This is a genomic window from Pseudanabaena sp. PCC 9330 (genome assembly GCF_055795045.1).
Genome location: NZ_JAYFES010000076.1, coordinates 1 through 48,127, shown reverse-complemented (window position 1 = coordinate 48,127; position 48,127 = coordinate 1). Strand labels below are relative to the sequence as shown.

Below are 48,127 nucleotides of genomic sequence, written 5' to 3'. Positions count from 1 at the left end.
ATACTCCCTGGGTGAACAAGTGATACCAAATCCTCCTTGTATGCCCCCGATTCGGCAGGGCGAACGGTTGTTTGCCCTGCCGAATCGGGGTTTTGTGAGCGTCTTAAGCTACCAGGGCAGCACTTCGCCGTTGGCATGCCAGAAGGTGCCAGAATTTTCTAGGGTGAGGCCATCGATGCGGGCCAGCAGCCCCGCCACCGACTCAGATGGAGGAATGCCGCTGCTGGTAAACCCTGTCATGCGGGTCTGCACCAGGCCGGGGTGCAAAATCGCCACGGCGATGCCCCTGGGCTTGAGGTCGTGGGCCAAAGACTTGCCCGCCATCGACAGCGCTACTTTTGACATGCGGTAGCCGTAGGAACTGCCGGAGGTATTGTCGCCAATGGAGCCCATGCGGCTGGTCATCAGCACCACTTTTGAGCCAGCGGCCAAGTTGGGCAGCAGGGCAGCCGTGAGCCGGAGGGGGGCGATCGCATTCACCTCAAACTGCCGCCGAATGCTGTCAATATCTAGATCGTCTAGGGTGACGCGCTCTAGAAGGCCAGCGTTGTTGATCAAGACATCAAGGGCGGTGCCATGCAATCGCTGCACCAAATCACCTACCGAAGTTTCGTCGGTGAGATCGATCGCAGCTTCGACTTGAATGCCCAACGCCAAGAGATCGTCAGAGGGCTGGCGACAGACGGCAATAACGCGATCGCCCCGCTGGTGAAGCTGCCGACAGTATTCGTAGCCAATGCCACGATTTGCCCCAGTAATCAGGTAGGTGGCCATAGATTCCCCATTTCATTCCAGGATAGGATCAGTTTAGTAGCGTACTTTGTACCTTTGCCTCCGACGCCGTTCGGGTGACGTCGACGATTTTTTTGATAAAGCTGGCGGTGGGCACAGCCAGCAGCAGACCCAAAAAGCCGCCAAATTTTGCCCCGATCAGCAGCACAAGAATGATCACCGCTGGGTTTAGCCCCGTGATGCCTCCCATCAATCGCGGGGCCACCAGGTTGTCGTTAATCTGGCCCAGCACAGCGGCCACCCCCAGCACCTTTAGCCCCAGCCATAGATCTTGAAACGCCAGCAGGGTGCTCACCCCCAGCACTGCCACCGTGCCGCCAAAGGGAATCACGCTCACCAGGCCAATGACTAGGCCAAACAACAGCCCAAAGGGTACTTGGAGCACAATGAAGGCCGTCGACTGGGCCGCCGCCAAGATCAGCGCCAGGGTGGCCTGCCCGGTAAAATAACCCCGAAAGCTGGGCTGGAGCGAATCGCGAATGCGGCCCTGCCACAGCTCGGGCAGCCAGCTCAGCAGCCCCCGCCACAGCGGCTCGCCATTGATGACTAGCAGAATGGTGAGCACCAGGGTCACTAGCAGGTTGAGGGTGCTGTCGATGGTGCTGAGGGCCAGGGTAATGGTCTGGCTGGTGGCCGATTGCAGCGCCCCGGAGATCTGGTTGGCCGAGTCCACGGTGAGCTGCTTGAGATCCACGGGCAGATTTTGCAAAAAGGGACGCTGCTCAATTAGCAGTAGCTCGGTTTTGCCTTTCTCAATCCAGCGGGGCAGGCGATCGGCAAAGTCGTTGAGCTGCTGCCACAGCAGCGGCCCTAGAAAGACCGCCAGCAGGGCGATCGCCCCCACCGCCACCAGCACCACCAGACCCACCGCCAGCCCTCGGTTGACCCCGCGTTCTTCGAGCCAGTCGATGGGGTAGTCAAGCAAAAAGGCGATCAGGCTGGCGGTGATCACAATGCTGGGGATGGGGTGCAGCAGCCCGCCAATGCGGTACAGCAGCCAGCCATTGAGACAGATGACGGGAAAGGCCAGGGCGGCGATCGCCCATTTAGGCAAGTTTGAAAAAGTGACCATGGGTTAGCAGCCTTGACTGTTGTGGGGGTGGCTTACGGTTCCACTAGAAATTCGAGCGACTGACAGGTTGAGCACGGTCAAGGTCACGGCAAATCTTCGCTGTCTTCAAACAGTGATTCTAAGTCCTGATAACCATCCATACCGATGGGGTGTTGGGCAGAGCCCTATCCGATCGCTGGATCTGTTTCAGAGCCTACAATCAGCGCGATCGCTTGGTTAATCACGGCCTTTTGATTAACCCTCTGCTTCAACTCCGCTGCATCACAGCGACCTTCAAACGCTTCTAAGGCCGCCTGCCGTAGAGCAGAATCGTAGGCATCTTCTAGGGTGTCCTGAAGTTCCTGTACGGTCAAGTACATACCCCCGGCTTTGCGTCGTTGGTTGGTACGCTGGATTTGTTTGACGGCGTTGAGAATAGAGGTTTCCCAAGCGCGGGTAGTGCACCCCTCGGCGACTTGCTTGATGAGATGTAGAAGTAGGACGACGCCAAAGCTAAAAATCTTGTTGAGTTTGTCGTCCTTACTCATTTCCGTCATTTCCTCGACCAGAAGCAAGGCGTCACTCACCCGGTCAGCCAGCAATAACTCTCGCAATTCCAACAGCTCTTCCATACCGGTCTCTTGGCAATCATTGCGACCTTACCGTTTTAGCCTAGCCTGCACCAGCCATGATTTGACTCACCCCTTGGTTAAAAGAACCGGCCAAATTTTTGGCTGCGATCAACCGCCAGGCCCAAAGCTGGATTTTGGCTAGCCGATTTGCCTGGCATCACTTTCCTAGAGCTGAAATATCGAGATCGGCTAGGGTTGTTAGAAATGCCCTCAGGCGATCGCCAATCTTAGCTACGCCCCCCGCTACATTTGACTCAATATTTAGCGGCAGCACCGGGTCGTGAAGCGACAGCCGCAGCAAAAACCAGCCATTTTCTTCTGGGGCGCTGCAAGCTACTCGCACCCCTTCGTAATTGTTGGGTACGATCGCCCAGTCGGGCTGGGTCGCCACAAACCCTTGCAGCTGCTCAAGCACCGCCGCACCATAGGTTTTAAAGTCTGGCGGTTGAATTTTGAGACGAAACTCTTGGCTTTCCTCAGGTTCTTGCAGATTGGCGATCAGGTCAGTAAGGCGCTGGCCCGCTAGCCGCGACTTGGCCAGTTCCCCCAGCAGCTTGCTCACCAGGTAAGCGCCATCATCGAGGAAATAGTTCTCTTTCATCGCCCCGTGTCCAGAGGTTTCGATCGCCAGCCAGCTTGGCTGCCCCGCCTCGTTCAGCCTCACGGCTTCGTTGATTACGTTCTTGTAGCCCCGCTTAAACCGATGGTGAATGCCGCCCAGATCGCCCTCGATGAATCGGGTGAGCCCGTCGGAGGTAATCGAGTCGGTAACGATGGTAGAGCCAGGGTGCTCTTGCAGCACAATGGCCGCGATCAGCGCAATCAATCGGTTGCGGTTGAGTTCGCGCCCACGCTCATCCACCGCTGCGCCGCGATCGACATCGGTGTCGAAGATGATGCCAAAGTCGGCCCCGTGAGCCACCACCGCCTGGCAGATCGAGGCCATGGCCGCCGCGTCTTCGGGGTTGGGCACATGGTTAGGGAAGGTGCCATCGGGGTCGAGAAACTGGCTGCCCGTGGTGTCTGCCCCCAGGGGCTCTAGCACCTGGCTGGCGTAGAAGCCCCCCGCCCCGTTGCCCGCATCGACAATGATTTTCAGCCCTTGCAGCGGCTGGTCGAAGTGGTCGGGATGGTTCACCGCCTGGCGGATTTGTTGCACGAGGCTCGCTGAGTAGGCGGCAATCAAGTCGCGGCTCTCCACCGACCCAGGTATAGCCGCTGTGGGGAAAATTCCCTGTTCCGCCACTGCCAAAATGCGAGTAATGTCGCCCTTGCCCAAGCCGCCCTGGCGGGTAAAAAATTTGAGCCCGTTGCGGTTGAAGGGCAGATGGCTGGCGGTCATCATGATCGCCCCGTGGCAGGCGAACTCGGGCAAAACGGTGCTCATAAACATGGCCGGGGTCGAGGCCATGGCTACATCTAGCACCCGACAGCCGAGGGAAGTCATGCCTGCGATCGCCGCCCCCATCAGCCCAGGGCCAGACAACCGGCTGTCGCGCCCAATAGCGACGGTTAGCCCATCCACCGGAGTCGCTAATTCTTCTGAGAGCCAGACGGCAAAGGCCTGGCCCAGGGTGGTGACGACCTCCGGGGTGAGGTTTACTGCTTCATGAGGGACGCCCTCTAGGGCGACTCCGCGAATGTCGGAGCCGTTTTGGAGGGCGGCCCAGTCAGTAATCAGGATGGATGGGGGCATGGGGGCGATCGCTCCGGCTGTCGTCTTCCCCACCATAGAATCTGATCTAGGGGTTCTGTCTATTCCTTCAGCTTTTCTCCCCCTGCCCGCTCCGCCCTGCAATCTAAGCGGCTTCGCCCAGAAAGGGGTAGTCGGTATACCCTTCGGCCCCACCGCCATAAAACGTGCTGGGGTTAGGCTCATTCAGCGGCGCATTTTGGGCAAAGCGCTCGGGCAGGTCGGGGTTGGCGATAAACAGCTTGCCGTAGGAGACCAGGTCGGCGTCACCACTGGCGATCGCCCGATTGCCTGCCTCTTGGTCGTAGTCCCAGTTCACCATCAGCAGACCGTTGTACAGCGGGCGAAACTCTTTGGTAGGAATGGGGGTGCCGCCGTAGCGGAGGTCGGCTTCGCTGGGCTCTAGCAGGTGCAGATAGGCCAAGTCAAACTGGTTCAATGCCTGCACGGCATAGCCAAAGGTGGCCCTGGGGTCAGAGTCGCCCATGTCGTTGAAGGTGCTGCTGGGAGACAGGCGCACGCCGACGCGGTCTCCACCCCATACGCCCACCACCGCCTCCGTCACCTCCAGCAGCAGACGGGCACGGTTTTCGATCGAGCCACCGTAGGCATCGGTGCGGTGATTGGTGCGATCGCGCAAAAATTGATCTAGCAGGTAGCCGTTGGCCCCGTGGATCTCCACACCGTCAAAGCCTGCCTCTAGGGCATTTTTAGCCGCCTGACGATACTGGTCAACAACGCCAGGAATTTCATCCAGCTCTAGCGCCCTGGGGGTGACAAAGGGCTGCATACCCTCGGAGGTCATGGCCTCGCCCTTGGGCTGAATGGCGCTGGGAGCCACCGGCAGAGCCCCATCGGGCTGAAACGACGGGTGCGAAATACGACCCACATGCCATAGCTGCAAGAAAATGCGCCCGCCCTTGGCATGGACAGCCTGAGTCACCTTTTGCCATCCGGCAATCTGTTCGGCGCTGTGAATACCGGGGGTAGCGGGGTAGCCCTGGGCCTGGGGCGCAATCTGGCTGGCCTCGGTGATGATCAGCCCGGCAGAGGCCCGCTGCTCGTAATGGGTCACATTCAAAGGCTGGGGCACATTACCCGCCCCCGCTCGGTTGCGGGTCAGAGGGGCCATCACAACGCGATTGGGTAGCTCGTAGGGGCCAAGCTTAATGGGGGTAAGCAGATTTTTTTCAGTAGACATGGGCATTTCCTTAAAAAATAGCTGGGGCTGGGGTTAGTCTCGGTGCAAAAAAGCTAGCGCAGAAACGGCTCGACGGCTTTGGCCAGGGTCGTCTTCGACACCGCCCCGACCATCTGCTCCATTTTTTCGCCGCCCTTAAACACCATCAGGGTGGGAATGCTGCGAATGCCGTAGTGGGAGGCAATGCCAGGCTGCTCGTCGGTATTGACTTTGACCACCTTGAGCTGTCGGTCGTACTGCTGGGCAACCTCGTCGACCACACTGGCCACCATGCGGCAAGGGCCACACCACGGTGCCCAAAAATCGACCAGCACGGGCACCTCACTTTGCAGCACCTCGGCCTGAAACGTATCTTGAGTAATACTGACAACTGCGGACATCGTAGGCACCTCCGCCGTGTCGGCGAATAGGTTAATTTCGATAGTTCGATAAAATCGAATAAATAAACTATAACGTTCGCCATGGCATAATTGCAACTATGCGACCTATTCATCACCCCAGTGCCCAAGACATCTCTTTAGAAGGGGTTTTGTATGCCCTAGGCGACCCGGTGCGCCTCGAAATAGTTCAGCATTTGGCCAGCAATGCCGAGTTGTCATGCTCTGACCTCGATTTGGGAGTGGCCAAGTCTACCCTGTCTCACCATTTCAAAATTTTGCGTGAGACTGGGGTGCTGCACTGCCGCAAGCAGGGCACTCAGCATATGAATTCTTTACGTCGCAACGAGCTAGAGGCCGCGTTTCCTGGTCTGCTCGATACGATTTTGCAGGCTGCCCAGAGAGCCCGGTAGCAACCGATTGCGGTGCCAGGTTGCAAGTGTCAACAGGCCCTGTGAGCTAGCAGCTTGATGAGGACAGTTTGCTCTCATCAAGCTCTCTCCGCTGCCGAGCACAATCTTCACCCCCACGAACATTGAGCAGCATCAATCACCAGGGCGAGTTGATTGATATAAAATGCAGGCATATTGGGATCAAAAAACTGCCCCTCTTTAAACAGCCACAGATTAAACAGTCACAGGCCACCTACTTTCAGGGTTTTAACCCAACTGCACTAGGGCTAGTTGCGCCCCTAGCTAGCTCAAGCCCGGTTTTACACCTCGTTGAATGGCTAGCGATCGCTCAGTAGGGTTGGCTTAACACCTACAGGCTCAGGATTAGCTATTGCCTCTGCCTCGGCCCGTCTGCCAACCTTAGCTACGCCGTACCCACAATGACCACACCCAACGCATTGTTCTTCCTGGCCAAAGGGGGAAAAGCTGGGGAGCTGATTGAGGCATTTGACTGGGCCAATACACCGCTGGGGCCGATCGCCACCTGGCCCCAGAGTTTGACCATAGCGCTGCAGATTTCCCTGTCGTCGCGGCTACCAACGCAGATTTTGTGGGGGCCAGAGTACATTCAGTTTTACAACGACGCCTACATTCCCATTGCTGGGGACAAGCACCCAGCCGGCATTGGCCAGCGGGGGGCAGAGTGTTGGGCGGAGGTGTGGGAATTTTCGGGGGCGCTGCTAGATCGGGTGATGGCCACCGGAGAGGCCACCTGGTCGGAGGATCAGCTCCTGGTGCTCAACCGCAACGGCAAGCCTGATGAGGGCTATTTCACCTTTTCGTATACCCCCATTTGGGAGTCACCAGAGCGGGTGGGTGGGGTGTTTATTGCGGTGAATGAGACGACTCAAAAGGTGGTGGGAGATCGTCGCGAGCGGGCGCTGCGGGCAGAGGCTCAGGCGGTGAGCGCCAACCTGGGCCATGTGCTGACCAGCATCAGCGATGAGTTTATGATGTTTGACGCTGACTGGCGCTTTACCTACGTCAACGATCGCGCGGTAGCCGCCCTGCAAAAGCCGCGCGAAGAGCTGCTAGGGCAATCGTTCTGGGCGGTGTTTCCCGAGGCGATCGCCAGTCCCTTACACACCGAGCTGCACCGGGCGGTGGCGAACCGGGCTGCGGCCACCTTTGAGCTGTTTTGCCCCAGCGAGGGGCGCTGGCTCGAAAATCGGGTTTACCCCTTTGACAATGGGGTGTCGCTGCTGCGGGTTGACATCACCGCCAAAAAAAATCTGGAGCGGGCTCTCAAAATCTCCCAAGACCAGCTCGACAGCATTCTCAATACGGCACCGGCTTCCATTGCCCGCTGCCGTTTTTTTAGCGATCGCACCTACATTCTCGACTATCGCTCGGTGGGCTGCGAGGCGCTGACCGGCTATACCCTGGCGGAGCTGACCCCAGCGCTGTGGCTAGAGCGCACCTTTGAAGAAGACCGGGCGGCGATCGCAGGCCCGATGTTTGACGCCGCCTTTGAGCAGCGCCCCATCACCGTAGAATATCGCTTTCGCCACAAAGACGGCGGCGTGCGGTGGGTCGCTGACAGTCTCACCTCTCGCCGCGACGAGGCCCACGACTGCTGGGTGGTGACCATGGTAGGCATTGACATCACCGCTCGCAAGCAGGCTGAAGACGCCCTGCGCCGGAGCGAGACCCACCTGGCCATGGCCCAGCGAGTGGCGCAGTTTGGCAGCTGGGAGTTTGACCCCGAGAGCCAGCGGAGCGTGTGGTCAGAGGCGATGTTTGAGCAGTTTGGCTATGACCCGGCCCAAACCGAGCCCAGCTACGCTGAACTCATAGAGCGCATTCACCCCGACGATCGCACCATGGTTGAAGAGTTTGTCAGGCGGGCGATCGCTGACCACCACGCCTATGCGTTTGATCTGCGGGTGGTGCTGCCCGATGGCAAGGTGCGCTACCTCAACTCTCGCTGCCAGGCGGTGCTCGATGGCCAGGGCCAAGTGGTAAAGCTGATGGGCACTTGCCTCGACATCACCGATCGCAAACACATCGAGATCGTGCTGCAAGAGAGCCGCATGCGATTGCAGCTAGCCCTGGAGGGGGCCGACTGTGGCACCTGGGACTATGACCTGATCACCCAGGAGCTGGTCTGGTCAGACCGCTGTAAAGCGATGTTTGGCCTGCCCCTCGACACCGAGATGAGCTTTGAACGGTTTGCCGCAGCCATTCACCCCGACGACCGCGATCGCGTACAGCGGGCAGTAGAGGACGCGATCGCCCACCGCCAAGACTACGATGTCGCCATGCGCACCCTGTGGCTCGACGGCACCGTGTGCTGGGTGCGCTCCATTGGCCGCGTCTATAACGACGGGCGGGGGCGACCCTACCGCATGGCCGGGGTAGCCCTCGATATCTCTGCCCTCAAGCAGACCGACATGGCCCTGCGGGAGAGCGAAGACCGCTATCGGGTGTTGGCCGAGGCCATGCCTCAAATGGTCTGGATGGCCGATCGCAGCGGCGTGCAGTATTGGAACCAGCGCTGGTATGACTACACTGGCCTGCCCCAGAATGGATCAATGGGGATAGAGGGCACCAATCTGGTGCACCCCGACGAGCAGACCCGCACCATAGAGCTGTGGCAGCAGGCCATCGACCAGGGCGTGGGTTTTGATGTTGAGCAGCGCATTCGTCGCCACGATGGGGTCTATCATTGGTTTATTAACCGGGGGCTGCCGGTGCAAGACGCCAGCGGCAAGGTCACCCGCTGGGTGGGCACCATCACCGACATCGACGGCCAAAAGCAGCTCGAAACCCAGCGCGCCCGCCTGCTAGAGCAGGAGCGCATTGCCCGCGAAGCCGCCGAAAACGCCAACCGCATCAAAGACGAGTTTTTGGCGGTGCTGTCTCACGAGCTCAGGTCGCCCCTCAACCCGATCTTGGGCTGGGCCAAGCTGCTGCGCACCACCCAGCTCAGCGAAACCAAGATCGAATACGCCCTCGAAACCATCGAGCGCAACGCCCGGCTCCAGTCGCAGCTGATCGACGACCTGCTCGATGTATCGCGCATTTTGCGCGGCAAGCTGGTGCTCAACACCATGCCCACGGCCCCCATCGCCGTCATTCGCGATGCGATCGAAACGGTGCAGTCGGTGGCCGATGCCAAAGACGTTGCGATCGCAACGGAGCTGGATGTGTCTCGCCATCACGTGTTGGGCGATCCCAATCGGCTCAAGCAGGTGGTGTGGAACCTGCTCTCTAACGCGGTGAAGTTTACCCCCAAAGGGGGCCGCGTGACCGTGCGGCTCAGCTACAGAGAGCACTGGGCCGAGATCCAGGTCAGCGACACCGGCAAGGGCATCGACCCCGACTTTTTGCCCCACGTGTTTGACCGCTTTCGCCAGGCTGACAGCACCACAACCAGAGACTTTGGCGGCCTGGGCCTGGGCCTGGCGATCGCCGACCAGATCGTTGACATGCACCAGGGCACCATTGCCGCCCACAGTAACGGCGATGGCCAAGGGGCCACCTTCACCGTGCGGCTGCCGGTCACTTCTCCGACCACCGATACTGCTGATCTAAGCAGCCCGCCAGCCCAGCTCACCAGCCTCCAAAATATCCACATCATGGTGGTAGAAGACGATGTGGACAGCCGCAATCTCATAGCCACTACGCTGCAACAGTTTGGCGCTCAAGTTACGGCGCTGCCTGCCGCCGCCGATGCGATTACAGCCCTAGCCCAGATGCAACCCGACATTTTAGTCAGCGACATCGGCATGCCCGACATGGATGGCTACATGCTGATGCGGCAGATCAGAGAGATGACCGACGCTAGGCAGATTCCGGCGATCGCCCTCACGGCCTACACCACCGAAACTGACCAGCAAAAAAGTCTGCTAGCCGGGTTTCAAAAACACTTGCCCAAGCCGATGGAAGTCTCTCAACTGATCGACGCGATCGCCGCTTTGCTCAAACAGGATCAGTAGATCACAAACACGCCCTTTTGCCGTGATCCAGCTCTCACCCTACATCTCTCTCCCAATGTGGGCTACTCAGTACACACCTCTCATGAGCCGCCCCAGCTGTCCGTTTTTGGCCTCCCTAGCCCCCCAATTCCGGGGGGAAGCGGAAGTCAAAGTCCCCCAAAATTTGGCGGTTTAGGGGGACAAAGCGAGGGGGATGAGGTCAAACCCGACTTGGGTGTATGTAGTAGGTCAAAGATGTCACGTTTCAAGAGGACTATCCCCCTCATAGCGGGGGACAAGCTCCGATTAGCTGGGCCGTGCTGAACAGCTTCATCCTTACCCTGGCCCGACGGATGAGAACTCGAACCGTGCCTCATACTAAATCCTCCTTGGCTACCCCCAATTCAGCAGGGCAAACAACCGTTTGCCCCTACGGTTAGGCCTGGTGGGAATCGTTGTAGCCTCAGGGGTGTTCAACGTGAGAGCTTTTTAGCTGTGGCTAGCCCTACCGCACGCTGTCGCGCTTGAGGGTATGAGCCTTTAGAACTGCGTGGGTGCCCCGCTCCGCTTCGCCCGCCGCCGGTTGCCGCTGGGTAAAGGTGCCGTCGGCCTCCATATCCCAGGCCTGGCGATTATCGGCCAGCAAGATGTCAAGCACCGTCTGCAACTCTTTGACCAGCCCTGGGCTTTCGATCGGCACCACGGCCTCGACCCGGCGATCGAGGTTGCGGGTCATCCAGTCGGCGCTGCCGATGTAGTATTCAGGTTTGCCATCGTTGTGAAAGCAAAAGATGCGCGAGTGTTCGAGAAACTGACCGATGACGCTGATCACGCGAATGTTGTCGCTGACGCCGGGGATACCAGGACGCAGGCAGCAGATGCCGCGCACGATCAGGTCGATCGCCACCCCCGCCTGAGAGGCTTCGTAGAGCAGCTTGATCATGGCGGTATCGACGAGAGAGTTCATTTTGGCCACGATTTTGCCCTCACCACCGGCCTGGGCAAGGTCAATCTCGCGGCGAATGAGGCTCTCCATGCGATCGCGCAGCGTATAGGGGGCCACCAGCAGCTTGCGGTAGGCCTTTTGACGTGAGTAGCCGGTAAGAAAATTAAACAGATCGGTGAGGTCGGCCCCCAGGTCATCGCGACAGCTAAATAGGCCGAGGTCGGTATAGAGCTTTGAGGTCTTGGGGTTGTAGTTGCCGGTGCCAATGTGCACGTAGCGGCGAATTTCATCGCCCTCTTCACGCACCACCAGGGTGGTTTTGGTGTGGGTTTTGAGCCCCACAATGCCGTAGACCACGTGCACACCGGCGTCTTCTAGCTTTTTGGCCCACTCTATATTGTTGGCTTCGTCAAAGCGGGCCTTGAGCTCTACTAGGGCGACCACCTGTTTGCGGTTGGCCGCCGCTGCGATCAGAGCTTTGACGATGGGCGAGTCGCCAGAGGTGCGGTAGAGGGTGATCTTGATGGTCAGCACCTTGGGGTCGTGGGCCGCCTGGGTAATAAACTCCTGCACCGACGCCGTAAACGATTCGTAGGGGTGGTGCACCAAGATATCGCCATCTCGCATAACGGCAAAGATGCTGGGCGGGCGCTCGGTATAGCCCTTGCCATCTTCATCTTCTAGCTCCACCACCGGCTTGAGCCGAGGGGGTACCAGAGCCGACCAGGGCTTATCCTTTAGCTGAGGCAGCGGCATCGACAGAAAAAAGAACAGATCGGCCAAGTTCAGCAGACCGTCAATGGTATAGACCCGATCGGGAGGCACCTTGAGTTCGCGCATCAGCCCTTCTTTGATGTCGCTCGGCATCGAGCTTTCGATCTCGAGCCGACAGACAAACCCTTCTAGCCGCCGCTTGCTAATCTCTTTCTCGATGGCAATCAGCAGATCATCGGCTTCATCTTCTAGCACCGGAAAGTCGGCGTCGCGGGTGATGCGAAACAGATGGTGCCCCACGATTTCCATGCCGGGAAACAGGTAGCTCAGGTTGGCGGCAATCACCTGCTCTAGCGGGACGCCAATCCAAACGCAGGGGGTGCCCTGGTGGGTGCGCAGGGGCTCGGGCATGTCCACAAAGCGGGGTAGACTGCTGGGCACTTTAACCCGAGCAAACCGCTCAATGCCGGTGTCGGGGTTGACCACCCCCACCGCCAGGTTTAGGCTCAGGTTTGACATGCGCGGAAACGGGTGCGATGGATCGACGCTGAGGGGAGTCAGCACCGGAAAGATGCGTTTCTCAAAGTAGTCTTTGAGGTAAGCGCGCTGCTCTTCGGTGAGATCGGCGTAGTTTTGGAGGTAAACCCCGTGCTCGGTGAGGGCAGGGCGCAGGTCTTGCTCAAACGTGCGGTGCTGGAGGCCAATCTTTTCAACCAGGTGCGATCGCATGATCTCTAGCTGCTTAGTCGGCGACGTCTGGTCAGGGGTCTCAGGATGCACCCCTGCCTCCGCCTGCTCCATCACCCCAGAGATGCGCACCATAAAAAACTCGTCAAGGTTAGAGCTGTAGATCGCCAAAAACTTCAGCCGCTCTAGCAGCGGCGTGCGGGGGTCGAGGGCTTCGTGCAGCACCCGCTCATTAAAACCCAGCCAGCTGACCTCACGATTGATGTAGTAGCGAGGATCGTCGAGATTGGTGCTCTGCTCCGCCAGGTCAGCTTTAGCCATAGTGTTTTCTCGCCCCAAGGGTGGTTGATCGGGCATTTTAGGCGCAGAACTTAATCCTTTGGTTAAGACCAGAATGGCGGGAAACCAGCAAAGACGTTCTGCCTGAGGTTACGGACTGATGTGACTGGCTAACTGCGATCGCTGAGCTCAGCCTAATCCTGAGTTTCAGAGGTTTCGATAAAGTCAGCGCAATCGTCGTAGGCGGTAACGCTCTAGTGATACTCTGAATGTTGGCGCTTTAAAACGTAACAGTCACTCGATAAAGCGCCCTAAACAGCTGATCATACGAGATAGGCGCAAGGCATGGTCACCACAGCAGAAAAAACAAACGTTGGTTACGTCACGCAAGTCATTGGTCCCGTCGTAGACATTAAGTTTCCGGCTGGCGAAATGCCCAAGATTTACAACGCTCTCAAGGTGCAGGGCAAAAACTCCGCTGGCAATGACGTTGCCGTCACCTGCGAAGTGCAACAGCTTCTGGGCGACTCTCAGGTGCGGGCCGTCTCGATGAGCACTACCGACGGCTTGGTACGCGGCATGGAAGTGGTCGATACCGGCGCCCCCATTAGCGTGCCCGTCGGTGCCGCTACCCTGGGCCGTATCTTCAACGTCCTGGGTGAGCCTGTGGATGAAAAGGGGCCTGTCAACGTTGACACCACCTCCCCTATCCACCGCTCAGCACCAAAATTTACTGAGCTAGAAACCCAGCCCTCAGTGTTTGAAACTGGGATTAAAGTTATTGATCTGCTAGCTCCCTACCGTCGCGGCGGCAAAGTGGGTCTGTTTGGCGGTGCGGGTGTGGGCAAAACCGTACTTATCCAAGAACTGATTAACAACATTGCTAAAGAGCACGGTGGTGTGTCAGTGTTTGGCGGCGTGGGCGAGCGCACCCGCGAAGGCAATGATCTCTACAACGAATTCATCGAGTCGGGCGTGATCAACGCCGACGACCTCGGCAAATCTAAGGTCGCCCTAGTCTACGGCCAGATGAACGAGCCCCCCGGTGCCCGCATGCGGGTAGCTCTCTCGGCCCTGACCATGGCCGAGTACTTCCGTGACGTCAACAAGCAAGACGTTCTGCTGTTTATCGACAATATTTTCCGGTTTGTGCAGGCCGGTTCTGAAGTGTCTGCGCTGCTGGGCCGCATGCCCTCCGCTGTGGGCTACCAGCCCACCTTGGGCACCGACATGGGCGACCTGCAAGAGCGTATCACCTCGACCCTGGAAGGTTCTATCACCTCCATTCAGGCGGTGTACGTACCTGCAGACGACCTCACCGACCCCGCTCCGGCTACCACCTTTGCCCACCTTGACGCCACAACGGTACTGTCCCGTGCTCTGGCCTCCAAGGGTATTTACCCTGCTGTAGATCCCCTTGACTCAGCTTCTACCATGCTTCAGCCCAGCGTTGTGGGCGAAGAGCACTACCGCACCGCCCGCGCCGTGCAGTCGACCCTCCAGCGCTACAAAGAGCTGCAAGACATCATCGCCATTCTCGGCCTAGATGAGCTGTCTGAAGACGATCGCACTGTGGTGGCTCGGGCGCGTAAGATTGAGCGCTTCCTCTCTCAGCCTTTCTTTGTGGCCGAGGTATTTACTGGTGCCCCCGGCAAGTACGTCTCCCTCGAAGACAACATCAAGGCCTTCAATCAGATTCTCTCTGGTGAGCTAGACGAGATTCCTGAGCAGTGCTTCTACCTCAAGGGTGGCATTGAAGAGGTGCTAGAGGCAGCTGAGAAACTCAAAGCTGAGAAGTAATCGCTACGGCTGGGGAGCGGAGCTATTCCTCTCCCCAGCTATTTGTCATGGGCCGAGCCCACCATAAACCTGGCGATCTTCTCGCAGAAGCGCTTTATGGCTGGGTTTGGTGTTTGTCTAGTTCCTATTTTAAGCTGTGCTATGGCATTAACCGTTCGTGTAATTGCCCCAGACAAGACCGTCTGGGACTCGGAGGCAGAGGAGGTCATTCTGCCCAGCACCACTGGTCAGTTAGGCATTTTGGCTGGCCACGCACCGCTGCTCACCGCCCTAGATGTGGGGGTGATGCGGGTGAAAGCTGATAAAGAGTGGGTTCCCATTGCTCTTATGGGCGGCTTTGCTGAGATTGACAAAGACGAGTTGATCATCTTGGTCAATGGTGCTGAGCGGGGCGACACCATCGATACCGCCAAGGCTCAAATCGCCTTCCAAGAGGCCGAAACTCACCTGAGCGAAGTTGATACCGAAGATAAGCAGGCCACGATTCAGGCTCGCCAGGCTCTCAAGCGTGCTCGGGCGCGGTTGCAGGCTGCCGGTGGGCTAAAGTAAGCCTAGTGCTTAACCTGGCGCTGTCTCCAACAATCACCGATCAAAGAAAGGGGCTACTGATGTATCAGTAGCCCCTTTCTTTGGGAAACAAGATTCCTTAACTGTTGGCCAAGATTGCCATTATCTTAGCTTGGCGTATCACGAACTACCGGTAAAGGTAATTTCGGGGAAGCGATCTTGGGCCTCGGTCAGGGGTTTACCCTTCCCTTCTTCCTGCCAATAGTTGATAATCTCGGTTGCCTGGTTGAGAATTTCAACCCGCTCCTCTTCTTCGATCCAGGGCTTGCTTTCAAGCTCGGTTTTCATTTGTTCCCAGGCGTCGTTACGGGGCCAGAAGAAGTAAGAGGTGAGCGGGCTGGTGCCCTTGCCTACCACCTGATCAACTGCCAGCGCAACGTCTTTTTCGAGCCAGAGTACTTTTAGGACAAATCTGGACAAGTAGACCTCCGCTGCAATTCCAAAAATACTACAGTCTATAATTTTATCACCTTGCCGTCTTGCACTCTACCCCCTATGGATGTTCTATGACTTTTTTGGCTGATCCGCTAGCGATCGCAGTCTTTGACATTGATGGCGTACTGCGGGATGTGGGCAATTCTTACCGCCGCGCTCTGGCAGATACCGTTGAAGCATTTACCGATGGTCAGTACCGCCCCACCCCTGAAGATATTGACAACCTGAAGGGCGAAGGGCGGTGGAACAATGACTGGGAGGGCTCCCAGGAGCTGGTGTACCGCTACTTTGAGGCTCAGGGTAAGCCTCGGGAGGCCATGGCCCTCAACTACGACGAGATCGTGGACTTCTTTCAGCGGCGCTACCGGGGGCCAAACCTTGACGACCCCGGCCAGTGGACGGGCTACATTACCCAAGAGCCGCTGCTGGTAGATCGGGGATATTTTGAGGAGCTACACCGCGATCGCATCATTTCGGGCTTTTTTAGCGGTGCCACCCAAGGCTCAGCCAGCTTTGTGCTCCAGCGTCGGCTGGGGTTAGCCGATCCGGTGCTGGTAGCTATGGAAGACGCCCCCGGCAAGCCCGACCCCACCGGGCTGCTGGCCGTGGTGAAAGCCTTGACCCAGCAATATCAGCTGCCGGCCACTACCCCGGTGATCTACGCAGGCGATACTGTAGCCGATATGCAAACCGTAGTACAGGCTAGACAGACTCAGACGATAGCCCCTCTGCGGCCCTGGCTGGCCATTGGCGTGCTGCCCCCTCATATCGTCAATGCCGACGAGGCCTACCGCCAGAGCTATCAGCACTCCCTAGGGGCAGCTGGCGCCCAGGGAGTGCTGAGTCGCATAACAGACCTGACCCCGAGTTACGTGGTAGAGATGCTAGCAACCCTGAGTTTCCCGCAGCACCATGGCCAAAGCTGACCCCCACCGCCTCAAACTCTCGCAGCTGCGGGCGCTGGTGACCATTGCCGACCATGGCTCCTTTAGCGACGCCGCCCTGCACATGGAACTGTCGCAGTCGGCGGTGAGCCACGCCATCGCCACCCTTGAGGAAGAGCTGGGGGTATCGCTGCTGCACCGGGGCCGTCAGGGGGCAGTGCTGACCCCGGTGGGTGAGCAGATCACAGATGAGGCGCGGCAGGTGCTGCGATCACTCCACAGCCTTTGCCACAAGGCAGAGGAAGCCAAAGGTTTGCAGACCGGAGAGGTGCGTATTGCGGCCTTTCGCAGCGTTGCCACCCATATTCTGCCGGAGGTGATTCGCCAGTTTCGCCAGCAGTACCCCGGCGTGGCCATCGCCATTGACGAAAAATCGCACTATGAAATGGTGGAGAGCGATCTGCGCCAGGGCAAGGCCGACGTCGGCTTTACCTACCTGCCCACCCGCGATGAGTTTGACCAGTGGGAGCTGCTGCGCGATCGCTATATCTGCCTGCGCCCCCCCGGTTCCCAGGTGTTGTCCCAGCCCCTGACCTGGGAAGAACTGGCCGCCTACCCGCTGATTTTGCCCCCCACCGACGACGGCGATCGCCAGTACATCGACCGTCTGCTGCACCGCTGGGGGCAGCAGGTGCAGCCGGCCTACGTAGTACGAGAAGATTCCACCATTCTGAGCATGGTAGAGCGAGGTCTGGGGGCCACCATTATGGCCTCACTGGCGGCAGAGCCGATTCCGGCTGGACTACAGGTGGCTGAGTTGCCCCAGCCCCTAGAGCGGGTCATTGGCATGATTGTGCTGGGCGATGCCCTCCTGTCACCGCCGGTATACGCCTTCTTAGAACGGCTTAAGACCATTTGGCCCCAGGCCCAATCCGGTCAGCCCCGCAGTGATAGCCGCATGCCAGAGGGAAATAGCTGACGCCTATGCCACCATTGCCGAATCCAAAAAAATACCCCAGCGCTAGGCCAGGGTAAGGGATCGTTGTTGTTTTGGAGGGACGTTCACACTCTCCAGCAGTGGCTACAACGGCCGCAGTTAAAATTCCAGATGGGGAGATTATGGGCAGGCTTGAAATATAACGCGATGGCCATTGAGCTTAGGCTCTCTGCTGCTGCCACAGGTGAGAACTAGAACAGCGGCAGCGACAATTAACCCTAGCTAGAACCCCATCGCCTTAGCGACAGTGACGGGGTCGGGGTTGAGGCCGCCCTTGACCTGGTTGTTGCTGTGGGCGATCGCGGTATCGGGGTCTTTTAAGCCGTTGCCGGTCAGTACGCAAACAATATTGGCCCCAGCAGGCACCTGATCTTTAACCTTCAGCAACCCAGCCACAGAAGCCGCACTGGCGGGTTCACAGAATACGCCCTCCAGGGCCAGCAGCCGGTAGGCTGAAAGAATTTCTTCGTCAGTGACTGCGTTAAACTCGCCCTGGCTGGCGTCGCGCACGGCTTCGGCCTTGGTCCAGCTGGCGGGGTTGCCGATGCGAATGGCGGTAGCGAGGGTTTGGGGATTGCTCACCCTGTGGCCGCTCACGAGGGGCGCGGCCCCTGCCGCCTGAAAGCCCATCATGCGCGGCAGTTGACCACACTTGCGCTGCTGGTGGTACTCACAAAAGCCCATCCAGTAGGCGGTGACGTTGCCCGCGTTGCCCACAGGAATACACAGCCAGTCAGGGGCGTCGCCTAGGGCATCGACAATCTCAAAGGCTCCGGTTTTTTGCCCTTCTAGCCGGTAGGGGTTGACCGAGTTAACCAAGGTGATGGGGTAATCTTTGGCCAACTCGCGCACCATGGTCAAGGCGTCGTCAAAATTGCCGTTGATGGCCAGTACCTCAGCTCCGTAAAGCAGCGCCTGGGCCAATTTACCCAGAGCCACATAGCCATCGGGAATCAGTACAAAAGCCCGCATACCGCCCCGGCGAGCATAGGCAGCAGCGGCGGCGGAGGTGTTGCCGGTGCTAGCGCAAATCACAGCTTCAGCCCCGGCCTCTTTGGCCTTGGAGATGGCCATGGTCATGCCCCGATCTTTGAAGCTGCCGGTAGGGTTGAGGCCGTCGTACTTGACCCAAACCTTGACGTCTTTGCCAACGTGCTGGGCCAAGACCGGCATAGGGATGAGCGGGGTATTGCCCTCGCACAGAGTCACCACCGGAGTCTGATCGGACACTGGCAGGTAGGGCCGATAGGCCTCGATCAACCCAGGCCAAGGCTGTAGCCCCCCAGTCTGGAGCCGAGGCGCATCGATAGAGGGGGCAGCAGCAGGATGGTTTACGCTTAGGGTCACGGTAGGTCGACGTTGTAGGGAACGCTGAACTGAGGGCATCTGACTGCTAGCCCAGTTTCAGCAGTATGTGTTCTTTAGTTTACCGCGACCCTCGACCCCAGTGATGAGTAGTTTTCGCGGTCGCAGGTCCAAATCTCAGCTCCATGTCCCAGTCTGAGGCCGCCATGAGAAGCCAGATAGAGCGGTGATCAGCACGTAGCTTATGCCCGTCGCCACTGACTAGCCGCGATCGCTGTAGCCGGGGCGGCCCATTTAGGCATGGCCCCTGACCGTCTCAACCAGTTTGTAAACTGCCCTAGGTCTGATCGGCTGACGATGGCGGTGTGGTTTAAGGTTGTCCTCTGGACAGAATGGTTAAAATGCCTTAACTTTCTGACTGAGTACAATTCTCTATAATAAATCGCCATGAATGCCCCTGTGGACGGCTCTACTGCTCAGATAAGCGCCTTATCAGACTCTCCCCAGCAGCCCGCTGGCGATGCCCGTCGCGATAGGCTAACTGCTGCACCTGCGAGTCGCGAAACCGCCCCCGCTGCCGACGAAAAAATCTGCTGGATCGAAGTGCGCGAATCGCCCTACCCCCCCAACCAGCAGGTGGAATTGCTCCATTTGCAAGCCGAAGCCGAGGCACTGCTGCTGCAATTGCAGACGCTACAGCACCAACGCCAGAGCTAGTAGGGGCGACCACATGCAACCCTGGAGACTAGCTTTAAGACCCATGGCACCAGCCCAAAAGTGGGTAAATGGCTCGGAAGTTGAGTTGTCTGGGGCTGGAGACAGTAAAAAAATGCGCCACTTTCCCAGGAATTCGCTACTTTAGGGGAGAACTGTGGGGAGATGCTGCAATGACTTACTCTGTAAAATCTCAACCAGCTGGGGCTCAACCAGCTGGGGATACCAAGCTTCAGGGATTGGCAAAACGTAAGCTCTATGGGGCGATCGCCAGCGGTTTAGTACTAGCCGTAGCTGGGGGCGCTGCCCTCAAGCTGACTACCGCCACCTCTGATCGCGGCGATGTCGTCGCTGACGGTGAGGCTACGTCTGACGTGCAGCCCGACGGGTCAACCTCCCTGCAAGAGCCGTCGGTGCCCGCCGCTAGCGAAGCCGCCACCCCTTTCCAATCTCAGCCTTTTCTGGCCGCCTCTGGCCCGCTACGTTTAGCCGATCCCAGTCTGTTGCGCTCCACCTCATCCCAGGCTCGGGTAGAGACGGTGACCGCTGGGCGTCCTGACCCCTTTGCTTCGGTGGTGCTGCCCGCCCCTGCTGGGCCACGCCCCAACCCAGCAGCATCACTACTGACCCCAGCGCCCCCCGCGATCGCCACCCAAAATCTGCCCATGGTGCCCGTTGCCTCTACCCAGGGGCTCCCCTCGCTACCCCAGGCCATGGTGCAGCCCGTTGCTCTGCCCAGTCTGCCCGCCCCCTTCTTGCCCGGAGCAGTGCCCCCTAGCCCGACGGAGATCGCTGTGGCTCCTACCGGTAGCCCGGCCTTCCAAAATCTGGTCGATCAAGTGGCGGTCACTGGCGTGGTGCAGGTGGGTAGCACCGTCAGCGTTATTGTCACCGAGCCTGGCAGCACCGTCAGCCGCCGCGTCTTCCAGGGAGATATGCTAGCCGCTGGAAGAATTCGGGTGAAATCGGTGGATCTATCAGGGCAAGAGCCCATGGTGGTATTGACCTACGATGGCCGAGACTACACTCGCTCGGTGGGTGCAACGCTAGTTGGCGCTCTTTAACGGCGCTGGCGAGGCTGTACAAGTCCAGTTCAGAGTCGGGCGTTTTTCCACGGGCAAAACTTGATCTCTGGACGGGGTTGATCAGGCTAGGGCAGCAATTGAACGACCTAGTCGGTCAGCCCAGCCACCTTGGCCATGCCCACTACGGAGGTCTATGTCGATCGACTTCTCAGCACTGCCAGCAGTTTGACGAAGTGAGCGGGTAGAGGGGCGATCGCTACCACTGTTTCCCCGGTGGCCGGGTGGCGCAGCTCTAGTCGTTCAGCGTGGAGCGCTTGTCCAGGTAATTTCACTCCCACGTCGCGGCCTGAGCCGTAGGTGGGGTCGCCCACCAGGGGGTGGCCCATGTGGGTGCTGTGGACCCGGATCTGGTGGGTACGGCCCGTTTCTAACCGAAAGCGCAGCAGTGAAAAGTTGCCTAGGCGCTCTTCTACCTGCCAGTGGGTGACGGCAGTGCGGCCTTTTTCAAGGGGAACTACGGCGTTTTTTTTGCGATCGATCGGGTGGCGACCCAGGGGCGCGTCGATGGTGCCCGAGTCGCTCTTGGGCGCGCCGTAGATTATGCCCAGATATTCGCGCCGGGCGGTTTTGGCCTTCATCTGGGCCTGAAGCTGGCTGTGGGCCAGGTCGGTTTTGGCAACCACGATCGCCCCCGTCGTATTTTTATCTAACCGGTGCACAATGCCGGGGCGCTGCACGCCGCCAATGCCCAGTAGCTGATCGCCGCAGTGGGCCAGCACCGCGTTGACTAGGGTGCCGCTCATGTTGCCGGGGGCGGGGTGCACCACCAGCCCGGCGGGCTTGTTGATGATAATCAGGTGCTCGTCTTCGTAGAGAATGTCGAGGGGAATGGCCTCGGGCATGAGCGCTAGGGGGCGAGGCTCGGGGATGGTGAGGTGGATGCGATCGCCCCTCTGTACCGCCTCTTTTTTGTTGGTGCAGAGCTGGCCGTTGATCTGCACGTACTCCCAGTCGATCAGCTTTTGCACCCGGTTGCGGGAGAGTTCTTTAACATTGGCGGTGAGCCAGCGATCGAGGCGATCGGGGTCAGTCGTTTCGACAGTCAGCTCTAGGGTTTGGTCAGCGATGGTAGTAGGCTTGAGCGCGGTAGGATTTCTATCATACGCTGCCCCGTTTTCGGACGAACTCGATGAGCCCCGCCTCGCCCATACCTCCCGCCCTACGCCCTGGTCAACTGCGCCGCATTCACCACCTGGCGCTGAACGTGAAGGATATGGCGGCCTCGCGCCAGTTCTACGGCGGGCTGCTGGGGCTGCGAGAGCTGACCGGTGACGAGGTAGACGACACCTTGAAAGACCTAGTTACCACGGGCAAAGTGGCCAACTTTATACTGCCTGACGGGCTGATTCTCGATTTATTCGGGGCTCCAGACCTGGAACCCCCTGACCCTGACCCCGATAAATCTTTCACCCGTGCCTACCACCTGGCCTTTGACATTGACCCGGCCCAGTTTGATGCCGCCCTGGCGGTGCTAGCGGCCAATCAAATTTCCGTTGCCCACGGCCCGGTCACCCGCCCCACCGGGCGCGGGGTCTATTTTTACGACCCCGACGGCTTTATGGTCGAAATTCGCTGCGATCCGGCTCTGTAGGGTAGGAACCGCCAGCCTTACTTTTTGCCCGGCAAAAACTTAACCCAAAATGCCTTTATAACCTCTCCGGGCTGAGACTAAAGCGGGGAACCGCTAGGAGAACAAATTGGGCGGTGGGCATTGGCCACTCTACTTATTGAGCCTGCAATTGGATGACTGAGACAAATGAACCATGAAGCAACGTACCGTGCTCAAACGTATCGACTCTTGCTTTGCATGGGTTGGGTGCTGGCTACCATGCTGGCTCTGTATCAGAGTGCTCTCCTCGGTCAAACTTACTACCGAGCCTGGCACGACTCGTCATCCTTTCTTTGGTTTGCTACATTGCTATTAGCAATAGGAGAATTTTTTCTATTCTGCCTACATTTTTACTGGTTGACCAAAAGCTGGAAAGAAACATTGACTAGAGGACTATTGTGGAGCCTCAGCATTCTTTCAACGCTGGTACTTGTGCTGCCTATATCTATCTTATTGTTGTCCATTAGCCCCTTAGGCTTCGTAATTATTGAGGCTGCGATAGGCCTATTCCAGAGTCGAGTTATTAAACCCTTTTCATCTTTTTCAGTGGGCTGGACATTAATTAGAATTGTAGCTTTTGTGGTTGCTGTTTTGTTGGGCAGTATATTTGCTCAAGGTTCAAATGGAGAGTCATTTTCAATTATTTCAGTATTACATCTTCCGACAGAAAGAGACGCTCTGTTTATGGGATTACTAGGTGGTTTAATTAAAGGCGTTGGCTTCGTATATGTTTTGCGCCTGTCTCCTCCAAAGTAGGAGACCACACCTTAAGTGCTAAGTGATCTTTTAATCGCATTTTGCCCATGAAAGCTAAAGACTTCATGGACAAATACTTCACAATTTAGTATCTCAGCCAAAGCCTGTAGGTCACGGGGCGCTGTTTGCAAGAGAGTAAGAGCCTCTTCAGAGTTGCCCATAGAGCACTTTGCCCTCTGCGATACATCGCTAGCATGCCAGATTTTGCCCAAAAGACTTCGCCTGTAGCTAAGGGCTCACCCTGGATGGGGAAGCAGAGTACATGGGAAACGCATAAAGGGCGGAGAGGAAAACCTCTCCGCCCTTTGGCTCGTTGTCTAACCCATTACAGGTCAGAACTTAGTAGCGGTAGCCGCCGCTGGTAGCACCGGGCTTGTGCACGATGAAGCTAGCGACCTGGCACTGCTTGACGTTGTCAAAGCCCACTACACGGATGTAGCAGTTGGAGTACTCAGAGCGGCAGGCCTGCACTTCGGCTAGCACCTCTTGGGTGGAGGTGGCGTTGAACAGGGGCAGCTTCCAGAGGGTCCAATAGTAGGTCTCGGGGTTCGACTCTTCGTCAAACTCAACGGCGGGGAAGTAGCCTTGTTTGAGAATGTAGGAAATTTGCCGCTCGATCTGAGCATCGCTCAGGGGGGGCAGGTAGGACATCGTTTCAAAACGACGCTCTTTAGGCAGAGTTTTCATAGTTCCTCGCTGGGTTAACTAATCGTGAATCGGCAAAAGCCGTAAACAGAGGAGATTGTGGAGAGTAGAAATCGAGTTACTCAGGGGCTGACTCCCCATCAGCGGCAGACTCTTGCTGAACATCCTGCTCTAGGACCAGTTCAGAATCCACTACGTGGTCGGCGTTGCCCAACTGAGTCATGTTCTCTAGATGCTGGCGGCGGTGTTCCATATTGGCCTGCTGGATGCTGGTGACCACCATCTCGGGCAAAAACTCGCAGATACCTTCTGCAATGTGCTGCCGTACGGTCATCACTCGAATTGCCAGATCTGCGCTTTCTTCTAGGAGGGCACTCAGGTAGGCTTCGCCATCCTGAAGCGCTTCTTTAGTTGAGAACGCATTGAGCCAATAGGCGCGGGCGGGGTTGGTTTCCTTAAGCTGGTTTAGCACCGTTTTTACAGCCTGAAACGTCAGGTAGCTGGTGAGCACCTTAGCGGTCTCTTTAGCCGATTGCTTAAGGTCCATCATCGGTGTCTCTCGAACGATTGACGTAGACCCCGCTACGGGAGCGGTTGGTAGCCCTGATCTAAGCCCGAATAGTTTGCAGATTCGGTAACTTATGCAGCATTCTTCAGAAATTTTGGAACCCTACAAATCAATGGACTGACCAACGCACCCTAGGCCGCGACCTAGCCGGTACCGCAGTACCGACTAGCCATCTAGATGGTGTCAACGGTGTCAAACTCGAACTTGATTTCCTTCCACAGTTCGCAGGCAGCAGCCAGCTCAGGCGACCACTTGCAGGCTTCGCGAATGATGTCGCCGCCTTCACGGGCGAGGTCACGGCCTTCGTTACGGGCCTGAACGCAAGCTTCGAGAGCTACGCGGTTAGCGGCTGCACCTGGTGCGTTGCCCCAGGGGTGGCCCAGAGTACCACCACCAAACTGCAGCACCGAGTCGTCACCGAAGATTTCTACCAGGGCGGGCATGTGCCATACGTGGATACCGCCAGAGGCCACGGCCATGACGCCAGCCAGAGACGCCCAGTCTTGGGTGAAGTAGATACCGCGAGACTTGTCTTGCTCAACGTAGTTTTCGCGCAGCAGGTCTACAAAGCCCAGGGTGCCAGCGCGATCGCCCTCTAGCTTGCCCACAACGGTACCGGTGTGGATGTGGTCACCACCGGACATGCGCAGGCACTTGGCCAGCACGCGGAAGTGAATGCCGTGGTTCTTTTGACGGTCGATCACCGCGTGCATGGCGCGGTGAATGTGCAGCAGCACACCGTTGTCGCGGCACCAGTGCGACAGAGTGGTGTTGGCGGTAAAGCCAGCGGTCAAGAAGTCATGCATGATGATGGGCATGTTGAGTTCTTTGGCGTACTCAGCCCGCTTCAGCATCTCTTCGCAGGTGTGGGCGGTGACGTTGAGGTAGTGACCCTTGATCTCACCGGTTTCAGCCTGGGACTTGTGAATGGCGTCGGCCACAAACAAGAAGCGATCGCGCCAGCGCTGGAAGGGCTGGGAGTTGATGTTCTCGTCGTCTTTGGTGAAGTCGAGACCACCACGCAGGCACTCGTACACGGCGCGGCCATAGTTTTTAGCCGACAGACCGAGCTTGGGCTTAATGGTGCAACCCAGCAGGGGACGACCGTACTTGTTGAGGCGATCGCGCTCTACCTGAATGCCGTGGGGAGGCCCTTGGAAGGTCTTTAGGTAGGCGACGGGAATGCGCAGATCTTCGAGGCGTAGGGCGCGCAGGGCTTTAAAGCCAAACACGTTGCCCACCAGGGAAGTCAGCAGGTTGGTGACCGAGCCTTCCTCGAACAGGTCGAGGGGGTAGGCGACATAGCAGATGTACTGATTGTCTTCGCCGGGCACGGGCTCAATGTCGTAACAACGACCCTTGTAGCGATCCATGTCGGTCAAGAGGTCGGTCCACACCGTGGTCCAGGTACCGGTCGACGATTCAGCGGCCACAGCGGCGGCGCACTCTTCGGGCGGCACGCCAGGCTGGGGGGTCATCCGGAACGCCGCCAGAATGTCGGTATCCTTGGGCGTGTAGTCCGGGGTGTAGTAGGTCAGTTTGTAGTCCTTAACCCCGGCGCTGTAGCCAGCTTTTGATTGAGTTGTTGTCTGAGAGTAAGACATGTCTCCCTTCCTGTGAATCTAAGAAATCCCTCTAGCGAACCCCTGTAGCCCAGCCGCACAAAACAAGCTTCCTCGATCAAGGAAGCTTTTGGTCAGCCCAAGCCCCGGTCAGTCCACGTCAATCTGAGACGAGTAGAAATACCAAAGCATTCTTCAAAACAGATGCCTTGCAAGCGCTTTCAGTATTTTTAATTACCGTATGGTTAGCATACTATCAGCGATTGGATAAGTTTAGTTTTGGAAGATCTGTATATATTCATAACTAAAAATTATGTATCAAGGTGAACCCAGGTAAGGCTTTCTCAAGTTCTTTGAAGCCAGCCAGTCTTGATGGCCGAGACGTGCAGGTCAACAAATATTGGATTGCTAAGCCACCCCCCGGAATTGTCGATATACTTTAACGCTGAGGTGCCCTAAAGCCTTAAAGGGCAACCCATCAGGGCAAATCGATTAGGGGCTGTTACACGCCACCGCAAACCGTGGGGAGAGACTATGCTGAGCCTGCTCGTTCTATCATCGGTGACCCTGTCGTCGCTAATGCTGCCAAATGGGAGCCTCTATCCCCCGACCCCCGACCCAGCCACAAGCTCGGGGCCAGATCCCCTAGTCCCAGCCCTGCTGGCCCAGGCTCCCATCGCCGCTGACTACCGCGTCACTGCCCTCCAGCCCGACTTTACTGGCGACTTGTGGGTGGGCTCTTGGGCCGGGCTGTCTCGCATCAACCCTGAAACCGGGCGTGTGATCCAGCGGGTGAGAATGCCGAGCCGTACCCTTGAGGCTCTGGCGCAAGATCGGGTGGGCCGCATCTGGGTCGGTACCTTTGACGGCCTGGTGCGGGTAGATCCGCGCACCAACGCGATTACGGCGCAAAATTTTACCCTGCCCTCTAACCGGATTCTGTCGCTTTTGATCGACCATCGCGGCTTTCTCTGGGCCGGCACCGATCGCGGCTTAGCCATGATCAGCCCCGATCGCGGTCTGCTGATGACCACCGTACAGCGGCTGCCCGGCGTCAGCGCCAACGCCCTGGCCCTCGACGGGCGCAACAATCTCTGGGTAGGCACCCTCAATGGCCTGGTGCAGATCAATACTGCCAACGCCTTTCCGGTGCGGGAGGTGGGCAACCTGCCTGGGGGCGCGGTGCAGTCCATCACCCTTGGCCCCAGGGGCAATCTGTGGGTGGGCACCGCCAGCGGGCTGCTCGTAGTAGATCCGATTCGGGCTGAGCTGGTGCGATCGGTTGGATCTATGCGCGATCGCAGCATCCAATCTGCGGAGTTTGACCAGGCCGGCAATCTCTGGGTGGGTACCACCACGGGCCTGTTTAAGATTCGCCCTGACAGCGGCGAGCTGCTGGGGCAGGTGCCGTCGCTGCCCTCTAGCCGCATTCTGTCGCTGTCGCCCAACACTGGCAACAAAATTTGGGTGGGCACCAGCGAAGGGCTGGGCTGGGTCAGCCTCACCACTGGCGAGGGCAACCCCCACTGGGGGCTGGTCAGCCCGGTGGTGCTAGAGGCTCGCCAGTAGAAATCTTTGCCCGGTGGGTTGAAGGTCTGTCAGGCTTTCAGCTCACCCAGCCCTGCCTCTACCCGGCGGGGTTGGCCCCAGATCACGGTCTCGTGTTTGTAGATCACCATGCCGGGGCGGGCGCCCTTGGGCTTATAGACGTGGCGGGGCTGGGTGTAAACCACGGGCACCTGGTCGGCTTGGCGGGCGCGGCTAAAGTAGGCCGCTAGGTCGGCGACGTAGGCCAGATCGCGATCGCTGGCCGCCTGCCCCGCCCCCAGGCGCAGCAGCACATGGCTACCCGGAATCTCCTGGGTGTGGAACCAGAGGTCGTAGTCAGCGGCCACGGTGGAGATCAGCAGGTCGTTTTGGCGGTTGTTGCGGCCCACCAGCACCGGCAGCCCTTCGGGGGTATGAAACTGGCGAAAACCTGCGTCAGTATCCTTGCGCTCCGCCAGGCGGTAGTCGGGAGAGGCAATGTAGCTCTGCTGAATCAGCTCGTTGCGGATGTCTATTAAAGCCTCTAGATCTGCCGGTTCAGTGTAGGTGGGAATCTGGGTCAGAGCCGCCTCCACCTGTTCAAGGTAGGTGAGTTCGGCCTGCACTTCCGCCAGCAAAGGAGCGACGGCATCCTTGGCGCGCTTGAGCTTTTGGTGCTGTTTGTAGAGGCGCTGGGCCTGCTGAATGGCGGTTTTGTCGGGGTCGATGGCCAGGGCGACGGGCTGGCCGGTCTCAAAATCGGCCACGGTCATCTGGGTCATGCCGGGCTGCCACTGGTGGCTGTAGGCCATGAGCAGGTCGGCCCGCTGGCGCTGCTGGTCGGCGGTGGCCGACTGGTCGAGGCGCTGGGCAAAGGTGCTGGCTTTTTGCCGCAGCTTGCCCAGCACGCCCTTGAGCTTCTGCTGAATCTGGTTTTGCAGGCGATCGAACTGTTGCAGGTGCAGTTCGCGGTCGTAGTATTGCCGGAGCAGGGTGTGGATGTCGGGAGCGGGGGCGATCGCATCCCAATCCAGCACCGTATACCCGTCCTCTGTCCAGCCGGGGAAAAACTCGCCTTTGTCGAGGCCGGTCAGCCACTGCTGCCAGACCCCAAACAGTCGATCCCAGTCGGCTTGGGTGAGGGTGTCGGCGGCTTGGTCGGGAGTGAGGTGGGCGGCGGTGAGGAGCGATCGCACCAGCGACGAACTCAGCCCTCCGTAGCTCTGCATCAGCATTTTTTTCAGCGTCGTCGGCACCAGACTCACCCGCTCCTGCCACGAGGCTTGGGCTTCTCCCAGGCTGGGCAGCGTATTCATCAGAGCGGGGGGCAGCACGTAGAGGTCACCGGTTTGAATCGGTCGCACCCGCGACTGCTGGTCGCTGACCTGGTGGGCGGCGGTAACGATCTGGTTTTGGGCGTTGGCCAAAATCACGTTGCTGTACTTGCCCATGATCTCGACGTAGAGGTGCCACTGGGGCGGGTCGCCGGGGCGAGGGCCAAACTGAAGGTCGATGGCGCGTTCCCAGGGGGCAACGGGGGCGATCGCCACCAGAGCCAGCTGATTGATCTGATGCTTGAGCTGCTGGCTAAAGGTAAAGGTGTCTTGCCCCTTGGGGGGCGCATCCCCCAGGTGCAGCCGCGCGGCCTGGGGGTGCCACGAAATCGTCAGCCAACTCCGGCGATCGAGGGTGCGCAGGGCCAGGGCTAGGGTAGTAGTGTCGATCTGCACCACGGTTTCGCAACGGGCAGGCACCCAGTCGGCCTGAAGGCTGTGGCACAGGGCCATTAGGGTAGTAAAGTCAACCGGCTGCACAGCACAATCCTCTAGGCAAACAGTGAGTAGGGCTTCGTCGAGAAATTTTGTAGCGGCAAGACGTAACTCAGGGGATAAAACCCTAGAAAACTGAAATTTCGCCGATATTAACCCTCAGGGCCAGCGGTATTCGTTAGTATGGCAATACGTCCAATCTAGGCTCAAATACGGAGCATTGGGCCAGAAATGCCCTGAGTTTTCCGGTTCGCTGGGCTGGCCTCTGATCTCACCCCCGCTGTCTCCCGCTCTTGCCCCCACGTAGCAATTATGGACATCAAGCTCATCAATATCGGTTTTGGCAACATCGTATCGGCCAATCGGGTGATCGCCATCGTCAGCCCTGAGTCGGCTCCGATCAAACGCATTATCAGCGACGCCCGTGAGCGCGGCCAGCTAGTCGATGCCACCTACGGTCGCCGCACCCGTGCCGTCATTATTACCGACTCGGGCCATACCATTCTATCGGCGATTCAACCTGAGACGGTGGCCCATCGCTTTGTCAGCGGCAAAGACAGCGATGGTAGTGAAAAGGTAAAGAGTAAATAGGGAAGTGCGTTGGCCCCTTAGGGCCGGTCTTTGACTATCGCCATGATTGCCCTACTAGACAAAGCCCCCATAACTCCATAACTTTTGATGGGTAATTAAGCACACCTCCTTAGCGGCAGTCGATCTTTCGAGCCGTCTCGCTAGCTGCCCCCTGCCACCCCCTATCCATTCCTTTTGCCTGATAGACTACTCAGGGAACGTCTCCCCACTCAACGTGCCATGCCCGCCGATCGCCCCGAGTCTATCGAGAAAATAGTGGCTCGCTTTCAAAAAGCCGCCGACCCCAAGCGCCGCTACGAGCAGCTGCTGTGGTTTGCCAAAAAGCTCGATCCACTACCTGAGGAGTACAAAACCCCTGAAAACAAGGTGCCGGGCTGTGTCTCCCAGGTGTTTGTGGTGGCAGACTTGGTAGAGGGCAAAGTGGTCTACCAGGCCGACTCCGACGCGCAGATTACCAAAGGGCTGGTGGCGCTGCTGATCAAGGCGCTCAACGGGCTACCCCCGAGCGAGATCGTCGCCCTCACCCCCGACTTTATTAAAGACACCCAGCTCGATGTCAGCCTCACCCCATCGCGGGCCAACGGGTTCTACAACATTTTCAAGACCATGCAGCAAAAAGCCCAGGGGCTGATGGATGGGGCGGCGGCAGCCGTGCTGGGCTAGGGAGGAGGTAAAGCGCGATCGCCCCTCCCCCAGCGGCCAAGACCAGAATCCCCGGCATCTCCACTAAACTTTGATAAACTTTGGATTGCGAAGCGGCCTCGGCTGACTTTGCCAATCTGTTTTTGCCACTGGTTGGGCCTATTTCATGAGTGAATACAGTATTTTTACCTCTGAGTCGGTGTCTGAGGGCCATCCCGACAAAATGGCTGACCAAATCTCCGACGCTGTTTTAGACGCCATTCTCAAGGAAGACCTGCATGCCCGCGTAGCAGTTGAAACCCTGGTCAAAACCGGTATGGCCGTCATTGCTGGGGAAGTGCGCACCAATACCTACGTCGATCTCGAAGACATTGTGCGCAATGTGATTTTGGGCATTGGTTACGACAGCTCTGACGTCGGCTTTGACGGCGCTTCTTGCGCGGTGCTCAATGCCATTGGCAAGCAGTCGTCGGACATTGCCATGGGAGTTGATGTGGCCACCGACAAAGATCTGGGCGCGGGCGACCAGGGGTTGATGTTTGGCTACGCCACCAACGAGACCGACACCCTCATGCCTGCTCCCATCTACTACTCTCATCGGTTAGTAGAGCGCCAGGCTCACCTACGCAAGCACAAGGTTTTGCCTTGGCTACGCCCCGACGCTAAGAGCCAGATCACCCTCCGCTACGAAAATTATCGACCGGTGGCGGTGGAAGCGGTGGTGCTCTCGACCCAGCACGATCCTGATATCTCCCAGGCCGACATCCGTGAAGCCGTGATGGAGGAAATTATTAAGCCGGTGCTGCCCAGTCAGTGGCTGCATGCAGCGACCCAGTACCACATCAACCCCACGGGGCAGTTCATCATTGGTGGGCCGGTGGGTGACTGCGGCCTCACCGGGCGCAAAATCATTGTCGATACCTACGGTGGCATGGCTCGCCACGGCGGCGGTGCTTTCTCGGGCAAAGACCCCACCAAGGTCGATCGCTCGGCGGCCTACGCGGGGCGCTACGTAGCCAAAAACATTGTGGCGGCGGGTCTGGCCGATCGCTGCGAAATTCAGGTGTCCTATGCGATCGGGGTGGCTCAGCCGACGTCGATCTCGATCAATACTTTTGGTACGGGTAAGATTGCCGATGGGGCGATCGCAGACCTGGTGCGCCAGCACTTTGACCTACGACCCCAGGGGCTAATCGACATGCTCGATCTACGCCGCCCCATTTACCAACAGACGGCGGCCTACGGCCATTTTGGTCGCGAGCTGCCCGACTTCACCTGGGAAAAAACCGACAAGGCCGACCTGTTGAAGTCAACCTAGCGGTGGTCTCCTGTGGGAAGGGGCGGGTCTGTCTGGGCAAACAAGCGACTGTTCCATACTCGGAAGCTGATTTCCTATCGCCCTTTTGATCCACCCCTCCCGACTGGGATGCCACTGAGGTGGCTTTCAATTAGTCTGGCTGCTGGTTGATAACGGTGGTCTGGTGGGGCAGGTCATCGTTATCGTGAATCTCTGTGTCGTGAGCTTCGCTGCGGGGTTCGGTGTGAGTGCCGTCCTCCTGGGTTCGTTTTTCTTCGGCTTTGCGACGGCTCATCAACAACTCCTGAAGAGGATCGCGCTTTTCTTCGGATATGTGAATTTGAATATTTGGCCCCGATCGCGCCAGCCGAATAATGATGCCATCTTCTACCGGCACCTCAGCAATGCGGCGACCGTCCAGGTAGGTGCCATTGGTGCCAATGCTTTTGACTGACCAGCCCACGTCGGTGCGATGAATCTCGACATGGTGGCGAGAGACCACCGCACTGTAGAGCACCACATTATTGTCGGTGGAGCGCCCAATGCGAACCATGGGTTCTTGATCAAAGGACCAGCTTTGTACCGGCGTCTTGTGGAGGGGGTGTAGCAGCGAAAGGGTAATCACATTACTCAATCAAAAACGATCCCTAGCAGGTCTAGACATAGATAGAGACTGGAGAACCCCTAGCCTGACTGTAGGTCAGCGATGGCCGCAGCCAAGCCTAAGTTCTATTAGCTAAATCATAGTCTAGGTTGCGGGTAACTCAGCAGGGAGCGTAACCCCTGCTTAACGCTGCCCTTCAGCCTCTGTACGATTAAGGTTGTGCCTGTAGAGCGTGATCGCCCACCGCCTGGCGATCGAGTAGCCACCGCAGTTCACCCCGGGGGCGCACTAAGCGCGAGGGATAGGCCAAATCGTCACCATCAGGGGCAAATACCTGGGCCAGGGCAGTTTGTTTGTCGGCCCCGGCCACTAAGAACAGCACCCGACGGCTGTGGTTGATCAGCGGCACGGTGAAGGTGATGCGGGGGTCGCTGCCTTTGTAGCCCACCGTCACCAGGCGATCGCTCACCGCCAGGGCCGCCGTCTGGGGAAACAGCGAGGCTGTGTGACCATCATCCCCCATACCCAGCAAAATCAGGTCAAACTGGGGCACCTCGTCAGGGGCAAGACCTTGAAGGGGGCCAAAGGCCCGGCGCAAGGTGTCTTCGAACTGGTTTGCTGATACTGCCGGGTCGACCTCAGCGGTGGGGGTAATAAAGATGTGGTCAAGGGGAATGGGCACCTGGTCGAGCCAGACCGATTTGGCCATGCCCGCATTGCTGTCAGGATGCTCGACAGGCACGTAGCGTTCGTCACTCCAGAAGATGTAGAGCTTGTCCCAGGGTAGGTCTTGGGTGGCTAGACCGGCATAGAGTGGCTTGGGCGTACTGCCGCCAGCCAAGGCCAAGGTGCAGTAGCCATGGTCGGCCACAGCGCTCTGAATTGCTTCTATAACCAGGGTGAGCGCGCGCTGCACTAGGGCAGGCTTGTCGGGCAAAATCTCAACGATAGGCGCAGACATAGACGTACTCCCTGAGTAGTGATTGCTGAGCCCTAGGCCCATGGCGTTTCATCGAGCAGACTAGCTCAGTTCTGGCGGTGACTCTAACGGCTTAAGCTTTACTTTTGAAAATCTGATCAGTAAAAGCATGTTACCAGTTGACAGGTTTGCCAGTTGACAAGCCAGCCAAAACCTTGAAAGCTTACCTTTAGCCTAGTTCCCTCTGTCAGTGGATAGTTTGGCCCATGCAGCTCACCCCTCAAGAAAAAGACAAACTGCTGATCTTCACCGCAGCTCTGGTGGCTGAGCGCCGCAAAGACCGAGGGCTAAAGCTCAATCATCCCGAGGCTGTGGCCTACATTTCGGCTGCTATTTTAGAGGGGGCGCGAGATGGCCGCACGGTAGCCGACCTGATGAGCTATGGCACTACCCTGCTCAGCCGAGACGAGGTCATGGACGGAGTGGCGGAGATGATCCACGAGGTGCAGGTAGAAGCTACCTTCCCTGACGGTACTAAGCTGGTGACCGTTCACGAACCTATTCGCTAGGGAGATCGATGGCTGTGGTTACCCCTAGCTCTCAAGATATCGTTTTGGATAGGGCCACCGCTGAGGCCGTACTCGGGGCGCTGGTCGGTCAGCTTGACGCCTATGTGTTTCCAGAGGTGGCAGAAAAAATTCAGCTCGACATTGAGCAGCGGCTAGAGTCGGGAGGCTACGGCGACCTGCGGAGTGGCCAACAGCTGGCGGATACCATCACAGCCCAAATGCAGGGGTTGAGCGGCGATCGCAATCTGCGTCTGCACTTTAGCCCCGTTCCCCTGCCCCACATCGAGCCAGAGGCCACTCCCACCGCCGAAGAACTCGATCGCCAATACCAGGCCAGCCGCCGCCGCAGCTTTGATATCAATCGGGTAGAGCGGCTGCCGGGCAATGTGGGCTACATGCAGCTGTTTAGCTTTGAGCCGCCAGAGTTTGCGGGCGACGCCCTGGCTGCCGCCATGACTCTTGTGACCCATACCGACGCGCTGATCTTTGACCTGCGCCACAACCAAGGTGGCTCTCCGGCGGCGGTGGCGCTGCTGTGCAGCTACCTGTTTCCGGCCCATCCGCCCATCCACCTCAACGATCTGTACTGGAGCGAGACCGACGAGACCCACCAGTGGTGGACGGTGCCCTACCTGCCGGGCCAGCGCTACCTCGACAAGCCGGTGTTTGTGCTCACCAGCCCCGAGACCTTTTCGGCGGCGGAGGAGTTTGCCTACAATGTGCAGGTGCTCAGGCGTGGGGCGGTGGTGGGCGAAACCACTCGGGGCGGCGCGAATCCGGGGCGCGGTTTTCGCCTGCACGACCACTTTTGGGTGTTTATGCCCACAGGCCAGGCGATCAACCCCACCACCGGCAAAAACTGGGACGGCACCGGGGTCGTCCCCAACGTTAAGGTACCGGCGGAGGTGGCTCTAGAGACCTCCCACCTGATGGCGATCAACCACCTGCTAGAGACCGGAGCCGAGGGGGTAGCTCGGCGCGAGCTGGAGGAAACCCTGCCCAGGCTGGAGCGATCGCTCCAGCAAAAGCGCCAAGATTTAGTGTCTAACCTAGGAGGCTCTCAATGATCCCTGGAGAACTGCTGCCCGTCGAGGGCGAGATCGAACTCAATGCTGGTAAGCCCACAGTGACGTTGACGGTGGCGAATACGGGCGATCGCCCCATTCAGGTCGGCTCCCACTTTCACTTTTTTGAGGTGAATGCGGCCTTGAGCTTCGATCGGGAACTGGCGCGGGGCCTGCGCCTCGATATTCCTGCCGGTACCGCCGTGCGCTTTGAACCCGGCGACGAGCGCGATGTCACCCTGGTGCCCCTGGCCGGAGAACGGCGAGTCTACGGGTTTAACGCGCAGATCGAGGGAGCGCTGTAGAGAGTTTTTCTTAAGGGAGACCTGCGACGGCGGCTCCGAACCGAGCCAGGATTCTACCGTAGGCAGCGAGATCAAACAGAGCCGCCCCTGTGTGGTGCTCTCTCCCGGCGAGATAAATCGCTACATTGCCACGGTGATCGTGGCATGACGACCCAGGGCAGGCCTTACCCGACCCGAGTTGCCTGTCAGTTTCAGGGCAAGGTGGGGCAGTAAGTGATTTCTGTAACCAGGTTTTTTTGGGCAGCTTTCTCCCGGTAGTGGGCAGTGCCCACCCTACAGCGACCGAAGTTCTGAGATAAAAGATGGGGACTAAACCAGATTCATCCGTGCAAGATCTGGGAAACCGGCAGGTGCGATCGCGCTGGGGGTCGCTAAAAACTGATCAGGCATGCCCATTTTGACAATAAACCCATCGACAGCGTATTGACAATGTAAATACACACACCTATATTGTCGAATTATAGATGTGTATTTTGTGCTCAACGGCGTTACCTTCGTTTGGAACGAAGAGAAAGCCAGGGTTAACCCCATAAACCACGATGGAGTTACCTTCCAGCAGGCTGTGGAGGCTTTCTTTGACCCATTCCTTGCTGTGGTTGATGCAAGTCGCAATGATGAGGCTCGTGATGCCGTCATCGGTTTGGATAGACGCTGGAATCTTTTATACGTCGTCTACATAGAGCGTGAAAACGACACCATTAGGATTATTTCAGCCCGCAAAGCGACCCGTAAGGAACGTGACTATTATGAAGATTGATGCTTTCAAACAGCGGTTGAATAGAGACCGGCCCATGACGATGATCACGATTCGAATGCCAGAAGATGTGATTGAAGACCTGAAACGTTTAGCTCCATTGTTGGGCTTTTCTGGGTATCAGCCATTAGCACGCGCCTATATTGGTCAAGGGCTGCGTGCTGACCTTGAGCGATTAGAAGGAGACACCGTCTCTGCATTAATTGCCAGTTTAAAGCGTCATGGCGTGAGTGATGAAGTGCTTCAAGAGGCGCTGGTCGAGGCTACTCAGCGTTAGCTTAAACCTCCTTCAAAACTAGTAGTCCAATATTGCGTTGGTGAAGACGGATTGAACGTTATCTGTAGGTACCGAAAGTTACTTGCCGCCACACATTGCCACCGTTGTGCATGCTGCGATCGCCCCAACCATCCCCCCAACCAGTGGCAGACTCTCCCCCAAGCTCGATACACTAGCGGCGGTAGCAAACTCAGGCGTTATGGCGTTAGGTATTTTTTCTCGGCAGCGGCAGCGCAAACCTCGGGCAGTGACTTGGGCAGGGCTGGTGGGCAGTGCGGCGATCGCCCTCACCACCGCCCTGGGAGAACCTGCCGTCGCCGCACTCAATCCGGTGATTCAGGTGGGCATTGTGCAGCGTTTTGGCGAAAATCTGCAAGATCGCATTACCCTCGAAGCCCTGCCCGGCGAACAGCTCATTCTCAGCTTTGACACCCAGGGCCAGCCCCAAACCGTCACTACCAATCGGGTGGTGATTGGCCTGGCCCCAGAGCAACTACCCGAGGCGCAGCTAGGCGAGCGCATTGTGCTCGGCAACCACCGCAGTTTTGAAACCGCCGAGTTTAGTGCCCAACAGTGGCGCGATCGCGGCATTGAGCCCGAGATCGCCCAGCCTGGCAGTTGGGAAGTGTGGGCCAACCGCGAGACCTACGACAGCCCCCTAGTGCGCCGCCTGTTGGTCAAAAACCTCCATGCCCAGGGCCATAACGAAGTCTTCCTCGACAGCCAGGTGATCGGCCAAATTCCCCGCACCTACTTTGAGGTCAACGGCTACCGCTACAACCGCGACAGCTTCGACATTCGCGCCAGCGGTGGCCGGGTGCGCGTCACCCAGCCCGGCGATCCCCCCGTTACCCGCGTCTACGGCGGCACGCTGCGGGTGCAACCCAACACCTACGGCACCTACACCCTGGTCAACAGCGTCCCCATTGAGACCTACCTGCGCGGGGTGGTGCCCCACGAGATCGGCCCCAGCGCCCCGGTACCCGCCATTCAGGCCCAGGCAGTGCTGGCTCGCACCTACGCCCTGCGCAACCTGCGCCGCTTTGCGATCGATGACTACGAACTCTGCGCCGACACCCAGTGCCAGGTTTATCGAGGGCTGACGGGTACCGTGCCTGTAGCCGACCAAGCCATTGTGGCCACCCAGGGCCAGGTGCTCACCTACCAAAACGAGCTGGTGGATGCCCTCTATTCTTCCACTAGCGGGGGGGTTACTGCCGCCTTTAGCGATGTGTGGGAGGGGCCAGATCGCCCCTACCTGCGCCCTGTAGTCGATACCGTCTATGGCCTGTGGGATATCAACCAGTATCCGCTCAATTCTGAAGAGTCCTTTCGACGCTTCATCGCTCTCAATGAGGGATTTAATGAGGTGGGCTGGGCGCTGTTTCGCTGGCGCAACGAGGGCGACCTAGTTGAAATCACCGCCGATCTCAAGGGCTACCTGGGCCGCAGGCAGCATCCGCTGGCAGGGTTTACCCAGGTGAAGTCGCTGCGGGTGGCTGAGCGGGCCAACTCGGGCCGGGTGCAGCGGGTGGAGGTAGAAACTGACCTGGGTATTGTTGAACTTCGCAAGGACGAAATTGTCCGCGTGCTGCGTCCCCCCCGTAGTCTGCTGTTCTACCTGGAGCCGATGTATAGCACTGGGGCCGCTGGAGCGCCAGGCCAGCTCACGGGCTATCGCTTTGTGGGCGGCGGTTGGGGCCATGCCGTAGGTCTGAGCCAAGCAGGGTCGTATCGGCTGGGCAATCTGGGCTGGGCCTATCCAAGAATTCTTCAGTTTTATTATCCGGGCACCACTTTGCAGCCGATCAGTGAGAATCTGACGTTTTGGCGAGAGCCAGACTGAGTAAGGCCGAGTGGTGGGGTGAAGTAGAGTGGGTCACCGCGTGGTCACAATTTGCCACCTGCCCCTTAACTGATTGGGCACATCGCGGTAGCCTGTACCCAAGACTCTAGCTCTGGGGCACAGCAGCGATGGCGTTGCCCCTTCACCAGCTCGACCACCTAGATTACGACGAAGCCGAACCGCTGCTGGATGACTATGATCCACGGTGCGATCGCAGACTTTGTCGGGTCATGAGCCAAACCTGCGTCGAGCGCACCCCTGAGGATGGCAACTGGATTGGCAGTTGATCGAAATGGCCTACCTCGACGACTTTGGCGATCGCACCTGAACCACCTAGGGGCTTTCAAAAAGTCAAGGCTGCCAAAGCCAAGAAGACCAAACGCAAGCCGCCCAAGGTGCTAGGCGAAATCATTAAGTCCCACGGCAAGTCCCCTGAGCAATATCCTGATGAAGCTTGGTGATGGGTGCTTGTAGACGAGCAAGTTTCGGGAATCCTGGGTTTGCTCTTGTAGTAGTAAGCGGGTTCTTTTGATATCTAATGCCTGCACTGTTGGACAAGCTGCTTCATTTTGCCGTGGGCCTGGCCACCGGTATCAGTTTCTGGTGGGTGATAGAGCGCAACCATCGAAGCGCAGCGGCAGCGATCAACCCCATCTGCTTTTTGGTCATGGTGATTTGGGGTGCCAGTGGCCTGTTTTTCTTTCGCAAGCTGGGTGTGCCGCTGCTCAGCGGTACCTTCTTTTACATGGCCTTTCCCGATTGGGATATTCCGCTATACAACGCGACCGGACTGCGGTTACTCATTCACCGTAGCTGGCTGTTTCATTCAGTGCTGATACCCGTGGGGTTGCTGGGCGGGTGGCTGTGGTGTGTGCCTCGTCTCACTCTGGTGCCCTGGCAAAAAACGGTGGCCAACCTGGTGCGCGATGGGGCCATGGGTCTGTCGGTGGGCATCAGCGCCCATCTCATTTGGGATGCGCTGTTGTCGTCAACCCGCCGAGGCTTTTACATTCGCAGCTTTAGCGGCCCGGCGTCTTACGGATGGCTGCTGCTGAATCTGGTGATTGGCCTCGGGGTGCCTTTGCTCATCGCCTGGAGCCTAGGGCACCCTAGGGACGCTTCTACCGACCAGTGAAGTTGAGTGATTTAGAACGTAATTAACTAAGGTGAACGATGCGGCTGCTGACTCCTCTGATTGGCTTGGCTCTGATGATCTTTGGGCTGTACTTTTTAGGCCAGAATATTTTCTTTACGACCTATGCCTCCCCCTGGTGGCGGGGTGTGGCGGCCAATATGTCAGTGCTGTCGCTGACGGCTGGCGTGTTTATGATGGTGTTTTTGCCTGCTGGAGCCAGGGTTTTGGGCTGGGGGGCGATCGCCTTTGGCATCATCTGCGTCTTTGTCAGCAGCCGAGCCATTCTCAACCCCACCAGCCTGTGGCAGTTTGTAATCTCGCTGATGGCCATGAGCTTTGGCTACAAAATGCTGACGGCGCGCATGCGGTTTTTTTAGCTTACGGGTAGGCCAGCGGCAGCGCTAATACTGTATGATGCCAGCAAGCTAGGGGTGTCCGAGTTTTCGGACTGAGATCATACCCTCAGAACCTGACCTGGTTGATACCAGCGGAGGAAAGCGTTGCTTGCGGTAACTAGCCGAGACGACGAGTACATTGCTGTTCTGGATCTATAGTCCAGAACTTTGGGTGAAGTACCAGCAGATTGCTGAGGTTTGCCTGCGATCGCTCCACCCGTCTCGGCCATACCCATCCAAACCCGCCCCGATTCAGGTAACGCCTCTAGCGCCACACCAGAGGTAAACCCATGAGAACTGAATGGATCGCCAATCGCCAGGGTCAGGCCAATGTGTCCCAAATGCACTACGCTCGCCAGGGCCTGATCACTGAAGAGATGGCTCACGTGGCGAAGCGAGAGAACCTGCCCGAGGAGCTGATTCGCGACGAGGTGGCGCGGGGCCGCATGATCATCCCCGCCAACATCAACCACCCGAATCTGGAGCCGATGGCGATCGGCATCGCCTCGAAGTGCAAGGTGAATGCCAACATCGGCGCGTCGCCCAACTCGTCAGACATCAACGAAGAAGTGGCCAAGCTGCACCTGGCGGTGAAGTATGGGGCCGACACCCTGATGGATTTATCGACCGGAGGCGGCGATCTCGACGCCATTCGCACTGCGATCATTCAGGCTTCTACCATTCCGATTGGCACAGTGCCTGTTTACCAAGCGCTCGAAAGCGTCCACGGCAACATCGAAAACCTCACCGCCGATGACTTTCTACACATCATCGAAAAGCACGCCCAGCAGGGGGTCGATTACCAGACCATCCACGCTGGGATTTTGATTGAGCATCTGCCCCTGGTGCGCGATCGCATCACCGGCATTGTCTCTCGCGGCGGCGGCATCCTCGCCCGCTGGATGCTGCACCACCACAAGCAAAACCCCCTCTACACCCACTTCCACGACATCATCGAAATCTTCAAGCGCTACGATGTGTCGTTCAGCTTGGGGGATTCTCTGCGCCCCGGCTGCTTGCATGACGCCACCGACGCCGCCCAGCTGGCCGAACTCAAAACCCTGGGTCAGCTCACCCGCCAGGCCTGGGAGCACGACGTGCAGGTGATGGTCGAAGGCCCCGGCCACGTGCCCATGGATCAGATCGACTACAACGTCAAAAAGCAGATGGAGGAATGTTCCGAAGCCCCCTTCTACGTGCTTGGCCCGCTGGTGACCGACATTGCCGCTGGCTACGACCACATCAGCTCGGCCATTGGCGCGGCGCTGGCGGGCTGGAGCGGGGCGGCGATGCTCTGCTACGTGACACCGAAGGAGCACCTGGGTTTACCCAACGCCGAAGACGTACGGGCCGGGCTGATCGCCTACAAGATTGCCGCCCACGCGGCGGATATTGCTAGGCATAGGCCGGGAGTGCGCGATCGCGACGATGCCATGTCCCACGCCCGCTACAACTTCGACTGGAACAAGCAGTTCGAGCTGTCGCTAGATCCTGAACGGGCCAAGGAATACCACGACGAAACCCTACCCGCCGACATCTACAAGACCGCCGAGTTTTGCTCCATGTGCGGCCCTAAGTTCTGCCCCATGCAGACTAAGGTCGATGCCGACGCCCTGACCGAGCTAGAGAAATTCTTGGCGAAGGAGAAGGCTACGGTTTAGATCTGTGCTTTAGAAAACTCAGATTCATAATCAGGAACCTCATAGGGGCGTAGCATGCTACGCCCCTACAGATGAATATTCGGGTTGCCCATGCAATCGACTGGCCGCTGTAATCTGTAGACGCGCCAATCGTGGTTGACGATCGGTGGGTAGCGTAAGGAGACGCTGGTTATTTCTCCACCAGCTCGCGGAACCAGTTGTCGCTCCAGAGTTCGTCAAAGGCGGGCTCGGTGCGAGCCTCTTCGCGGTAGTCGGGGTCGAGGCGCACCGCCTGTTGCAGCGACTCCATAGCGTTGTCAAACTGGCGCTGGAGACCGTAGCAGAGAGCTTTATGGTAATGGGCCTTGGGGTAGTCAGGGTCGAGGGCGATCGCCCGGTCAAAGCTCTTGATGGCGTCCTCATCGCGGCCCAGCTTGACCAGGGCCAGACCCCGGTTGTCCCACCCTTTGGGGGCATCGGGGTTAAAGCGGGTGGTTTTGTCAAAGCTCTCTAGGGCGTCGTCGTAGCGCTCTAGCTCGATCAGCGACAGGCCCCGATTCAGCCAGGCGATCGCATCATTGGGCTGAGACTCTACCGCCTTGTCAAAGGAGTTAAACGCCTCCTCGTGCTGCTGGAGAATGCCGTAGGAGACACCCCGGTTCACCCAGGCTTCGTGGTAGTCGGGGTGAATTTCGAGGGCGCGATCGAAGGCGGCGATCGCCTCTTCCCGGCGCTTGAGGCGGCTGAGCACCATGCCCCGGTTGAGCCACACTTTGGCATCCTCGGGGGTGACCTCGCTGAGGCGATCAAACACTGTCAGGGCGTCTTCATGGCGGCGCAGCTCCCGCAAAATCAGCCCCTTTTGCATCAGTGCCCCGGTGTGCTTGGGCTCTAGCTCCAGAGCCTGGTTGAGAGACTCGATCGCCGCCTCCAGCTGCTCCAGGGACTGTTGGGCTTGGGCGCGGTTGATCCACACCTGGGTGTTGACCGGCTGAATGTCGAGGGCTTTGTCGTACTCGGCCACCGCCAGGGCGTAGTCGCCGTCAGCCAGGTAGCGATCGCCCCGACCGATATATTCATCGGCGGTGAGAAACAGCTGGGGCCGGTTGGTCTCCAGCTTGCTCATCTTGTCGGTCAGGCTCTCAAACTGCTGCCGCGCCTCGCTCATAAACGAGTCGGCAATAAACTGGGGCGAGACCTCGCCCAGGCGCTGCATGATGGCGTCTTTTTGGTGGGTGGCTTCGGCGGCGATCGCCTCCAACCGCACCCGGTAGGTCTGCTGCAAATCTTCCAGACGTCCCAGCGACACCTCGCGCCCCGCCTGAATATCCGCCTCAAGCTGGGCAAAGCGCTCGGCCATATCGGCCATCAGCCCGTCGAGCTGGGTGCGGGCGGCGGCTTCTCGCTCTGCTGTGGTGGCCCCCAGATTGGCCAGGTCTTCGCTGAGGCGGGCGTCGAAGCTGTCGATTTTGTCGAGCACGCGATCGCGCTTGGTAAAGATCGCCCCCCGCACCAGGTTGAGCTGCTCGGTAAAGGCCGCCTCCATCGCCCGCAGACCGTCGAGAATCTGGATCTGCTGTTCGCTGGCGGTGTCTTGCAGCACCCGCACCTGCTGGCGAAAGGCGCTGACCGTGGCCTCAATATCGGCCAGCAGAGTAGATCGCTGCACCTCCGCCTCGGTGGCCATCTGGCCCAGCTGGCTCTGCAAATCTCCGGCAGTACGCTGAATGTCGTCGAGGGTGTTGGCCTGGCGGGCTTCAGCCTCGGTGCGCAGGTCGCCAAACCGGGCCAGGGCCACATCCGCCGCCTGGCGCAGGTCGCCCAGCAGCATGTCCTGCTGGCGCTCAATATCCAGCTTGAGGCCGCCAAACTGGGCGAGAAACTCATCGGCCTGGCGGCGCATATCTGCCAGAATGCGGCTGCGCTGGCCATCGACCTCGGTACGCAGGTTAGCAAAGCGCGAGGTAAATTCGTCGATGGAGCGCTGAATGGTCTGTAATGCCAGATCGCGCTCGCCTAGAGCGCTGATTTGCAAGTCGCCTAGCTGGCGGCTGATCTCTTCGGTCTGGGTCTGGAGGCGGGTGAGGCTGCGGTGGCGCTCGGCCTCCATCACTTCACTAATAGAAGCCGCCTGCTTTTCCACCTGTTCTCCCGCCTGGGTGGTGAGCTGCTGGCGCAGGTCGGCCAAGGCTGCCATGATGCGATCGCGCTCCTCCTGGGCCGCATTCACCATCGTCCCCATCTGATCAGAAAAGCTGCGCTCGGCATTGCCAATCTTCTGCACCGCCGCGTCCTGCTGCACCTCTACCTCGCTGCGCAGGCGATTCACGTCGCGCAAAAAGCCGGTCTGGTTCTCTTCTAACGTGCGAAACACCACATCGCGCTGGAGCTGGGTGTCTTTGCGCAGGGTGGTGATCTCGTTGTCTGCGGTCTGGCGCAGCCCGGTGAGCTGGCCGACAAAGTTGGCCTCGGTGCTCTCCAGCTTGACCTGCAACTCGCTCAGGGTAGACTGCCAGTCGTTGATGGTACGGGCTTTGAACTCGGCCAGATCGTCCACCAGACGATTGAGCACCTGCTTTTTGGTAACGGCCTCTTCAGTAAAGCGATCGGTGCGGCTTTCGAGCTCACCGGCCCGCTCTTTGGCCTGGGCCAGAATGTGGTCGAGGTCGCGGGTCGCCCCATGAATCTTGGTTTCTAGATCGGTAATGTCGTTGATCTGGTTGCGAACGACGACCGACACCTCTTGGATCACCGATCGCCGCATCAGCCACAGCATCACCACGCCGACGCTGAGCAGCAGCAGCAGCGTTCCCAGCAGCACAAAGAATAGAGTCGTGGCCCGACGAAAGGCCAGATTGGCCTCGGCCTGAATGCGCTCTAGCTCAGCGGTGGTGGCAGCCTGGGCCATCAGCACGGGGGCTTGGGATAAATCTGCTTGGGCGATGGACATGGGAGACTGAAGAGGGCTGTCCTCAGCCACCACAGGCCGCATTCCCCCACCGCTGAGCAGCATCAGCGCCAACAGCAACAGCGGGCGAGGAACATCGGCCAAAAATCGCATGGGCTGCCTCATCAAGCGCGTCCGAAGGGAATATGCCTAGGATACCTGATACTTCCGGGGGTTAGGTCAGCAGTTGCAGAGCTGAAAATTGATCAGAACCCAAGGGACTGTTTAAAGATGACATCCAAGCTGGTCTTTGGGTTTGCATCTCGTTCTTACAAGGCCGATGGCGGATCCGGCATTGGGCTGATAATCAGCTCATTACCTTGCCGCCCCACTACACTCACCAGGTCGCCTTCTGCAAAGGTGAGCAACGGTTGCAGCGGTATAGCTCGCCAGTAAGAAGCCTCGTACTTGACCTCATAGCGGTAACCTGGCCGGGTGATGCTGATAATCTCGGCGGTGTGCTCAGACCAGTCTCCTTCGGGGAATGTGGGGTCTTCGCTGGGTTCGGACACCCAGTGAGGTGCTCCGGTAAGTTCCTCATCCAAGGGTGCAATTTCGGGCTGGAGCGGTTCGATCTCGGCTGATGAAAAAGAAGACTGACTCATGGCGATCGCAAATCCAAGAAACGATTAGAAACGATTCAATCCAAAACGGTTTAAGCGCTAATCTCAGAGATCCCACCCTCTGGCCAATTTGAAACCTAGCTAGAGTCCCCAGCAGGGAATCCGATGCAATGCTGCCAACAAGCATCAACCTCGATCATGCATCCAGCGGTAATAGCCTGGCATCACCCCACCGTAGGATGTGGAGATGCTGTGCCCCTACGCTCCTACCGATCGCACCCCAAAGCCAGTACCCCATTCTGTCCGCCAAAACCAAAGCTCAGGCACAGCGCCACCTCTAGATCAGCGGCCACAGGTTCAGTCACCAGCTTGGGATAAATACTCTGGCCGCGATCGCCCACATTGGGCGGCAGCACCCCATGGCGCAGCGCCAGCAGACAAAATGCCGCGCCGATCGCCCCCGAGGCCCCCAGCGTGTGCCCCGTCGCCCCCTTGGTCGAACTCATCCACGGCAGATCAGAAAATCCCGACCTGATGAGTTGCACCTCGTGGTCATCGTTGAGCAGCGTTCCTGTACCGTGGGCATGGATGTAGCTGACCTGCCCAGGCTCTAGGCCACTGTAGTTAAAGCAATTTTTGAGCGCCAAACGGCTACCCTTTAGCTCAGGGTCGGGGGCGGTGCGGTGGTAGGCATCGGCACTAAACCCAGCCCCCAGCACACAGCCATAGGGCTGTGGCCCCGATCGCGCCCGCCAAGCCGCCTCCGACTCCAGCACCAGCACCGCTGCTCCTTCCCCCAGCACGAGCCCCTCGCGCTCTGGGTCAAACGGGTAGCAGCCCGCAGTGGCCAGGGCACCCAATTGTTCAAACCCCGCCAGAGTCAGGGGGGTAATGGGCGCTTCAGCGGCACCGACCAAAACGCGATCGCACTGCCCCCGCCGCACCAGCTCATAGCCTTGAAAGATTGCCGTCAGCCCGGTCGCACAGGCCGCCATCGGGGCCAGCACCGGGCCAAGAGATTGAATCTGGCGGGCGACGGCGATCGCGCCCATGTGAGGCAGCGCCGCCAGCCAAGAATTTTCGGCCCAGTCGGGCTGACGGGCCAAGCGCTCCCACCGCCCCTGAAAGCTTCGACTAGAGCCGATTACCACGCCGCAGTCGGTTAGCGGCAGGGTGAGATGGGCATCGGCGATCGCTTCCGCCACCGCCAACTCCAGCAAATCCTCCAGGTCAGCGGGGCGATCGCCCACCATTGCCAGGGGCCGAGGCGGCAATTCAGCAAACGGCTGTCCCAGACGAATGCCAGACTTTCCTGCCAGGAGGTTTTCCCAGGTCGTCGTTGCCGTAGCTCCTAGGGCTGTAACCAGCCCCATTCCCGTTACAACAACCGGCTGACTTCCCGGATCCTGACTCCTGACTTCTCGCCTACTCAGTCTGCAAATTCTCCAGCCCCGAGATCACCCGTGCGGTTTCAATGCGATTGCCCTGTTCAATGGCATCGACCGTCTCCATACCGCTGGTGACGTAGCCAAACACTGCGTAGCTGCCGTCTAAGAAAGGCAGCTCTGCCAGGGTGATATAAAACTGGGCCGAGGCCGAGTCTACCGCCTGCGATCGCGCCATGGCCAACGCCCCACGGGTATGGCGTAGCTCAGGGGCTTCAGCAATCTGAGCTTCCTCAAAGGTCTGGCTATAGACCGGCTCTGCTGCCCCAGCTGGCTTGATCTCCAGGGGAATGTAGCGAGGTGCCTGGGTGTCAGGATCGATAAAGCTGCCCGTGCCAAGCTGCTGAGCAGGCACATTGGGATCTTTACTCTGGGGGTCGCCGCCCTGGGCCACAAAGGGCTGAGGCTCTTTCACCACCCGATGAAACACCAGCCCGTCGTAGACTCCCCGATTGACCAAATCCACAAAATTTCCGGCGGTGATCGGCGCATTTTCTCCGTCGATCTCCATCACAATGGGGCTGCCGTTGACCAGCATCTCTACCGTCGCCGACCCATTCAAAATTGGCCCGCCCGCAGCAGGTGCTGCCGCCATTTCGGTGGTGCCGGGGACAGTCGAAGAGTCGCTGACGGAGCTGTCTAGGTTAGTAGAAGTAGCGCAGGCCCCTAGCCAGAGCGTTAACACCGCCGCCAAAGCCAAGGTAAATGGGCGCATAGGTAGAGCCATCAATCCACAATGTCCTAACGTTCAACCGGCTCCCAATGGTATCGCAGGAAACGGTCGTTGTGGGCTGAACCGCCACCTTTAAGCGGTAGCCCCTAACCCGTTGGCCCTGGCAGGGGGCGATCGCCGATCCCCAGGGCTGCTTTAATGAGCCTGTCAGCGACGCCCTAGAGACCCTCCAGAGGCACCTGCAAAAACCGTGCTAGCTCAGCCCCCTGGTTTTCTAGCTCAGAGAGAGCAATGGGCTGGCCCACCCGGGTTAACGGAATATCAGGCCGGCCCTTGATGCGCAGGTATAGTGCCCGCTTGGGGTTAAGCCCTTCCTTGATCGCCACCCTCACTGCCGTCACATCTTCTAGGGGGTGCTCAATTTCAATGCGGCGGTTTTCGCCCCAGAAGCCGCTGCGCACAATCTGCAGCTTATTCGTAGCCTTGTCAAAGCTGTTGTAGCCACCCCCCACATTCAGGGCAATGACCACCCAAAGAAATGTGGCCAGCCCCAGGGCCACCACCCCATAAAAACCCATGGCAATACCCTGGGGAATGAACACCAGCTGGGTCGGGTCGGCAAAGGGCAGTAGATCGACTCTGAAGTAGCTAGAGGCACCGGCCAGAGCAAACCCTAGCCCGCCCAGGGTGAGCACCACCGCCCAGAATAAATTGCTTGAACGCCGAGCGCCGAGCACGGTGCGCTTCAGCGTTTGTGATTGAGTCGAAGACATGGAGGCAGTCATAGATGAAAACAGGGATTGTTTATAGACTGGGGACAGGGAAAGTAAAGGAGATTTCTAGGGCAATTGTTTAAGACAACCTAAGAACTAGCCTACGGCCTACGATCAACCCTAGGGCATCTAGCAACGGTTGAGATATGGCTTGGGGTCTAAGATACAGCCGCAGGGCCGCTCTTCGCTGTCGCAGCCTGCCCCAAACCATGCCCAAGGGCGTATACAGCCCTAGTCTAAACTGCCCCTGCCCCGCCCAGACATAGGCCGACACAAAATTCTAGCCAGTATTAATACTCAGCCTAGGCCGGGCAACCCTTTCGCCCAATTCGCCCAATGAGAATTTACGTGTCAGATTGTAAAAATTTAGAACTCTCCCTATCATAAATAGAAACCTAGCCTTCAGAGCTTGCTTCTGAGGCTGCTGGTGCGACTCAGGCAAGGGAATGCCAATTTAGGTCGAGAATATTATTTTCTCGGCTCTAATATCTGGAATACTTATTAGTTATTAACCCCTGCACTGAGGTTATGCTCTGTCAAAACTGATTCAAACTTAAGATAAGTCTGGATCCAATTGCAGAGTCGCGACCTTGTGGTTTGGATGTCATATAAAGAGGATTTGACATGACCATAGCAATGGGACGCGCGCAAGCCCAGCGAGGATGGTTCGACGTTCTCGACGACTGGCTAAAGCGCGATCGCTTTGTCTTTATCGGCTGGT

The 48,127-nt window shown here is 58.2% G+C and carries 45 protein-coding genes, 1 pseudogene and 1 riboswitch; of the genes and pseudogenes, 25 read left to right on the top strand and 21 right to left on the bottom strand.

The features are described from left to right. Positions 1–108: 108 nt before the first annotated feature. From AC0QKW_RS06275 to trxA, 6 genes are all read right to left on the bottom strand, one after another. Positions 109–774 (bottom strand): SDR family oxidoreductase, encoded by a 666-nt coding sequence (locus AC0QKW_RS06275; protein WP_473150204.1) that lies wholly within the window; start codon positions 772–774, stop codon positions 109–111. A gap of 28 nt (positions 775–802) precedes the next feature. After that, the gene (locus tag AC0QKW_RS06270) at positions 803–1,864 is read right to left on the bottom strand and encodes an AI-2E family transporter (RefSeq protein WP_473150203.1); all 1,062 of its coding nucleotides are present in this window, start codon (positions 1,862–1,864) and stop codon (positions 803–805) included. A 164-nt stretch (positions 1,865–2,028) separates the two neighbouring features. Continuing rightward, positions 2,029–2,475 (bottom strand): DUF29 family protein, encoded by a 447-nt coding sequence (locus AC0QKW_RS06265; protein ID WP_473150202.1) that lies wholly within the window; start codon positions 2,473–2,475, stop codon positions 2,029–2,031. 157 nt (positions 2,476–2,632) lie between these two features. Next, entirely contained in the window at positions 2,633–4,171 is a 1,539-nt protein-coding gene (locus AC0QKW_RS06260; RefSeq protein ID WP_473150201.1) for a phosphomannomutase/phosphoglucomutase, read from the bottom strand. 103 nt (positions 4,172–4,274) lie between these two features. After that, positions 4,275–5,369 (bottom strand): alkene reductase, encoded by a 1,095-nt coding sequence (locus tag AC0QKW_RS06255; RefSeq protein WP_473150200.1) that lies wholly within the window; start codon positions 5,367–5,369, stop codon positions 4,275–4,277. Positions 5,370–5,422: 53 nt separating this feature from the next. After that, the gene (gene trxA, locus AC0QKW_RS06250; protein WP_473150199.1) at positions 5,423–5,749 is read right to left on the bottom strand and encodes a thioredoxin; all 327 of its coding nucleotides are present in this window, start codon (positions 5,747–5,749) and stop codon (positions 5,423–5,425) included. A gap of 98 nt (positions 5,750–5,847) precedes the next feature. On the opposite strand from trxA, the gene AC0QKW_RS06245 reads away from it, so the two are divergent. After that, a complete protein-coding gene (locus AC0QKW_RS06245; protein ID WP_473150198.1) occupies positions 5,848–6,159 on the top strand; it encodes an ArsR/SmtB family transcription factor in 312 nt (103 codons plus the stop codon). 419 nt (positions 6,160–6,578) lie between these two features. Then, complete coding sequence (locus tag AC0QKW_RS06240) at positions 6,579–10,139, top strand: hybrid sensor histidine kinase/response regulator (RefSeq protein WP_473150197.1); 3,561 nt, start codon at positions 6,579–6,581, stop codon at positions 10,137–10,139. Between the two features lie 484 nt (positions 10,140–10,623). Here the strand turns inward: AC0QKW_RS06240 and ppk1 are convergent, their stop codons facing one another. Continuing rightward, positions 10,624–12,786, bottom strand: a complete 2,163-nt coding sequence (ppk1, locus tag AC0QKW_RS06235; protein ID WP_473150196.1) for a polyphosphate kinase 1 — start codon at positions 12,784–12,786, stop codon at positions 10,624–10,626. 303 nt (positions 12,787–13,089) lie between these two features. Here ppk1 and atpD point away from each other — a divergent pair, with 303 nt between their 5' ends. Continuing rightward, complete coding sequence (atpD, locus tag AC0QKW_RS06230) at positions 13,090–14,544, top strand: F0F1 ATP synthase subunit beta (protein WP_473150195.1); 1,455 nt, start codon at positions 13,090–13,092, stop codon at positions 14,542–14,544. A gap of 141 nt (positions 14,545–14,685) precedes the next feature. Next, the gene (atpC, locus tag AC0QKW_RS06225) at positions 14,686–15,093 is read left to right on the top strand and encodes an ATP synthase F1 subunit epsilon (protein ID WP_473150194.1); all 408 of its coding nucleotides are present in this window, start codon (positions 14,686–14,688) and stop codon (positions 15,091–15,093) included. 138 nt (positions 15,094–15,231) lie between these two features. Here atpC and AC0QKW_RS06220 read toward each other — a convergent pair whose 3' ends face one another. Next, positions 15,232–15,570, bottom strand: a complete 339-nt coding sequence (locus AC0QKW_RS06220; RefSeq protein ID WP_473150209.1) for a 30S ribosomal protein PSRP-3 — start codon at positions 15,568–15,570, stop codon at positions 15,232–15,234. Positions 15,571–15,617: 47 nt separating this feature from the next. Here AC0QKW_RS06220 and AC0QKW_RS06215 point away from each other — a divergent pair, with 47 nt between their 5' ends. Then, on the top strand, positions 15,618–16,472 hold the full coding sequence (locus AC0QKW_RS06215; protein WP_473150193.1) for a TIGR01548 family HAD-type hydrolase: 855 nt from the start codon (positions 15,618–15,620) through the stop codon (positions 16,470–16,472). Continuing rightward, positions 16,459–17,409 (top strand): LysR family transcriptional regulator, encoded by a 951-nt coding sequence (locus AC0QKW_RS06210; protein ID WP_473150192.1) that lies wholly within the window; start codon positions 16,459–16,461, stop codon positions 17,407–17,409. Before AC0QKW_RS06215 ends, AC0QKW_RS06210 begins: the two co-directional genes overlap by 14 nt. 240 nt (positions 17,410–17,649) lie before the next feature. Here the strand turns inward: AC0QKW_RS06210 and thrC are convergent, their stop codons facing one another. Continuing rightward, a complete protein-coding gene (gene thrC, locus AC0QKW_RS06205; RefSeq protein WP_473150191.1) occupies positions 17,650–18,813 on the bottom strand; it encodes a threonine synthase in 1,164 nt (387 codons plus the stop codon). A gap of 366 nt (positions 18,814–19,179) precedes the next feature. Here thrC and AC0QKW_RS06200 point away from each other — a divergent pair, with 366 nt between their 5' ends. Beyond that, positions 19,180–19,449: a hypothetical protein gene (locus AC0QKW_RS06200; protein WP_473150190.1), complete on the top strand. Its 270-nt coding sequence runs from the start codon at positions 19,180–19,182 to the stop codon at positions 19,447–19,449. 170 nt (positions 19,450–19,619) lie between these two features. Beyond that, positions 19,620–20,510, top strand: coding sequence for a hypothetical protein (locus tag AC0QKW_RS06195; protein WP_473150189.1), 891 nt, complete (start codon positions 19,620–19,622; stop codon positions 20,508–20,510). 152 nt (positions 20,511–20,662) lie between these two features. On the opposite strand, the gene AC0QKW_RS06190 is transcribed toward AC0QKW_RS06195, so the two are convergent. Further along, entirely contained in the window at positions 20,663–21,577 is a 915-nt protein-coding gene (locus AC0QKW_RS06190) for an RluA family pseudouridine synthase (RefSeq protein WP_473150208.1), read from the bottom strand. 83 nt (positions 21,578–21,660) lie between these two features. Here AC0QKW_RS06190 and AC0QKW_RS06185 point away from each other — a divergent pair, with 83 nt between their 5' ends. Both AC0QKW_RS06185 and AC0QKW_RS06180 read left to right on the top strand, forming a co-directional pair. Continuing rightward, the gene (locus AC0QKW_RS06185) at positions 21,661–22,122 is read left to right on the top strand and encodes a VOC family protein (RefSeq protein WP_473150188.1); all 462 of its coding nucleotides are present in this window, start codon (positions 21,661–21,663) and stop codon (positions 22,120–22,122) included. Positions 22,123–22,287: 165 nt separating this feature from the next. Then, positions 22,288–22,896 carry a hypothetical protein gene (locus tag AC0QKW_RS06180; protein WP_473150187.1) on the top strand — a complete coding sequence of 203 codons (609 nt, stop codon included), beginning with the start codon at positions 22,288–22,290 and terminating at the stop codon, positions 22,894–22,896. Positions 22,897–23,235: 339 nt separating this feature from the next. Here AC0QKW_RS06180 and AC0QKW_RS06175 read toward each other — a convergent pair whose 3' ends face one another. From AC0QKW_RS06175 to AC0QKW_RS06165, 3 genes are all read right to left on the bottom strand, one after another. Beyond that, complete coding sequence (locus AC0QKW_RS06175) at positions 23,236–23,583, bottom strand: ribulose bisphosphate carboxylase small subunit (RefSeq protein WP_473150186.1); 348 nt, start codon at positions 23,581–23,583, stop codon at positions 23,236–23,238. 76 nt (positions 23,584–23,659) lie between these two features. Further along, positions 23,660–24,088, bottom strand: coding sequence for a RuBisCO chaperone RbcX (gene rcbX, locus AC0QKW_RS06170; protein ID WP_473150207.1), 429 nt, complete (start codon positions 24,086–24,088; stop codon positions 23,660–23,662). Between the two features lie 194 nt (positions 24,089–24,282). Then, complete coding sequence (locus AC0QKW_RS06165; protein WP_473150185.1) at positions 24,283–25,713, bottom strand: form I ribulose bisphosphate carboxylase large subunit; 1,431 nt, start codon at positions 25,711–25,713, stop codon at positions 24,283–24,285. Between the two features lie 492 nt (positions 25,714–26,205). Here AC0QKW_RS06165 and AC0QKW_RS06160 point away from each other — a divergent pair, with 492 nt between their 5' ends. Next, positions 26,206–27,240, top strand: coding sequence for a ligand-binding sensor domain-containing protein (locus AC0QKW_RS06160; protein ID WP_473150184.1), 1,035 nt, complete (start codon positions 26,206–26,208; stop codon positions 27,238–27,240). A gap of 29 nt (positions 27,241–27,269) precedes the next feature. Here the strand turns inward: AC0QKW_RS06160 and AC0QKW_RS06155 are convergent, their stop codons facing one another. Continuing rightward, positions 27,270–29,012, bottom strand: coding sequence for an Rqc2 family fibronectin-binding protein (locus AC0QKW_RS06155; RefSeq protein WP_473150183.1), 1,743 nt, complete (start codon positions 29,010–29,012; stop codon positions 27,270–27,272). 267 nt (positions 29,013–29,279) lie between these two features. Between AC0QKW_RS06155 and remA the strand changes: the two genes are divergently transcribed. The 3 genes from remA (at position 29,280) to metK (ending at position 31,518) form a co-directional block, all read left to right on the top strand. Then, positions 29,280–29,558 carry an extracellular matrix/biofilm regulator RemA gene (gene remA, locus AC0QKW_RS06150; RefSeq protein ID WP_473150182.1) on the top strand — a complete coding sequence of 93 codons (279 nt, stop codon included), beginning with the start codon at positions 29,280–29,282 and terminating at the stop codon, positions 29,556–29,558. Positions 29,559–29,777: 219 nt separating this feature from the next. Next, entirely contained in the window at positions 29,778–30,221 is a 444-nt protein-coding gene (locus tag AC0QKW_RS06145) for a SufE family protein (protein WP_473150181.1), read from the top strand. A gap of 145 nt (positions 30,222–30,366) precedes the next feature. Continuing rightward, a complete protein-coding gene (gene metK / locus AC0QKW_RS06140; RefSeq protein ID WP_473150180.1) occupies positions 30,367–31,518 on the top strand; it encodes a methionine adenosyltransferase in 1,152 nt (383 codons plus the stop codon). A gap of 130 nt (positions 31,519–31,648) precedes the next feature. On the opposite strand, the gene AC0QKW_RS06135 is transcribed toward metK, so the two are convergent. After that, positions 31,649–32,122, bottom strand: a complete 474-nt coding sequence (locus AC0QKW_RS06135) for an FHA domain-containing protein (protein WP_473150179.1) — start codon at positions 32,120–32,122, stop codon at positions 31,649–31,651. 190 nt (positions 32,123–32,312) lie between these two features. After that, positions 32,313–33,062 (bottom strand): 6-phosphogluconolactonase, encoded by a 750-nt coding sequence (pgl, locus tag AC0QKW_RS06130; protein ID WP_473150178.1) that lies wholly within the window; start codon positions 33,060–33,062, stop codon positions 32,313–32,315. 224 nt (positions 33,063–33,286) lie between these two features. Between pgl and ureA the strand changes: the two genes are divergently transcribed. The 11 genes and pseudogenes from ureA (at position 33,287) to thiC (ending at position 41,026) form a co-directional block, all read left to right on the top strand. Then, positions 33,287–33,589 carry an urease subunit gamma gene (gene ureA / locus AC0QKW_RS06125; protein WP_473150177.1) on the top strand — a complete coding sequence of 101 codons (303 nt, stop codon included), beginning with the start codon at positions 33,287–33,289 and terminating at the stop codon, positions 33,587–33,589. A gap of 8 nt (positions 33,590–33,597) precedes the next feature. Then, on the top strand, positions 33,598–34,656 hold the full coding sequence (locus AC0QKW_RS06120; RefSeq protein ID WP_473150176.1) for a S41 family peptidase: 1,059 nt from the start codon (positions 33,598–33,600) through the stop codon (positions 34,654–34,656). Continuing rightward, on the top strand, positions 34,653–34,958 hold the full coding sequence (locus AC0QKW_RS06115; protein WP_473150175.1) for an urease subunit beta: 306 nt from the start codon (positions 34,653–34,655) through the stop codon (positions 34,956–34,958). The genes AC0QKW_RS06120 and AC0QKW_RS06115 overlap by 4 nt, the downstream gene beginning before the upstream one ends. A 70-nt stretch (positions 34,959–35,028) precedes the next feature. Further along, positions 35,029–35,168, top strand: a pseudogene (locus tag AC0QKW_RS06110) (type II toxin-antitoxin system PemK/MazF family toxin); the annotation flags it as partial. 250 nt (positions 35,169–35,418) lie between these two features. Then, complete coding sequence (locus tag AC0QKW_RS06105) at positions 35,419–35,715, top strand: BrnT family toxin (protein ID WP_473150206.1); 297 nt, start codon at positions 35,419–35,421, stop codon at positions 35,713–35,715. Further along, entirely contained in the window at positions 35,705–35,989 is a 285-nt protein-coding gene (locus AC0QKW_RS06100; protein ID WP_473150174.1) for a hypothetical protein, read from the top strand. The genes AC0QKW_RS06105 and AC0QKW_RS06100 overlap by 11 nt, the downstream gene beginning before the upstream one ends. A gap of 199 nt (positions 35,990–36,188) precedes the next feature. Further along, on the top strand, positions 36,189–37,835 hold the full coding sequence (locus tag AC0QKW_RS06095; RefSeq protein ID WP_473150173.1) for a SpoIID/LytB domain-containing protein: 1,647 nt from the start codon (positions 36,189–36,191) through the stop codon (positions 37,833–37,835). Between the two features lie 128 nt (positions 37,836–37,963). Beyond that, positions 37,964–38,122 (top strand): hypothetical protein, encoded by a 159-nt coding sequence (locus tag AC0QKW_RS06090; protein WP_473150172.1) that lies wholly within the window; start codon positions 37,964–37,966, stop codon positions 38,120–38,122. 251 nt (positions 38,123–38,373) lie between these two features. Next, on the top strand, positions 38,374–38,970 hold the full coding sequence (locus AC0QKW_RS06085) for a hypothetical protein (protein WP_473150171.1): 597 nt from the start codon (positions 38,374–38,376) through the stop codon (positions 38,968–38,970). A gap of 38 nt (positions 38,971–39,008) precedes the next feature. Further along, positions 39,009–39,347: a hypothetical protein gene (locus tag AC0QKW_RS06080; RefSeq protein ID WP_473150170.1), complete on the top strand. Its 339-nt coding sequence runs from the start codon at positions 39,009–39,011 to the stop codon at positions 39,345–39,347. A gap of 40 nt (positions 39,348–39,387) precedes the next feature. Continuing rightward, a riboswitch (TPP riboswitch) is annotated at positions 39,388–39,483 on the top strand. Positions 39,484–39,655: 172 nt separating this feature from the next. Then, a complete protein-coding gene (gene thiC / locus AC0QKW_RS06075; RefSeq protein ID WP_473150169.1) occupies positions 39,656–41,026 on the top strand; it encodes a phosphomethylpyrimidine synthase in 1,371 nt (456 codons plus the stop codon). A 169-nt stretch (positions 41,027–41,195) separates the two neighbouring features. Here thiC and AC0QKW_RS06070 read toward each other — a convergent pair whose 3' ends face one another. From AC0QKW_RS06070 to AC0QKW_RS06050, 5 genes are all read right to left on the bottom strand, one after another. Continuing rightward, on the bottom strand, positions 41,196–44,066 hold the full coding sequence (locus tag AC0QKW_RS06070) for a tetratricopeptide repeat protein (protein WP_473150168.1): 2,871 nt from the start codon (positions 44,064–44,066) through the stop codon (positions 41,196–41,198). A gap of 155 nt (positions 44,067–44,221) precedes the next feature. After that, positions 44,222–44,557 carry an NfeD family protein gene (locus AC0QKW_RS06065; protein WP_473150167.1) on the bottom strand — a complete coding sequence of 112 codons (336 nt, stop codon included), beginning with the start codon at positions 44,555–44,557 and terminating at the stop codon, positions 44,222–44,224. A gap of 224 nt (positions 44,558–44,781) precedes the next feature. Then, entirely contained in the window at positions 44,782–45,948 is a 1,167-nt protein-coding gene (locus tag AC0QKW_RS06060) for a beta-ketoacyl-ACP synthase (protein WP_473150205.1), read from the bottom strand. Next, complete coding sequence (locus AC0QKW_RS06055; RefSeq protein WP_473150166.1) at positions 45,941–46,675, bottom strand: peptidylprolyl isomerase; 735 nt, start codon at positions 46,673–46,675, stop codon at positions 45,941–45,943. The genes AC0QKW_RS06060 and AC0QKW_RS06055 overlap by 8 nt, the downstream gene beginning before the upstream one ends. Before the next feature lie 176 nt (positions 46,676–46,851). Beyond that, positions 46,852–47,418: a photosystem I assembly protein Ycf4 gene (locus tag AC0QKW_RS06050; RefSeq protein ID WP_473150165.1), complete on the bottom strand. Its 567-nt coding sequence runs from the start codon at positions 47,416–47,418 to the stop codon at positions 46,852–46,854. Positions 47,419–48,127: the final 709 nt, after the last annotated feature.

Bases quoted from the DNA above. Each gene is read 5' to 3' on its own strand.
- AC0QKW_RS06275 (WP_473150204.1), bottom strand. From the start codon at position 774: ATGGCCACCTACCTGATTACTGGGGCAAATCGTGGCATTGGCTACGAA.
- AC0QKW_RS06270 (WP_473150203.1), bottom strand. From the start codon at position 1,864: ATGGTCACTTTTTCAAACTTGCCTAAATGGGCGATCGCCGCCCTGGCC.
- AC0QKW_RS06265 (WP_473150202.1), bottom strand. From the start codon at position 2,475: ATGGAAGAGCTGTTGGAATTGCGAGAGTTATTGCTGGCTGACCGGGTG.
- AC0QKW_RS06260 (WP_473150201.1), bottom strand. From the start codon at position 4,171: ATGCCCCCATCCATCCTGATTACTGACTGGGCCGCCCTCCAAAACGGC.
- AC0QKW_RS06255 (WP_473150200.1), bottom strand. From the start codon at position 5,369: ATGTCTACTGAAAAAAATCTGCTTACCCCCATTAAGCTTGGCCCCTAC.
- trxA (WP_473150199.1), bottom strand. From the start codon at position 5,749: ATGTCCGCAGTTGTCAGTATTACTCAAGATACGTTTCAGGCCGAGGTG.
- AC0QKW_RS06245 (WP_473150198.1), top strand. From the start codon at position 5,848: ATGCGACCTATTCATCACCCCAGTGCCCAAGACATCTCTTTAGAAGGG.
- AC0QKW_RS06240 (WP_473150197.1), top strand. From the start codon at position 6,579: ATGACCACACCCAACGCATTGTTCTTCCTGGCCAAAGGGGGAAAAGCT.
- ppk1 (WP_473150196.1), bottom strand. From the start codon at position 12,786: ATGGCTAAAGCTGACCTGGCGGAGCAGAGCACCAATCTCGACGATCCT.
- atpD (WP_473150195.1), top strand. From the start codon at position 13,090: ATGGTCACCACAGCAGAAAAAACAAACGTTGGTTACGTCACGCAAGTC.
- atpC (WP_473150194.1), top strand. From the start codon at position 14,686: ATGGCATTAACCGTTCGTGTAATTGCCCCAGACAAGACCGTCTGGGAC.
- AC0QKW_RS06215 (WP_473150193.1), top strand. From the start codon at position 15,618: ATGACTTTTTTGGCTGATCCGCTAGCGATCGCAGTCTTTGACATTGAT.
- AC0QKW_RS06210 (WP_473150192.1), top strand. From the start codon at position 16,459: ATGGCCAAAGCTGACCCCCACCGCCTCAAACTCTCGCAGCTGCGGGCG.
- thrC (WP_473150191.1), bottom strand. From the start codon at position 18,813: ATGCCCTCAGTTCAGCGTTCCCTACAACGTCGACCTACCGTGACCCTA.
- AC0QKW_RS06200 (WP_473150190.1), top strand. From the start codon at position 19,180: ATGAATGCCCCTGTGGACGGCTCTACTGCTCAGATAAGCGCCTTATCA.
- AC0QKW_RS06195 (WP_473150189.1), top strand. From the start codon at position 19,620: ATGACTTACTCTGTAAAATCTCAACCAGCTGGGGCTCAACCAGCTGGG.
- AC0QKW_RS06185 (WP_473150188.1), top strand. From the start codon at position 21,661: ATGAGCCCCGCCTCGCCCATACCTCCCGCCCTACGCCCTGGTCAACTG.
- AC0QKW_RS06180 (WP_473150187.1), top strand. From the start codon at position 22,288: ATGAACCATGAAGCAACGTACCGTGCTCAAACGTATCGACTCTTGCTT.
- AC0QKW_RS06175 (WP_473150186.1), bottom strand. From the start codon at position 23,583: ATGAAAACTCTGCCTAAAGAGCGTCGTTTTGAAACGATGTCCTACCTG.
- rcbX (WP_473150207.1), bottom strand. From the start codon at position 24,088: ATGGACCTTAAGCAATCGGCTAAAGAGACCGCTAAGGTGCTCACCAGC.
- AC0QKW_RS06165 (WP_473150185.1), bottom strand. From the start codon at position 25,713: ATGTCTTACTCTCAGACAACAACTCAATCAAAAGCTGGCTACAGCGCC.
- AC0QKW_RS06160 (WP_473150184.1), top strand. From the start codon at position 26,206: ATGCTGAGCCTGCTCGTTCTATCATCGGTGACCCTGTCGTCGCTAATG.
- remA (WP_473150182.1), top strand. From the start codon at position 29,280: ATGGACATCAAGCTCATCAATATCGGTTTTGGCAACATCGTATCGGCC.
- AC0QKW_RS06145 (WP_473150181.1), top strand. From the start codon at position 29,778: ATGCCCGCCGATCGCCCCGAGTCTATCGAGAAAATAGTGGCTCGCTTT.
- metK (WP_473150180.1), top strand. From the start codon at position 30,367: ATGAGTGAATACAGTATTTTTACCTCTGAGTCGGTGTCTGAGGGCCAT.
- pgl (WP_473150178.1), bottom strand. From the start codon at position 33,062: ATGTCTGCGCCTATCGTTGAGATTTTGCCCGACAAGCCTGCCCTAGTG.
- ureA (WP_473150177.1), top strand. From the start codon at position 33,287: ATGCAGCTCACCCCTCAAGAAAAAGACAAACTGCTGATCTTCACCGCA.
- AC0QKW_RS06120 (WP_473150176.1), top strand. From the start codon at position 33,598: ATGGCTGTGGTTACCCCTAGCTCTCAAGATATCGTTTTGGATAGGGCC.
- AC0QKW_RS06115 (WP_473150175.1), top strand. From the start codon at position 34,653: ATGATCCCTGGAGAACTGCTGCCCGTCGAGGGCGAGATCGAACTCAAT.
- AC0QKW_RS06100 (WP_473150174.1), top strand. From the start codon at position 35,705: ATGAAGATTGATGCTTTCAAACAGCGGTTGAATAGAGACCGGCCCATG.
- AC0QKW_RS06095 (WP_473150173.1), top strand. From the start codon at position 36,189: ATGGCGTTAGGTATTTTTTCTCGGCAGCGGCAGCGCAAACCTCGGGCA.
- AC0QKW_RS06090 (WP_473150172.1), top strand. From the start codon at position 37,964: ATGGCGTTGCCCCTTCACCAGCTCGACCACCTAGATTACGACGAAGCC.
- AC0QKW_RS06085 (WP_473150171.1), top strand. From the start codon at position 38,374: ATGCCTGCACTGTTGGACAAGCTGCTTCATTTTGCCGTGGGCCTGGCC.
- AC0QKW_RS06080 (WP_473150170.1), top strand. From the start codon at position 39,009: ATGCGGCTGCTGACTCCTCTGATTGGCTTGGCTCTGATGATCTTTGGG.
- thiC (WP_473150169.1), top strand. From the start codon at position 39,656: ATGAGAACTGAATGGATCGCCAATCGCCAGGGTCAGGCCAATGTGTCC.
- AC0QKW_RS06070 (WP_473150168.1), bottom strand. From the start codon at position 44,066: ATGCGATTTTTGGCCGATGTTCCTCGCCCGCTGTTGCTGTTGGCGCTG.
- AC0QKW_RS06065 (WP_473150167.1), bottom strand. From the start codon at position 44,557: ATGAGTCAGTCTTCTTTTTCATCAGCCGAGATCGAACCGCTCCAGCCC.
- AC0QKW_RS06055 (WP_473150166.1), bottom strand. From the start codon at position 46,675: ATGCGCCCATTTACCTTGGCTTTGGCGGCGGTGTTAACGCTCTGGCTA.
- AC0QKW_RS06050 (WP_473150165.1), bottom strand. From the start codon at position 47,418: ATGACTGCCTCCATGTCTTCGACTCAATCACAAACGCTGAAGCGCACC.